The 55,978-nt window shown below is 68.8% G+C and carries 56 protein-coding genes (1 of these 56 running past the window's edge); 21 read left to right on the forward strand and 35 right to left on the reverse strand.

All coding sequences use genetic code 11. The features are described 5' to 3' along the window. On the forward strand, positions 1-453 hold the 3' portion of the coding sequence (locus OG876_RS04720; protein ID WP_328523514.1) for a hypothetical protein. It extends 99 nt beyond the left edge of the window; only the last 453 of its 552 coding nucleotides appear in the window; its start codon lies off the left edge, out of view; its stop codon occupies positions 451-453. Between the two features lie 349 nt (positions 454-802). Here the strand turns inward: OG876_RS04720 and OG876_RS04725 are convergent, their stop codons facing one another. Together OG876_RS04725 and OG876_RS04730 are read right to left on the reverse strand one after the other, a co-directional pair. Next, entirely contained in the window at positions 803-1,795 is a 993-nt protein-coding gene (locus OG876_RS04725) for a sugar phosphate isomerase/epimerase family protein (RefSeq protein ID WP_328523515.1), read from the reverse strand. An 18-nt stretch (positions 1,796-1,813) separates the two neighbouring features. After that, entirely contained in the window at positions 1,814-2,992 is a 1,179-nt protein-coding gene (locus OG876_RS04730) for a Gfo/Idh/MocA family protein (RefSeq protein ID WP_328523516.1), read from the reverse strand. A gap of 122 nt (positions 2,993-3,114) precedes the next feature. On the opposite strand from OG876_RS04730, the gene OG876_RS04735 reads away from it, so the two are divergent. Then, positions 3,115-4,149 carry a LacI family DNA-binding transcriptional regulator gene (locus tag OG876_RS04735; protein WP_328523517.1) on the forward strand — a complete coding sequence of 345 codons (1,035 nt, stop codon included), beginning with the start codon at positions 3,115-3,117 and terminating at the stop codon, positions 4,147-4,149. A gap of 3 nt (positions 4,150-4,152) precedes the next feature. Here the strand turns inward: OG876_RS04735 and OG876_RS04740 are convergent, their stop codons facing one another. The 13 genes from OG876_RS04740 to OG876_RS04800 all read right to left on the reverse strand — a co-directional run bounded on the left by OG876_RS04740 (position 4,153) and on the right by OG876_RS04800 (position 18,539). Beyond that, complete coding sequence (locus OG876_RS04740; protein WP_328523518.1) at positions 4,153-5,649, reverse strand: CoA-acylating methylmalonate-semialdehyde dehydrogenase; 1,497 nt, start codon at positions 5,647-5,649, stop codon at positions 4,153-4,155. After that, the gene (locus OG876_RS04745; protein ID WP_328523519.1) at positions 5,646-6,512 is read right to left on the reverse strand and encodes a sugar phosphate isomerase/epimerase family protein; all 867 of its coding nucleotides are present in this window, start codon (positions 6,510-6,512) and stop codon (positions 5,646-5,648) included. Before OG876_RS04745 ends, OG876_RS04740 begins: the two co-directional genes overlap by 4 nt. A 3-nt stretch (positions 6,513-6,515) precedes the next feature. After that, complete coding sequence (locus OG876_RS04750) at positions 6,516-7,532, reverse strand: Gfo/Idh/MocA family oxidoreductase (RefSeq protein ID WP_328523520.1); 1,017 nt, start codon at positions 7,530-7,532, stop codon at positions 6,516-6,518. Continuing rightward, entirely contained in the window at positions 7,532-8,455 is a 924-nt protein-coding gene (locus OG876_RS04755) for a sugar phosphate isomerase/epimerase family protein (protein ID WP_328523521.1), read from the reverse strand. Before OG876_RS04755 ends, OG876_RS04750 begins: the two co-directional genes overlap by 1 nt. Before the next feature lie 73 nt (positions 8,456-8,528). Beyond that, a complete protein-coding gene (locus OG876_RS04760) occupies positions 8,529-9,410 on the reverse strand; it encodes an ATP-binding cassette domain-containing protein (protein ID WP_328523522.1) in 882 nt (293 codons plus the stop codon). After that, the gene (locus tag OG876_RS04765; protein WP_328523523.1) at positions 9,407-10,462 is read right to left on the reverse strand and encodes an ABC transporter permease; all 1,056 of its coding nucleotides are present in this window, start codon (positions 10,460-10,462) and stop codon (positions 9,407-9,409) included. Before OG876_RS04765 ends, OG876_RS04760 begins: the two co-directional genes overlap by 4 nt. 56 nt (positions 10,463-10,518) lie before the next feature. Next, positions 10,519-11,523, reverse strand: a complete 1,005-nt coding sequence (locus OG876_RS04770) for a sugar ABC transporter substrate-binding protein (RefSeq protein ID WP_328523524.1) — start codon at positions 11,521-11,523, stop codon at positions 10,519-10,521. A 101-nt stretch (positions 11,524-11,624) separates the two neighbouring features. Next, positions 11,625-13,568 carry a 3D-(3,5/4)-trihydroxycyclohexane-1,2-dione acylhydrolase (decyclizing) gene (iolD, locus tag OG876_RS04775; RefSeq protein WP_328523525.1) on the reverse strand — a complete coding sequence of 648 codons (1,944 nt, stop codon included), beginning with the start codon at positions 13,566-13,568 and terminating at the stop codon, positions 11,625-11,627. After that, positions 13,565-14,455, reverse strand: a complete 891-nt coding sequence (gene iolB, locus OG876_RS04780) for a 5-deoxy-glucuronate isomerase (protein WP_328523526.1) — start codon at positions 14,453-14,455, stop codon at positions 13,565-13,567. Before iolB ends, iolD begins: the two co-directional genes overlap by 4 nt. Then, positions 14,452-15,321, reverse strand: a complete 870-nt coding sequence (locus OG876_RS04785) for a Cgl0159 family (beta/alpha)8-fold protein (protein WP_405072183.1) — start codon at positions 15,319-15,321, stop codon at positions 14,452-14,454. Before OG876_RS04785 ends, iolB begins: the two co-directional genes overlap by 4 nt. A gap of 350 nt (positions 15,322-15,671) precedes the next feature. Then, positions 15,672-16,613: a 5-dehydro-2-deoxygluconokinase gene (gene iolC / locus OG876_RS04790; RefSeq protein WP_328523528.1), complete on the reverse strand. Its 942-nt coding sequence runs from the start codon at positions 16,611-16,613 to the stop codon at positions 15,672-15,674. After that, positions 16,613-17,494 carry a sugar phosphate isomerase/epimerase family protein gene (locus OG876_RS04795; RefSeq protein WP_328523529.1) on the reverse strand — a complete coding sequence of 294 codons (882 nt, stop codon included), beginning with the start codon at positions 17,492-17,494 and terminating at the stop codon, positions 16,613-16,615. The genes iolC and OG876_RS04795 overlap by 1 nt, the downstream gene beginning before the upstream one ends. A gap of 46 nt (positions 17,495-17,540) precedes the next feature. Then, positions 17,541-18,539, reverse strand: a complete 999-nt coding sequence (locus OG876_RS04800) for a Gfo/Idh/MocA family protein (RefSeq protein WP_328523530.1) — start codon at positions 18,537-18,539, stop codon at positions 17,541-17,543. A 145-nt stretch (positions 18,540-18,684) separates the two neighbouring features. Here OG876_RS04800 and OG876_RS04805 point away from each other — a divergent pair, with 145 nt between their 5' ends. Continuing rightward, positions 18,685-19,422 (forward strand): GntR family transcriptional regulator, encoded by a 738-nt coding sequence (locus OG876_RS04805; protein WP_328523531.1) that lies wholly within the window; start codon positions 18,685-18,687, stop codon positions 19,420-19,422. Between the two features lie 62 nt (positions 19,423-19,484). Here the strand turns inward: OG876_RS04805 and OG876_RS04810 are convergent, their stop codons facing one another. The 7 genes from OG876_RS04810 to OG876_RS04840 form a co-directional block, all read right to left on the reverse strand. Next, complete coding sequence (locus OG876_RS04810) at positions 19,485-24,347, reverse strand: NAD-glutamate dehydrogenase (RefSeq protein WP_328523532.1); 4,863 nt, start codon at positions 24,345-24,347, stop codon at positions 19,485-19,487. Positions 24,348-24,463: 116 nt separating this feature from the next. Then, positions 24,464-24,673: a ferredoxin gene (locus tag OG876_RS04815; protein WP_328523533.1), complete on the reverse strand. Its 210-nt coding sequence runs from the start codon at positions 24,671-24,673 to the stop codon at positions 24,464-24,466. Beyond that, complete coding sequence (locus OG876_RS04820; protein ID WP_328523534.1) at positions 24,670-25,869, reverse strand: NADH-ubiquinone oxidoreductase-F iron-sulfur binding region domain-containing protein; 1,200 nt, start codon at positions 25,867-25,869, stop codon at positions 24,670-24,672. The genes OG876_RS04815 and OG876_RS04820 overlap by 4 nt, the downstream gene beginning before the upstream one ends. Before the next feature lie 8 nt (positions 25,870-25,877). Beyond that, the gene (locus OG876_RS04825) at positions 25,878-26,435 is read right to left on the reverse strand and encodes a hypothetical protein (RefSeq protein WP_328523535.1); all 558 of its coding nucleotides are present in this window, start codon (positions 26,433-26,435) and stop codon (positions 25,878-25,880) included. Next, positions 26,435-27,343: an FAD:protein FMN transferase gene (locus OG876_RS04830; protein ID WP_328523536.1), complete on the reverse strand. Its 909-nt coding sequence runs from the start codon at positions 27,341-27,343 to the stop codon at positions 26,435-26,437. The genes OG876_RS04825 and OG876_RS04830 overlap by 1 nt, the downstream gene beginning before the upstream one ends. Continuing rightward, entirely contained in the window at positions 27,340-27,705 is a 366-nt protein-coding gene (locus OG876_RS04835) for a hypothetical protein (RefSeq protein ID WP_328523537.1), read from the reverse strand. Before OG876_RS04835 ends, OG876_RS04830 begins: the two co-directional genes overlap by 4 nt. A gap of 91 nt (positions 27,706-27,796) precedes the next feature. After that, on the reverse strand, positions 27,797-28,294 hold the full coding sequence (locus OG876_RS04840; protein ID WP_328523538.1) for a MarR family winged helix-turn-helix transcriptional regulator: 498 nt from the start codon (positions 28,292-28,294) through the stop codon (positions 27,797-27,799). A gap of 94 nt (positions 28,295-28,388) precedes the next feature. Between OG876_RS04840 and OG876_RS04845 the strand changes: the two genes are divergently transcribed. Then, complete coding sequence (locus OG876_RS04845) at positions 28,389-29,384, forward strand: NmrA/HSCARG family protein (protein WP_328523539.1); 996 nt, start codon at positions 28,389-28,391, stop codon at positions 29,382-29,384. A gap of 54 nt (positions 29,385-29,438) precedes the next feature. Here OG876_RS04845 and OG876_RS04850 read toward each other — a convergent pair whose 3' ends face one another. Continuing rightward, positions 29,439-30,248: a hypothetical protein gene (locus OG876_RS04850; RefSeq protein ID WP_328523540.1), complete on the reverse strand. Its 810-nt coding sequence runs from the start codon at positions 30,246-30,248 to the stop codon at positions 29,439-29,441. 1,559 nt (positions 30,249-31,807) lie between these two features. On the opposite strand from OG876_RS04850, the gene OG876_RS04855 reads away from it, so the two are divergent. The 8 genes from OG876_RS04855 to OG876_RS04890 all read left to right on the forward strand — a co-directional run bounded on the left by OG876_RS04855 (position 31,808) and on the right by OG876_RS04890 (position 37,445). Next, complete coding sequence (locus OG876_RS04855; protein WP_442914160.1) at positions 31,808-32,323, forward strand: SDR family oxidoreductase; 516 nt, start codon at positions 31,808-31,810, stop codon at positions 32,321-32,323. A 20-nt stretch (positions 32,324-32,343) separates the two neighbouring features. Continuing rightward, positions 32,344-33,135: an SDR family NAD(P)-dependent oxidoreductase gene (locus OG876_RS04860; RefSeq protein WP_328523541.1), complete on the forward strand. Its 792-nt coding sequence runs from the start codon at positions 32,344-32,346 to the stop codon at positions 33,133-33,135. A gap of 66 nt (positions 33,136-33,201) precedes the next feature. Continuing rightward, positions 33,202-33,909, forward strand: coding sequence for a hypothetical protein (locus tag OG876_RS04865; RefSeq protein WP_328523542.1), 708 nt, complete (start codon positions 33,202-33,204; stop codon positions 33,907-33,909). Between the two features lie 178 nt (positions 33,910-34,087). Continuing rightward, positions 34,088-35,050 (forward strand): sigma-70 family RNA polymerase sigma factor, encoded by a 963-nt coding sequence (locus OG876_RS04870; protein ID WP_442914101.1) that lies wholly within the window; start codon positions 34,088-34,090, stop codon positions 35,048-35,050. Between the two features lie 13 nt (positions 35,051-35,063). Further along, on the forward strand, positions 35,064-35,297 hold the full coding sequence (locus tag OG876_RS04875) for a hypothetical protein (protein WP_328523544.1): 234 nt from the start codon (positions 35,064-35,066) through the stop codon (positions 35,295-35,297). A gap of 93 nt (positions 35,298-35,390) precedes the next feature. Then, entirely contained in the window at positions 35,391-36,353 is a 963-nt protein-coding gene (locus OG876_RS04880) for a sigma-70 family RNA polymerase sigma factor (protein ID WP_328523545.1), read from the forward strand. Positions 36,354-36,447: 94 nt separating this feature from the next. Continuing rightward, complete coding sequence (locus OG876_RS04885; protein ID WP_328523546.1) at positions 36,448-37,026, forward strand: dihydrofolate reductase family protein; 579 nt, start codon at positions 36,448-36,450, stop codon at positions 37,024-37,026. Further along, complete coding sequence (locus tag OG876_RS04890) at positions 37,023-37,445, forward strand: nitroreductase family deazaflavin-dependent oxidoreductase (RefSeq protein ID WP_328523547.1); 423 nt, start codon at positions 37,023-37,025, stop codon at positions 37,443-37,445. Before OG876_RS04885 ends, OG876_RS04890 begins: the two co-directional genes overlap by 4 nt. A gap of 9 nt (positions 37,446-37,454) precedes the next feature. Here the strand turns inward: OG876_RS04890 and OG876_RS04895 are convergent, their stop codons facing one another. The 4 genes from OG876_RS04895 to OG876_RS04910 all read right to left on the reverse strand — a co-directional run bounded on the left by OG876_RS04895 (position 37,455) and on the right by OG876_RS04910 (position 40,940). Then, positions 37,455-38,357 (reverse strand): hypothetical protein, encoded by a 903-nt coding sequence (locus OG876_RS04895; RefSeq protein ID WP_328523548.1) that lies wholly within the window; start codon positions 38,355-38,357, stop codon positions 37,455-37,457. Then, positions 38,354-38,983 (reverse strand): RNA polymerase sigma factor, encoded by a 630-nt coding sequence (locus OG876_RS04900; protein WP_328523549.1) that lies wholly within the window; start codon positions 38,981-38,983, stop codon positions 38,354-38,356. Before OG876_RS04900 ends, OG876_RS04895 begins: the two co-directional genes overlap by 4 nt. A gap of 213 nt (positions 38,984-39,196) precedes the next feature. After that, positions 39,197-40,261, reverse strand: a complete 1,065-nt coding sequence (locus OG876_RS04905) for a hypothetical protein (RefSeq protein ID WP_328523550.1) — start codon at positions 40,259-40,261, stop codon at positions 39,197-39,199. 256 nt (positions 40,262-40,517) lie between these two features. Then, entirely contained in the window at positions 40,518-40,940 is a 423-nt protein-coding gene (locus tag OG876_RS04910) for a hypothetical protein (RefSeq protein WP_328523551.1), read from the reverse strand. A gap of 131 nt (positions 40,941-41,071) precedes the next feature. On the opposite strand from OG876_RS04910, the gene OG876_RS04915 reads away from it, so the two are divergent. Next, complete coding sequence (locus OG876_RS04915) at positions 41,072-41,980, forward strand: alpha/beta fold hydrolase (protein WP_328523552.1); 909 nt, start codon at positions 41,072-41,074, stop codon at positions 41,978-41,980. A 40-nt stretch (positions 41,981-42,020) separates the two neighbouring features. Here OG876_RS04915 and OG876_RS04920 read toward each other — a convergent pair whose 3' ends face one another. Next, positions 42,021-42,713 (reverse strand): TetR/AcrR family transcriptional regulator, encoded by a 693-nt coding sequence (locus tag OG876_RS04920; protein WP_328523553.1) that lies wholly within the window; start codon positions 42,711-42,713, stop codon positions 42,021-42,023. Positions 42,714-42,843: 130 nt separating this feature from the next. Here OG876_RS04920 and OG876_RS04925 point away from each other — a divergent pair, with 130 nt between their 5' ends. The 4 genes from OG876_RS04925 to OG876_RS04940 all read left to right on the forward strand — a co-directional run bounded on the left by OG876_RS04925 (position 42,844) and on the right by OG876_RS04940 (position 45,466). Beyond that, positions 42,844-43,221: a YrdB family protein gene (locus OG876_RS04925; protein WP_328523554.1), complete on the forward strand. Its 378-nt coding sequence runs from the start codon at positions 42,844-42,846 to the stop codon at positions 43,219-43,221. 165 nt (positions 43,222-43,386) lie between these two features. Continuing rightward, positions 43,387-43,659 (forward strand): twin-arginine translocation signal domain-containing protein, encoded by a 273-nt coding sequence (locus OG876_RS04930; RefSeq protein WP_328523555.1) that lies wholly within the window; start codon positions 43,387-43,389, stop codon positions 43,657-43,659. Positions 43,660-43,673: 14 nt separating this feature from the next. Continuing rightward, complete coding sequence (locus OG876_RS04935; protein WP_328523556.1) at positions 43,674-45,053, forward strand: DUF4331 domain-containing protein; 1,380 nt, start codon at positions 43,674-43,676, stop codon at positions 45,051-45,053. Further along, positions 45,050-45,466, forward strand: a complete 417-nt coding sequence (locus tag OG876_RS04940; protein WP_328523557.1) for a hypothetical protein — start codon at positions 45,050-45,052, stop codon at positions 45,464-45,466. Before OG876_RS04935 ends, OG876_RS04940 begins: the two co-directional genes overlap by 4 nt. 12 nt (positions 45,467-45,478) lie before the next feature. On the opposite strand, the gene OG876_RS04945 is transcribed toward OG876_RS04940, so the two are convergent. Continuing rightward, positions 45,479-46,252 (reverse strand): SDR family oxidoreductase, encoded by a 774-nt coding sequence (locus OG876_RS04945; protein WP_328523558.1) that lies wholly within the window; start codon positions 46,250-46,252, stop codon positions 45,479-45,481. Positions 46,253-46,399: 147 nt separating this feature from the next. On the opposite strand from OG876_RS04945, the gene OG876_RS04950 reads away from it, so the two are divergent. Continuing rightward, a complete protein-coding gene (locus OG876_RS04950; RefSeq protein WP_328523559.1) occupies positions 46,400-47,644 on the forward strand; it encodes an ATP-grasp domain-containing protein in 1,245 nt (414 codons plus the stop codon). Further along, a complete protein-coding gene (locus tag OG876_RS04955) occupies positions 47,641-48,867 on the forward strand; it encodes an MDR family MFS transporter (RefSeq protein WP_328523560.1) in 1,227 nt (408 codons plus the stop codon). Before OG876_RS04950 ends, OG876_RS04955 begins: the two co-directional genes overlap by 4 nt. Positions 48,868-48,961: 94 nt before the next feature. Here the strand turns inward: OG876_RS04955 and OG876_RS04960 are convergent, their stop codons facing one another. Together OG876_RS04960 and OG876_RS04965 are read right to left on the reverse strand one after the other, a co-directional pair. Further along, on the reverse strand, positions 48,962-49,735 hold the full coding sequence (locus OG876_RS04960; protein WP_442914102.1) for a CoA transferase subunit A: 774 nt from the start codon (positions 49,733-49,735) through the stop codon (positions 48,962-48,964). 22 nt (positions 49,736-49,757) lie between these two features. Further along, the gene (locus OG876_RS04965; protein ID WP_328523561.1) at positions 49,758-50,966 is read right to left on the reverse strand and encodes an acetyl-CoA C-acetyltransferase; all 1,209 of its coding nucleotides are present in this window, start codon (positions 50,964-50,966) and stop codon (positions 49,758-49,760) included. 71 nt (positions 50,967-51,037) lie between these two features. On the opposite strand from OG876_RS04965, the gene OG876_RS04970 reads away from it, so the two are divergent. After that, the gene (locus OG876_RS04970; RefSeq protein WP_328523562.1) at positions 51,038-51,949 is read left to right on the forward strand and encodes a LysR substrate-binding domain-containing protein; all 912 of its coding nucleotides are present in this window, start codon (positions 51,038-51,040) and stop codon (positions 51,947-51,949) included. Here the strand turns inward: OG876_RS04970 and OG876_RS04975 are convergent. Genes OG876_RS04975 through OG876_RS04990 form a run of 4 tightly spaced genes read right to left on the reverse strand, consistent with a single transcriptional unit; the run spans position 51,929 to position 55,414 of the window. Continuing rightward, positions 51,929-53,236 (reverse strand): sensor histidine kinase, encoded by a 1,308-nt coding sequence (locus OG876_RS04975; RefSeq protein ID WP_328523563.1) that lies wholly within the window; start codon positions 53,234-53,236, stop codon positions 51,929-51,931. The two genes, OG876_RS04970 and OG876_RS04975, sit on opposite strands and share 21 nt — an antisense overlap. 2 nt (positions 53,237-53,238) lie before the next feature. Then, complete coding sequence (locus OG876_RS04980; RefSeq protein ID WP_328523564.1) at positions 53,239-53,928, reverse strand: response regulator transcription factor; 690 nt, start codon at positions 53,926-53,928, stop codon at positions 53,239-53,241. A 16-nt stretch (positions 53,929-53,944) separates the two neighbouring features. After that, on the reverse strand, positions 53,945-54,556 hold the full coding sequence (locus OG876_RS04985) for a hypothetical protein (RefSeq protein ID WP_328523565.1): 612 nt from the start codon (positions 54,554-54,556) through the stop codon (positions 53,945-53,947). Positions 54,557-54,592: 36 nt separating this feature from the next. Further along, complete coding sequence (locus OG876_RS04990) at positions 54,593-55,414, reverse strand: tryptophan 2,3-dioxygenase (protein WP_328523566.1); 822 nt, start codon at positions 55,412-55,414, stop codon at positions 54,593-54,595. 81 nt (positions 55,415-55,495) lie between these two features. Here OG876_RS04990 and OG876_RS04995 point away from each other — a divergent pair, with 81 nt between their 5' ends. Beyond that, the gene (locus OG876_RS04995; RefSeq protein WP_328523567.1) at positions 55,496-55,957 is read left to right on the forward strand and encodes a hypothetical protein; all 462 of its coding nucleotides are present in this window, start codon (positions 55,496-55,498) and stop codon (positions 55,955-55,957) included. The last annotated feature ends 21 nt before the right edge of the window (positions 55,958-55,978 follow it).

The raw sequence follows: 55,978 nt of genomic DNA on the forward strand, positions 1-55,978 counted from the left end.
CCGCAGCCGGGCACCGAGCTCGGCCTGCTCGGCGGTGATCCAGTCATAGACCGTGACGGCAAGCCACCGACCTCGGTCGGTCGTGATTCCCCAGCACCGCCCCATCGGCGTGAACGAAACCGGTGTGGCCGCGGCGGTGACCTCGCCCAGGCCGAAGGCGCCGGCCAGCGCCTCCGCCAGCCCGTCCGGCGCGGCGGGCGTGTCCGCGAGCCGTCGCTCGACCTCGGCCTTCAGCGCAGGCCAGTCCCGTTCGCCGTACTCAGCGGCCAGGGCGCGCTGCGCATCGGCCAGCGAGGCTCCTGGATCGGATTCGCGCAGCACACCAAGAAGGTCCTTGGCCTCTTTGCGCAGGTACTCGATACTCGGCCGATCCGGCAGCAGTCTCATGACGCGTCCTCTCGCGCCCGGACTCGCACGGGCCACAAGAGAGCGTCAACCACCGCACTCGGCTGATCGATCGTGAGGTGGCTTCCAGCCTTCCGGCGAGTCTCGGCGCGCCCTCAGCACGCCTGCGTGACGCTACCCAACCTTCCTCCGCCGGTCAACGGCGCCCACGCCTACTTCCGGCCCTGCTTGGTCGGCGGGATGATCGAGCTGTCGCTCGGGTTGGGTTTCGGCTGTTTGGGTTGCTTGGGTTTGCGGACTTCACGTCCGCCTTTGTTCTTCGACATGACGCACTCCCGGAGCTTGAAGATCGCTGACATCGCACAGGCCGACGGCCGTCGTACGCCGCGGTACTCCTCATGCCCCGGGGGTCGTCTTCGACGCTACACCCAAACCAACGCTTTCAGGCGTGGATATGTCAGCCGGCGGCCGCGGTCAGGAGGGTCTTGGCGGCGTACTCGAGGCCTTCCAGCTGGCCCAGTTCCTGGTCCTCGTGCTCGATGTTGACAGCCATGTCCGGGTCGATGCGCTTGATCGCGGCGAGGAAGTCGGTCCAGAACGCGACATCGTGACCACGGCCGACGGCGACGAAGTCCCAGGAGGAGTTCTCCGGCCAGCGGCTGAGCGTGTCCTTGCCCCCCAGGCCGATGGCGCCGGGATCCGTCGGAAGCACCCGGCCGAAGCGATCGTCCAGTACGCCGTTGACCTTGGCTGCCGCGTTGATCCGGGTGTCCTTCGCGGCCGCGTTGTAGACCAGGCCGCCGAGACTGTCCAGGGCGGCGACCGGATCGATCCCCTGCCAGAACAGGTGACTCGGGTCCATCTCGGCCCCGACGTGGGTGGCGCCGATCTCCTCGGCGAGCCGCACCATGGTGGCCGGGTTATAGACCAGGTTGTGCGGATGCATCTCGATGCACACCTTCACGTCGGCGTCGGCAGCCCGGGCCTGGATGTCCTTCCAGTACGGGATCGCCACCTCGTTCCACTGGTAGTCGCGGGCGTCGAGGTACACGCTGTCCCACGGCAGGACCGTCCAGGACGGCGCCGTACCACCGGCGTGCGCCTCGGGCAGGCCGGACATGGTGACGACCCGCTTGACGCCGAGCAGGGCGGCGAGCTCGATGGCGTCGACCACGTCCTGGCCGTGCTTGCGCCGTACGTCCGGGTCGGGGTGCAGCGGATTGCCGTTGCAGTTCAGAGCTGTCAGCGCGACGCCGGCGGCGTCGAACTGGGCGAGGTACTCGTCGCGGGCGTCCTTGCTCCCGCGGATCGCGTCGATCGGCAGATGCGGCGCGGGCAGGAAGCCGCCCGAGTTGATCTCCGCGCTGTCGAGACCGAGTCCGCGCAGCGTCGTCAACGCTTCACCGATGGGCAGGTCGTGCAGGCAGGCCGTGTAGGCACCGAGCTTCATGGTGATGGTCCTTCCGGATCAGTCGATGGTGACGGCCGCGCCGCCGGTCTGGGCCGAGGTGACAACGGCTCCCAGCAGCCGCAGGTTGCGCAGCCCGTCCTCGAAGGTCGGGCAGGGCGGGAGTCCCTCGACACCGGCCACCTGGCCGAGGAATGCCCTGGCCTGGAAGGCGAACAGGTCGTTCTGCCCATGGCCGACGCCGGGGAAGTCCATCGGCAGGCCACCGGTGATGTAGGGGTGTTCCGGGCCGACGAGCACCTGGCGGTATCCCTGGGTCGCGAGGGGTGCCGTGCCGTCGACGAAGCCGAACTCCGACGCCCGGGCGAGCTCGAACGTGGCCGAACCCTTCTCCGCGAACACCTCGAAACCGAGCCCGTTCGGGTGACCGAAGGAGGTCCGGGACGCCGACAGCGTCGCAGTGGCTCCGGACGCGAACCGCGCGGTGAAGCTGACCAGGTCCTCGTTCTCGACCGGCTCCGTCTCGTCGCTGACCGCCGCCAGGGCATGCCCCACGACCGCACCGACCGGAAGGTGCCGCTCGGTGATGTACGTCGCCAGCACCGCCCCGCCGACCGACTCGATCGGACCGCCGAGGAACTCGGCCACATCGACCAGGTGAGCGCCGATGTCAGCGAGCGCACCGGAACCGGGGCCACCCTTGTACCGCCAGCTCATCGGAGCCATCGGGTCACAGCCGTAGTCGCACCAGTAGTGCCCGTCGAGGTGCAGCGGCCGGCCGATCGCTCCGGACCGCAGCTGCGCGCGAACGGCGTTGATCGCCGGCGACCGCCGGAAGGTGAAACCTGTGGCAGTCTGCCGGTCGGAGGCCCGTGCGGCGGACACCATCGCGGCCGCGTCCTCGACACTCGGCGCCAGCGGCTTCTCACACAGCACATGCTTGCCGGCGGCAAGCAAACCCTCGACGATCACGCGGTGCAACGTGTTGGCGACCACCACGCTGACGACGTCGACGTCAGGCGCCTCGGCGATGGCCTGCCACCTGGTCTCGGCCCGCTGGTACCCGAACCGGTCGGCGGACTCCTTCGCGACGCCGGCGTTGACATCACCGACGGCGACGAACCGCACCTCGGGCAGCCCGGCGCCGTGGATCGCGGTCGCGGCCCGATACCCGGCCAGGTGCGCGCGGCCGGCCATCCCCGCACCGATCACCGCCACGCCGATGGACTGAGATGACATGACTGCTCCTCACCTGCACAGAACCGGATTCCCTGCGCCTGTTGAATTTCAAGCGCTTTAAGACTCTGCTACCATGCTTGTCCTGACAAACCATTGTCAAGGCCTCGCCACCGGGAGATTCCGTGACCACTCGCGATCGACGTCCGGCCGGCGTGACCCGGCGTCCACGGCTGGAGGATGTGGCGGCCGCGATCGGCATGTCACCGTCGTCGGTCTCGCTCGCGCTCAGCGATCGGCCGGGCCCCAGCGAGGAAACCCGGCGCCGGGTGCGGGAGGCCGCCGACCGGCTCGGCTACCGGCCCGACCGGACCGCGAGTCTGCTCGCGCGCCGTCGTACCCGGCTGTTGGGCGTCATGCTCGACATCCGGAGTCCGTTCCATGCGGAGCTGGTCGAGGATCTGCATCGGGCCAGCGCTGGCCGCGGCTACGAGCTGGTCCTCAGCACCGTGACCGCCGAGCGGGACGAGCGGCGCGCGATCGAGACCCTGCTGGACTTCCGCTGCGAGGCCCTCCTCCTCCTCGGCGCGGCCGGACCGGTCGCAGACCTGACCGGCGAGCAGCTGCCGGTCGTCGTGATCGGGAAGCACACCGGCGCCGGGCTCGACGTGGTCCGGGCCGCGGACGACCTCGGGGTGGCGCAGGCGGTCGCGCACCTGGTCGAGTTCGGTCACCGCGACATCGCCTTCGTCGACGGTGGCAAGGGCCCGATCGCGGCCCTTCGTCGCCGTGGCTACCGCGACGCGATGAAGAGCCACGGCGCCCGCGCCTCGGTGCGGATCGTCCCGGGCGGGCACGACGAGCGGGCCGGCGCCCAGGCCGGCCGGGTCCTGCTGGAGTCCGGGCCGCTACCGACCGCGGTGGTCGCGTCGAACGACATGTGTGCCGTCGGCGTGCAGGACACGTTCCTCCGGGCCGGCGTCGACGTACCCGGGGAGGTCTCGCTCGTCGGGTACGACAACAGCACCTTGGCGCGGCTCGCGCACATCGACCTGACGTCGGTCGATCAGAACGCGGCGGAGCTCGCCGCCCACGCGGTCGAGGCGGCGGCGGACCGGCTGGAGAACGGCCGGACCACCGCCGAGGAGTTCGTCCTCACGCCCCACCTGGTCGTCCGCGGCAGCACGGCAGCCGCACGCGACCAGGCGAAGCGCCCCTGACGCTCAGTCGTGGGTGGGGAAGCCCAGGTTGATGCCGCCGTGGCTCGGGTCGAGCCAGCGGGAGGTGACGACCTTGCCGCGGGTGAAGAAGTGGACACCTTCCATGCCGTGGGCGTGGGTGTCGCCGAAGAGGGAGTTCTTCCAGCCGCCGAAGGAGTAGTAGGCCATCGGGACGGGGATCGGCACGTTGATGCCGACCATGCCGACCTCGACCTCGTTCTGGAACCGGCGGGCGGCGCCACCGTCGTTGGTGAAGATCGCCGTGCCGTTGCCGTACGGGTTCGAGTTCACCAGGTCGAGGGCGGCGTCGTACGACGGCTCCCGGAGGACCGACAGCACCGGCCCGAAGATCTCGTCGGTGTAGATCGACATCTCCGGCGTCACCTTGTCGAACAGCGTCGGCCCGAGCCAGAACCCGTCGGCCCCACCGTCGAACTCACCGTCCCGGCCGTCCACGACCAGCTCGGCGCCTTCGTCCACACCGGCGGCGACGTACCCGGCGACCTTGTCGCGGTGCGGGCCGGTGACCAGCGGGCCCATGTCGCAGCCGCGGGTCCCGTCGCCGGTCTTGAGCTTCGCCATCCGCTCCTTGATCTTGCCGATCAGCTCGTCGGCGATCGGCTCGACCGCGACCAGCGCGGAGATCGCCATGCACCGCTCACCGGCCGAACCGAAGCCGGCGTTCACCGCGGCGTCGGCGGCCAGGTCCAGGTCCGCGTCGGGCAGCACGATCATGTGGTTCTTCGCACCACCGAGCGCCTGCACGCGCTTACCGTGCCTGGTGCCGGTCTCGTAGACGTACTTCGCGATCGGGGTCGAGCCGACGAAGGAGACGGACTTGATGTCCGGGTGCTCGAGCAGCCGGTCGACGGCCTCCTTGTCACCGTGAACGACGTTGACGACACCGTCCGGTAGACCGGCTTCTTTCCAGAGCTCGGCCATCGCGTTCGCGGCCGACGGGTCCTTCTCGGACGGCTTGATCACCACACTGTTGCCACAGGCAACCGCGATCGGGACGAACCACATCGGCACCATCGCCGGGAAGTTGAACGGGGAGATGACCGCGCTGACGCCGAGCGGCTGGCGGATCGAGTACACGTCGACCTTGGTCGACACACCCTCGCTGAAACCGCCCTTGAGCAGATGCGGGATGCCGCAGGCGAACTCGATCACCTCCAGACCGCGGGTGACCTCGCCGACGGCGTCCGACAGCACCTTGCCGTGCTCGGCGGTGATCAGCGCGGCGATCCGCTCCTTGTGCTGGTTCACCAGCTCCCGGAACGCGAACAGCACCTGGGTCCGCCGGGTCAGCGAGGTCTGCGCCCACGTGCGGGACGCCTCGTGGGCGACCTTGACGACCTCGTCGACGGTCGCGGCCGAGGCCAGGTCGAGCTCGCCGGTGACCTCACCGGTCGCCGGGTTGTAGACCTTGCTGGTGCGCTCCGAGACCCCGGTCCACGGGCTCCCGCCGATCAGGTGGGTGATTCGCTGAGTACTCACGTCTGGATCCCTTGTTTGGTCAGTAGCTCCGTGATCTTCTCCCGCATGAACGTGCTCGACTCGCGAGCTCGTTCCTCCCAAGCGAAGACACAGGTCGTGATGGTGCCATTGAACCCGGCCGTGGCCAGGCACGCGAACAGTTCGTCGAAGTCGACCTCGCCCTGGCCGATGTCCAGGTGCTGGTGCACCCGGACCGTCGATCCGGGCGGGTTGACGATGTAGCGGAGCCCGGACGAGCCGGTGTGGTCGAACGAGTCCGCGACGTGGATGTTGGTGAGCAGGTCACCGGCGTAGTCGATGATCCCCTGCGCGTCGTTGCCCATGTGGAAGGTGTGCGGAGCGCAGTACAGGAAGGTCACCAGCGGACTGTTGATCCCCCGGATCAGGTCGACCGCCGCCTTCCCGTCCTCCTCGAAGTCGTCCGGGTGCGGCTCCAGCGCGAGTTTGATCCCCTCCCGCTCGAAGACCGGCAGGAGTTCCTCCAGCGAGCGCCAGAACTGCGCCTCGCTGCGGGCCGCCTGCTCCGGCCGGCCGTTGAACTCCGAGTTCATCGTGTCGACGCCGAGCGCGGCGGTGATCTCGATGGCACGTTTCCAGTACCGCACGGCCGCCTGCCGGTCGTCCTCGTCCGGGCCGGACCACTTGAACAGCGGCAGCACCGAGGACACGCCGACTCCGGCCGCGGCCAGCTCCTTCTTGAAGGCAGCCACTCCTGCGTCGTTCACCCGCGGGTGGTTGAAGAACGGGATGAAGTCGTCCCGGGGTGACAGCTCGATCCACTGGTAACCGAGCTCGGCGACCAGGCGTGGCAGCTCGAGCAACGGCGTACCACGGAACATGTACGGATCGAGGGCGAGTTTCATGGGTCAGCCCTTCGTGTAGAAGTCGGGGCGTTCATGCGAGGCGACTTCGACTCGCTGACCGATCCGCAGTGCCTCCAGGCAGGTGTCCGACACCACTGCCGCGAGATGACCGTCCCAGGCGCTCGGGCCGGTGAACCCGCCGGAGGCCACTGCGTCGATCCAGTCCTGCAGTTCGACGTCGTACGCCCGGACGAACCGCTCCTGCCAGGACGCCGGCACGCGGCCGGCGTACCGGCCGTCGCTCTTGACCACTGCGCCGGCAGTCTCGGCCAGTGCCGCCGTACCGATCTCGCCGACGACCTCACCGCGGATGTCGTACCCGTAGCGGATGTTGAGTGACACCTCGACGTCCACCAGCACCCCGCTGGCCATCTCCAGCAGGATGATTAGCGGATCCTGCAGGTCGTCCCCGGCGTTGCTGTTGCGCCGCGGCTTGAGCACCGTGGTCGCCACGATCTCCTCGCCGAACATCCACCGCACCAGGTCGATCTCGTGGATGGCGGAGTCGGTGATGATCATCTCCGTCGTGAAGCCGTACGGCGGCACCGACGGGTTGCGGTGTGCACAGTGCATCAGCAGCGGCGCGCCGATCGAGCCGTCGTCGACCGCCGCCTTCACCGCCTGGTACGGCGCGTCGTACCGGCGCATGAAGCCCACCATCACGAGCCGCTTCCCACTCGCGACCTCGGCGTCGACGATCCGGCGGCACGCCTCCTGCGTGGTGGCCAGCGGCTTCTCGCAGAACACCGGCTTGCCCGCCTCGATCGCCGCCAGCACGAACTCCTCATGCGTCGGTCCCCACGACGTCACCAGTACGGCGTCGACCGCGTCGTCACCGATGAGCTCCTGCCCGGTCGCGTGCACCGTGCAGCTGGTCAGTCCGTCCGCGATCGACTGGGCCCGCGCCGGGTCCACGTCCGTCACGGCGACCACCTGAGCACCGGACAGCACCTGTGTCAGCCTCCGGATGTGGTCCTGCCCGATCATGCCGACGCCGATGACTCCGACCCGGACCGTCATCAGTGGTCACCTCCGATTCCCACACTGCGCAGGTAGTCGTACGTCCGCCGGGCGATCGGCTCGGGTTTGCCGAAGTCGCACGGATACAGGTCCTGCTCGACGATGACGAAGACCTCGTCCCGGTCGAGCGCCCGCAGCGCCGCGGCGATCGGCTCGATCTTCGGCTCGGCGTTCGGCGGTTCCGCCATCACGCCGCGCTTGACGGCCTCCCCGAACGGCAGGTCCTCCGCGTCGACCACCTTCAGAACCTCCGGATCGACGCCCTTGATGTGCAGGAACCCCAGCCGCTCCGGGTACTTCTCGATGATCGCGACGTTGTCGCCGTGCCGGTAGGCGAAGTGCCCGGTGTCGAGACACAGCGAGACGTAGCGCGGGTCGGTGTCCTGCAGGAATCGCTCCACTTGCGGTTGCGTCTCCACGTGGGAGTCCGCATGCGGGTGGAGGGCCACCGTGAGGCCGTACTCCTCGCCGATGATGCGGCCGAGCTCGTTGTTCTGCCGGATCAACGTGTTCCAGTCGTCGGTGTCGAGCTCGCGCACCGCCTTCGACGCGCCGGTCCGCTCGTCCCGGTACGCCGCGGGGAGGATCACCAGGAAGCGCCCGCCGACTGAGGTCACCAGTTCCGCGACCTTGCGGGCCTCGTCGAGGGTGGACTGCCATTGCCCGGCGTCCTGCAGGGGTGCGCCGACGGCTTGCCCGGACACCTTCAACCCACGCTGCTCGAGCTCGTCGGTCAGCCGCGCGGGGTCGGTCGGCAGGTAGCCGTACGGTCCAAGCTCGACCCAGCGGTAGCCGACGCCGGACAGCTCGTCGAGGAAGCGCTGCCACGGGGTCTGCAGCGGGTCGTCGGCGAACCAGACGCCCCAGGAATCGGGACAGCTGCCCAGCGCCAGGCGAGGGCCGCTGCTTGGACTAGTGCTCATCAAGTGGGGTCCTTCCAGGTGGGTGGGTCTCCGGGCGGTTCCGCCGCCCCGTCCAGGCGGCGGAACCGGCTGGTCAGGAGGCGGTGGGCCGTTCGGTGATGCCGAGTTCCTGCACCTCTTCCGAGAGCACCTGCGCCGCCTCGGCGACCGCACCGCCGCCCTGCTCGAGCTCGTGGTGCAGTTCCTCGAGCTCGGCGCCGCCGGCCATCAGCGCGGTGAGTTCGTCCCGGGTGATCTCGTCCTTCTTGTAGTACCCGAGCGTCTTGCCGCGCTTGAGCAGCAAGAACCGGTCGCCGACCGGGTAGGCGTGGTGTGGGTTGTGGGTGATGAAGATGACGCCGAGGCCGCGGTCCCGGGCCTGGACGATGTACTTCAGCACCACTCCGGACTGCTTCACCCCGAGCGCGGCGGTGGGCTCGTCCAGGATCAGCACCTTCGCCCCGAAGTACACCGCCCGGGAGATGGCGACACACTGCCGCTCGCCACCGGACAGCTGTCCGATCGGCTGGTCGACGTCGCGAAGGTCGATGCCCATGTCGAGCAACTCCTTCTTGGTCGTCTTCCGCATCAGGTCGATGTCCATCCGGCGGAGCGGGCCGACGCCCTTGCTGACCTCGTTGCCGAGGAAGAAATTCCGCCAGACCGGCATCAGCGGTACGACGGCCAGGTCCTGGTACACCGTCGCGATCCCCCGCTCGAGCGCCTCCCGGGGCGACCCGAAGGTGACCTCCTCCCCTTCGACCTCGTAGGAGCCGTGGGTCGGCTGGTGCAGACCGGCGATGATCTTGATCAGCGTGGACTTGCCGGCCCCGTTGTCCCCGAGCACGCAGGTCACTTCACCGGCGTCCACTTCGAGCGAGATGCCGCCCAGGGCGATGATGTTGCCGTAGTTCTTGTCACAGGCGCTGAGCCGAACCAGCGGCGCCTTGGCGGGAGCTTCCGTGGTCACAGTCATCGTGATGCCTCCGCACGTCGACGGATATAGGTGTTGAGCAGGATGGCGCCCAGCAGCAGCACGCCCAGGAAGAAGTACTTCCAGTCGGGGTTCCAGCCGGCGTAGACGATGCCCAGCTCGGCCATGCCGTAGATGAAGGCGCCGATCGCGGCGCCGATCGCGGACCCGTACCCACCGGTGAGCAGGCAGCCACCGACCACGGCGGCGACGATGTAAATGAACTCGTTGCCCACCCCGAGGCCCGACTGCACCGTGTTGAAGGCGAACAGCGTGTGCATGCCGATGAACCAGCCCAGGAAGCTGACGCCCATGAACATCCCGATCTTCACCCGCTTGACCGGTACTCCGACCGCCCGGGAGCTCGGGGCCGAACCGCCGACGGCGAAGATCCAGTTGCCGATCTTCGTACGGAGCAGGAGCCACGTCGCCAAGACGATGAAGAGGAGCCACCACAGCAGGGTGATCTTGATCGTCGCGCTGCCGACGGTGAACTGGGACGAGAACACGTTGTGGGCCGAGCCGAACCCGTCGATGTTCGACACGTCGTTGGTCGCGACGTTCCCGGTGACCTGCTTGGTCAGCGCCAGGTTGAGGCCGCGCAGCATGAAGAACGTGCCCAGCGTCACCAGGAAGCTCGGAATCCCCGTCCTGACGACGAGATAGCCGTTCACGAAGCCGATCCCGAGCGCGACCACCAGGGACACCACGACCCCGACCCACATGTTCGCGGTGAACTGGTAACTGAACATCGAGGCGACGAGCGCCGAACTGGTGACGGCGACACCCGCCGACAGGTCGAACTCACCGCCGATCATGAGGACCGCGACGGCGATCGCCGGGATTCCGTACACGGAGCTCGAGTAGAGGACGGTGGACAACGACGTGGCGTCCCGGAACGGCGGGGCCACGATGAAGAAGACGACATAGATGACGATCGCGCCGACCAGCGCCCCGAGCTCGGGACGGGCCAGCAACCTGGAGACGGCGGACCTGCGGCCCACGCGCTCGTCCTGCGCCGGCGGTGCCGGACTGGCAGCCAGTGTCTGGGTCATGGAGACCTCCTAGTTTCAGTTCCGACCGGGCCACCGCAGGCGGTGGCCCGATCGGACTACCGGGTGCCGCCGGCAGCGAACTTGCCCACGAAGTCGACGTTCTGCTTGTCGACGAGGAACGGCCCGGTCAGCGTCGGCTTCCCGCCGCCGATGATGTTGCCGTTGTTCTTGTACAGCCACAGTGAGTCGACCGATTCGTAGCCCTGCAGGTAGGGCTGCTGGTCGATCGCGAACTGCAGCTCACCCGACTTGATCTTCGCCGGGATCTGCGGGTTGAAGTCGAAGGTGCCGACCTTGGCCGTGCTGCCCGAGTCCTTCACCGCGTTCATCGCCGCCAGCGCGTCCGACGCGCCGAGGGTGATGATGAAGTCGATGCTCGGGTCCTGCTTCAGCTTCGCGGCGATCGTGGACTGCTCCGACGGCCGGTCCGAACCGTTGACGTAGATCTTGGTCCACTGCCCCTTGAAGGTGTTCTTCACTCCGTTGCAGCGATCCTCGAGCTGAACCTGACCCTGGAACTGGATCACGCACAGCAGGTGCTTGTAGCCACCCTCGGTGGCTCGCTGACCGCCGGCCTCTCCGGCCACGGTCTCGTCCGAACCGAAGTACGACAGCGCACCCGACTGCTCGAACGAGCCGATGCCCGCGTTCAGTGCGACCACCGGGATACCCGCGGCGATGGCCTTCTTCACCGCCGGGATCAGCGCCGGTGGATCGGGAAGCGTGACCGCGATGCCGTCGACCTTGCTGTCGATGGCGCTCTGGATCAGGTTCGCCTGGTTGCCCGACGACGGGTCGGACGAGTACTTCAGATCGACGTTGTCCTTCGCCGCCGCGGCCTTGGCACCCTTCTGGATGATGTCCCAGAAGGTGTCACCGGGCGCGCCGTGGGTGATCATCGCGACCGTCATCTTCGGCGTGTCGGCCTGACCGGCCGCCGCGCCGCCGGCGGCCGCCTCCTCCGCCTTCTTCCCCCCGCTGCTGCTACATGCGGCCGCTGTGACCACCAGACTCACAACGACCGCAGCGGTCAGCAGCCGCCGCCTGCCAGATCCGAACATCTCTCTTCCCCTTCTTCCACGACTTCTCCTACCTGCAGAGCCGAAGAGCCTCCGGCCCGTGGATTCGCGTGTCCCCGACAAGTGAGTCTGTCCGCCACCGATCAGTCCTCCGTCTCCCGTGTGTACGTCACCGGTGCCACGTAGGTGCGCTGGCCGGCCTTGAACTCCTCGTAGGCCGTCCGCGCGGCAATCGTCGACTCGAGCGTCGACACCTCGCTGACCGGGACGTCCCACCACGACTCGCTGTCCGGGGCACCGATCAACGGATCGGTCCGGACGTGGATCAGCACCGGCCCGGCCGCGGCCTTCGCGATCCCGATCGCCTTCTCCAACTCGGCCCGGCTCTCGACCTCGATCACCTCGACGCCGAGACTGCGGGCGTTCGCGGCCAGGTCGACCGGCAGGTGGTCGCCGTCCAGCCGGCCGTCCCCGGTGCGGTAGCGGTACGACGTACCGAACCGCTGGGAGCCGAGCGACTCCGACAGCGCGCCGATCGAGGCGAACCCGTGGTTCTGGACCAGTACGACGATCACCTTGACGTTCTCCTGCACCGCGGTGACCAGCTCGGTCGACATCATCAGGTAGGAGCCGTCGCCGACCATCACGAACACGTCCCGGTCCGGGGCACCGAGTCGTACGCCGATCCCGCCGGCGATCTCGTAGCCCATGCACGAGTAGCCGTACTCGACGTGGTAGCCCTTGCCGTCGCGGGTCCGCCAGAGCTTGTGCAGGTCGCCCGGCATCGAGCCGGCCGCACAGACGACGACGTCTCGTGGATCGGACAGCTCGTTCACAGAGCCCAGCACCTCGCCCTGGGTGAGCAGGCCGGCGGCCAGCTTGCCGGTCACCTCGGCCGGCGGGTTGTACGTCTGCTCCACGATCGCGTCCCACTCGCTCGCCAGCCGCGCGGTCTCCGCCCGGTAGTCGTCGTCGACCGACCACCCGTCGAGCGCGGTCGTGAGCGCGGTCAGCGCCTCCCGGGCGTCGGCCACCACCGGCAGACCGGCGTGCTTGCCGCCGTCGAACCTGGCCACGTTGATGTTCACGAACCGCACATCGGGGTTCTGGAACGCGGTCCTGGATGCGGTCGTGAAGTCGGCGTAGCGGGTGCCGATGCCGATCACGAGGTCAGCCGACTCGGCGAGTGCGTTCGCCGCGGTCGTCCCGGTCGAGCCGATCGCCCCGACCGACTGCGGGTGGTCGTAGCGCAGCGATCCCTTGCCTGCTTGGGATTCCCCGACCGGGATCCCGGTCGCCTCCGCGAAGGTCCGCAGTACGTCGTTCGCCTCGGCGTACGCCACGCCGCCACCGGCGACGATCAACGGACGCCGCGCGTTGCGGATCAGCGTGGCCGCTTGGTCGAGAATGTTTGCCTCAGGCAACGGTCGCGCCACATGCCACTCGCGCTCGGCGAACAGCTCCTGCGGCCAGTCGTACGCCTCCGCCTGCACGTCCTGCGGCAGCGCCAGGGTGACCGCGCCGGTCTCGACCGGGTCGGTGAGCACACGCATCGCATTCAGCAGTGCGGACGGCAGCTGTTCGGGCCGGCTGACGCGGTCGAAGTACCGCGACACCGGGCGGAACGCGTCGTTCACGCTGATGTCGCCGGCGCCGACGTTCTCCAGCTCCTGCAGCACCGGGGTCGCGACCCGGGTGGCGAACGTGTCCGACGGCAGCAGCAGGACCGGCAGCCGGTTGACCGTCGCGAGCGCGGCGCCGGTCAGCATGTTCGTGGAGCCGGGGCCGATGCTCGCCGTACAGGCGTAGGTCCGCAGCCGGTTCGTGGTCCGGGCGTACGCCGCCGCGGTGTGCACCATGGCCTGCTCGTTGCGGGCCAGGATGTAGGGCAGCGCCTCGGGGTCGGCCAGCTCGGACTGCAGCAGCGCCTGGCCGACACCGGCGACGTTGCCGTGGCCGAAGATGCCGAAGCATCCGGCGAAGAGCTTCTGCCGCCGGCCGTCGCGCTCGGAGTACTGCACGCTCAGGAAGCGCACCAGTGCCTGGGCGACGGTCAGCCGCACGGTCCGGGACAGCCCTGTCGTCATCGCTGCTCTCCAAGGGGAAGTCTGGGGTCGACCTGCTGGGTGTTCCACAGCTCGCGGACCCACGCGTGCTGTGGGTCGTCGGTGATCAGCCACTGGCGTTCGGTGCCGGGGCCGGCCATCACGTTCAGGTAGTACATGTCGTAGCCGGGCGGCGCCATCGCCGGGCCGTGCCAGCCGTGCGGGACCAGCACCAGGTCGCCGCTGCGGACCTCGGCCAGCACGTCGATGGGCCGGTCCTCGGTGCCGTAGACCCGCTGGTAGCCGATCGGATCGTTGCCCTTGACACCTTCCGGTACGTCGTCCGAGAGCTGCAACTCGAAGTAGTAGATCTCCTCGAGCTCGCTTTCGTGGCCCGGCTTGTGCTCGTCGTGCTTGTGCGGTGGGTACGACGACCAGTTGCCGGCCGGGGTGAGCACCTCGCAGGCGATGATCGAGTCCGCCTCGAGGACACCCGGCGTACCGAAGTTCCGGACCTGCCGGGAGGCGACGCCGGCACCGCGCAGCTCCGTCTCCACTTGCTCGATGCCGATCCGGCGGAACGGGTAGTCCCGGGCTGCCTTCGCGTTCGGGAAGGCGACCCGGGCGCCACCGGCGCTGACGACCGCGAACGTCGTACCGCGGGGCACGTAGGCGAGGTCGGTCGGGCCGGCGAAGACGTCGGCGCGCCCGCCGAGCGGCACGGTCTCGCCGTCGATGATCACCTCTGCCGAGCCACTCAACGGGAGGACGAGGTATTCGCAGTCGCCGGTGTCGATCTCCACCGACTGACCGGGAAGCAACGTGCGGATCGAGAGCCCGGTGTGGTGCCAGTCCCGCTCACCGGGCCGGACCATCAACTCGAAGCCGTCGCGCGCCGTGGAACCCCGCGGCCGGAACCACTCGGTCATGCGGCACCTCCATGGACGAGGGCCGCGGCGTGGTCGACCGCGGCCGCCACGTCACCGTCGGGCGGGAACAGCAGCGCCCGGCCGACGACGAGGCCACGGACCGAGGGCAGGATCAGCGCCTTTCCCCAGGCCGCGTACGTCGCCTCCGGCGCGCCGGTCGGGTCACCACCGAGCAGCAGCGTCGGCAGGGTCGTTGCCTCCATCACCCGTTCGAGGTCGTCGACGACCGGCAGCTTGAGCCAGGTGTACGCGCTGGTCGCGCCAAGACCGGAGGCGATCTGGATCGACTTGATCACCGAGTCCGGGTCGAGCAGATTCGTCACCCGCCCGTCGTCGGTGCGGGTGGACCAGAACGGCTCCACCATCGCCATCAGCTTGTGGTCGGCCAGCCCCGTGACCGCGGCGGCGCTGTGATCCAGCGTGGCCACGGTGCCCGGGTCGGCCAGGTCGATCCTGGTCAGCATCTTGCCGCCGTCGAGCCGGCGGGCGGCGATCTCCTCCGCCGAGCGGTAGGCGGTGAAGCGGTCGTCGAGTTCGAAGGACGCGCCCTGCAGGCCGCCGCGGTTCATCGAGCCGATGACGACCTTGCCTTCGAGCGCGCCGAGCAGCAACAGATCCTCGAGTACGTCGGGGGTCGCGAGGACACCGTCGACACCGGGCCGTTGCAAGGCGGTCAGCAGCCGGTCGATCAGGTCGGGCCGGCTGGCCATCGCCATCCGGTCACCGCGGACGCCGAGTGCGCCCCGCGCCGGGTGGTCGGCCGCCACGATCAGCAGCCGGCCGTCGTCGCCGACCAGCGCGCGGGTCCGGCGCTGCTGCCAGGCTTCGGCGACGCGCTCCGGATGGCGGACGCGGATCTCGGTCAGCTCCGCGAGCCGGCTGCCGAATCCTTGCGCGGCCGGATACCCGGCCTGCGGTACCGGCTGCTCGGTGGGCAGGTCGAGGTCCGCGATGACCGTCGTCTGGCGGTCGGGAGCGGTGGAGTACGCACCAGGTGCCGGCCGGCTTCGCGTCGGCGCGGACTGCACGACCACGGTCGGGTCGTCCTGGCCGGGGCGGTGGGCGGCGATCGTCGGGTCGTCCGGACCGGGGCGGTGGGCCGCGATGGTCGGGTCGCCGGGGCGGGCGATGACGGTCGGCTCGTCGTCGGGGCCGGGCGCGTCGTCCGCCCGGCGGATGGGGATCTGCCGGCGGGCGTCGGGATTCGCGTCAGAGGTCATGCTTCATCACCCATGGAGGAGAGGACTTCGGCGGTGGTGGGCATGGCGGTGGAGCACTCGAGGCGCGAGGCGACGATGGCGCCGGCGGTGTTGGCGAAGCGGATGACCTTCTCCAGCGGCCAGCCGGACAGCAACCCGTGACAGAGCGCGCCGCCGAACCCGTCGCCGGCACCGAGACCGTTCACCACCTCGACCGGGAACGGCGGTACCTCGACCCGCTCGTCCCGGGTCCGGGCGAGGGTGCCGCGCGGACCCTGCTTGACGACAGCCAGGTCGAGCCCGCGGTCCAGCAGCGCCTGGGCGGCCTTGTCCGGATCGGTCTCGCCGACTGCGACCTCGCACTCCTCACGGTTGCCGACGGCAACGGTGCAGTGGTCGAGCGCGCGGCTGACCTGCTCGTGCGCCTCGCCCGGATCGGCCCAGAACATCGGCCGGTAGTCCAGGTCGAGCACCGTGATCGGCTTGCGTCCGCGCGCCTCCCAGGCGGCGAAGTGCGCCGACCGCGACGGCTCCGCCGACAGCCCGGTCACGGTCGACCAGTAGATCCGGGCGTCCCGGATCGCGTCGAGGTCGAGCTCGGACGGGTTGATGACGAGGTCCGGCGCCTTCGGGAATCGGTAGAAGTACAAGGGAAAGTTGTCCGGCGGGAAGATCTCGCAGAACGTGACCGGCGTCGGCAGCCCGTCAACCGGGGCGACGAACTGATCGTCCACGCCCAGCTCGCCGAGGGTCCGGTGGATGAAGGTACCGAAGGGGTCGTTGCCGGTCCGGCTGATCACCGCCGACGCGCGCCCGTGCCGTGCCACGGCGACCGCCACGTTCGTCGCGCTCCCGCCGAGGAACTTCCCGAACGACGTCACGTCCTCCAGGTGCGTACCGACCTGCAGCGGGTACAGGTCGACCCCGATCCGCCCGATCGTGAGTACGTCGTGCGCCATCAGACCCCACCCGCGATCGCCTGCAGGTGCTCGATGCTGCCCCGGACGTCGGCCACCGGTCCCTCATCGGCCGGCGGCCCGGCCAGGATCGTGTCCTGCTCGAGCACGTACCAGCCGTCGTAGCCGGCGTTCTCCAGCGTGGTCACGATCGTGGCGAGGTCGATGTCGCCCGCGCCGAGCGGGCGGTACAGGCCCTGGCGGACGGCGTCGGTGTAGCTCACCTCGCCGGCCTGGACCTTCGCGGCCCACTGCGCGTCGACGTCCTTGAGGTGAGTGTGCTTGATCCGTGCCGTGTTCCGCAGCGTCAGCTCGACCGGGTCGACGCCGCCGATCAGCAGATGCCCGGTGTCGAGGGTGAGTCCGATCGACGAACCGCGCAGGACGCGCTCGACGTCGTCGGCGTTCTCGACCATGGTGCCGACGTGCGGGTGGATCGTGGCCAGCACGCCGCGGTCCGCGGCCAGCGCGGACAGCTCGTCCAGGTTGGCCAGCAAGGTGTTCCAGCCGGCCTCGTCCAGCACCGGGCGATCGTCGTACCCCTCGTGGCCGGTCGCGGCGGCGAGGACCAGGGTGGTCGCGCCGGCCGCGACGAAACCTTCGAGGGCCCTGGCCACCTCGGTGGACGGATCGTGCGCCGGGTCGTGCAGGACGACCGGGACGAAGCCTCCGACGGCGCGCAGGCCCAGATCGGCCAGGGTCTTCGCCTTCTCGGCCGGGTCGTCGGGCAGGAACCCGTCCGGGCCGAACTCGGTCGCCGCGATACCGATCTCACGCATCTGGGTGAGTACCGTCCGCGGGTCGTACTGCCAGCCCCACCCCGGGACCTCGCAGACGCCCCAGGAGATCGGGGCTCCGGCGATCCGGAGAGCAAGGTCAGTCATCGGCCGATCTCCTCTGTTGTCGATGCGGGTTTCGAGCGGTCGTGCTTCATGCGATCTCGTCGAGGGCGACGACGCGGTTCTCGCGGCGGGAGAGCTCGCAGGCGTCCGCGGTGCGGAATGCCTGGTAAGCGTCGCGGACCGTGCACGGCACCTCGCGGGTGCCGGCCACGACCTCGGTGAAGGCGGTCAGCTCGGCGACGTACGCCGGACGGAACCGATCCATGAATGTCGGGTGCGACGGTCCGCCGGGGAACGTGACACCGGCCTCGGCCGAACGCAACGCGGTGTGCTCGTCCAGCCCGACCGCGACCGAGCCGAGGCTGCCGAGGATCTCCATCCGGACGTCGTGGCCGGCGGCGTTGTACCGCGTACCACTCACGGCGACGAAGGTGTTGTCGTCGAGGGTGAGTAGGGCGGCGGCCGCGTCGACATCGCCGTAGTCGCTGAAGAAGGACTCACCGCGGTTCGCGCCGGTGGCGAAGACGCTGACGACCTCGCGGCCGGTGACGTACCGGATGATGTCGAAGTCGTGCACGGTGCAGTCGCGGAAGAAGCCGCCACTGGTCGGGATGTACTCCTTCGCCGGCGGGAACGCGTCGTTCGTGTTCGCCCGGATGTGGTGGATGAACCCGAGTTCTCCGGACCGCACCTGGGCGGCGGCCGCCTGGTATCCGGCGTCGAAGCGGCGTTGGAAGCCGATGTGCACCGGTACGTCGGAACCCTCGACCAGCTTGACCACCCGCAGGGTCTCGGCGAGGTCGATCGCGACCGGCTTCTCGCAGAACGTGGGCACACCGGCCGCGACACCGGCCGCGATCAGGTCCGCGTGCGCCGTGGTCGCGGCCGCGATCACGAAACCGTCCAGCCCGCTCGCCAGCAACGCCTCGACATCCGGCGCGAACTCCACATCCTGGTCCTTGGCGACCAGTTCGGCGCGGCCAGTATCGGCGTCCGCGACCACCAACTGGTCCACCGCCGGCAACGCCTTCAGCGTCGCGGCGTGGAACACCCCGATCCGTCCCACCCCGACCAACCCGATCCGCATGTGTCGACCTCTCTGCTCATGCTGCCGCGCCACGGCCTTGTGCTCGTTGCCCGCAACTTTCCCGGCCGATACAAGAGGTGTCAATAGTTTGTTAACACATTTTCACGTCGAGACATACATACCTTCCTCATGTAACATCCCCGCCATGGTTGCCCTTCCGGTCAGCATCGATCGGACCAGTCCGGTGCCGCTCTATCACCAACTGGCCGAGCAACTGACGGCTGCCATCACCGGTGGCTCACTCCACCCGGGCGACGCGTTCGAGAACGAGATCGCCATGTCGGACCGCCTCGGCCTGTCCCGGCCGACGGTGCGGCGGGCGATCGCCGAGCTGGTCAACCAGGGCCTGCTGATCCGCCGCCGCGGCATCGGCACCACGGTCGCGAACCAAATGGTGCACCGCAAGGCCGAGCTGACCAGCCTGTACGACGACCTGGAGCGCGAGGGCCGGACGCCGCGGACCGAGGTGCTCTCGCTCGACTGCGAGGCCCAGGACGACCGCGCGGCCGCCGTGCTCGAGCTCCCGGCCGGGACGCCGCTGGTGTCGATCGTCCGGCTCCGCTACGCCGACGACCTCCCGCTCGCGATCATGCGCAACTGGTTGCCTCCGGCACTCAAGGACCTGAGCCTCGAGGAACTCACCAGCACCGGCCTGTACGCCGTCCTCCGGGCCCGCGGGATCCGGCCCACGGTCGCCCGCCAGCGGATCGGCGCCCGCAACGCCACCGCCGACGAGCGCCGCACCCTGCACATGTCCAAGGCCGAGCCCCTCGTCACCATGACCCGCTCCGCGTACGCCGCCGACGGCTCCCCGGTCGAATACGGCAACCACTGCTACCGAGCCGACCAGTACTCAGTAGACGTCGTCGTCTCCGAACGCTGACCCGGCATCCCGACCGCGCCGACGAGCGGCACTCAGGTCGTCGGACACCACCAGCCCGTGTCTCAGGCCTGGTTCGCGATCAGGGTGCGGACCAGGCGGAGGCCTACGGACAGTTGGGCCAGTTCCGGGGCGTCGGTGTCGACGATCTCCTCGAGCATCGACGCGGCCCTCGAGAGGGCGATCGCGTTCTGGTCCTGCCAGGTGATGACCCGGTCCTCGGGCTCGGCCGAGGCGTCGGTCGTCGCCAGCACTTGGCGGGTCAGCCTGGCGTGCACCGCGTGCAGGTCGTCGCGCAGCGCGGCGCGCGCCATCGTCTGCCACCGGTCGGTGCGCGGCAGCCCGATGATGCGTTCCAGGAAGCGGCCCAGCTGCAGCCGCTCGCCGAGCGCGAAGTGCACCTTGGCGACCTCGAGGATGTCGATGTCGTCGCGCGACGCGGTCTCGACCACACCCAGCCCGGCGTACGCCGGTGGCAGCACCGCGATCCGGGTCGCGAAGTCGGGCGAAACCCCCTTCTGCACCAGGGCTTCCCGGCGCTGCTCGAACAGCGCCAGCTCGCGGCCGCGCAGCAGCTCGGGCAGTGCCGCGGTGAGCTTGGCGATGCCGGGACCGAAGAACTCGATCAGGTCGTCGATGTCGAGCGGTGGGCGCCGGTTGCTGACCAGCCATCGGGTCGCGCGCTCGACCAGCGTCCGGGTCTCCAGCCGCATGTGCGTCTGGACCGCCGCGTCGACGACGTTGTCCAGCTCGGCGTTGCGGGACAGCAGCTCCGGCTGCGAGAAGATCCGCGACGCGGCCAGATTGCAGCGTACGACGTCCTCGACCGATCCGCCGGTCTCCAGCGAGAGGCGGTGGAACGCCGTGATGCCGGAGGTGTTCACGAACTCGTTCACCACCTGGGTGGTGATGATCTCCCGGCGCAACTGGTGGCCCTGGATCTGCTCGCCGAACCGCTCCTGGATCGCCTTCGGGAAGTAGCTGGCCAGCTTGTGCGCCAGGAACTCGTCGTCCGGCAGCGACGTCTTGAGCAGCTCCGCCTCCATCACGATCTTGGTGTAAGCGATCAGCACGGACAGCTCCGGCGAGGTCAGCCCGCGGCCCTCCGCCTTGCGCTTCTTGAACTCGGCCACGCTCGGCAGGAACTCGAGCTGCCGGTCCAGCAGTCCTTGCCGCTCCAGCCGCCGTACCCAGTCCTGGTGGACGTGCAGCAGGGCCGGCGCCTGCGCGGTCGCATTGGCCAGCGCGATGTTCTGCCGGTAGTTGCTCTTCAGCACGAGCGTGCCGACCTCGTCGGTCATCGACGCGATGATGTCGTTGCGCTGCTTCTCGGTCAGGTCGCCGTCGGCGACCACCTTGTCCAGCAGGATCTTGATGTTCACCTCGTGGTCGGAGGTGTCCACACCGGCCACGTTGTCGATGAAGTCGGTGTTGATCCGGCCACCACCGGCGGCGTACTCGATCCGGCCGAGCTGAGTGAAGCCCAGGTTGCCGCCCTCACCGACCGCGCGGGCGCGCAGCTCGGCGCCGTTGATCCGGATCGCGTCGTTGGCCTTGTCGCCGACGTCGGCGTGCGACTCGGCGGTCGACTTGACGTAGGTGCCGATGCCGCCGTTCCAGAACAGGTCGACCGGCGCCTTCAGGATCGCGTTCATCAACTCGGCCGGCGTCAGCGTCGCCGGGCTGCCCTCGAGACCGAGGACGTCGCGAACCTCGGCCGAGATCGGGATCGCCTTGTCGGTCCGCGGGAAGATCCCACCACCCGCGGAGATCAGCGACGCGTCGTAGTCCGCCCACGACGACCGCGGCAGGTCGAACAGCCGCCGCCGCTCGACGAACGACGTGGCCGCGACCGGGTCGGGGTCGAGGAAGATGTGCCGATGGTCGAACGCCGCGACCAGCCGGATGTGCTCGGACAGCAGCATGCCGTTGCCGAACACGTCACCGGACATGTCGCCGACGCCGACGACGGTGAAGTCCTCGCTCTGGCAGTCGTGGCCCAGCTCGCGGAAGTGCCGCTTGACCGACTCCCACGCGCCGCGGGCGGTGATGCCCATCGCCTTGTGGTCGTAGCCGACCGAGCCGCCGGAGGCGAACGCGTCACCCAGCCAGAAGCCGTACTCCTTCGCGACCCCGTTCGCGATGTCGGAGAACGTCGCCGTGCCCTTGTCGGCGGCAACCACCAGGTAGGCGTCGTCGCCGTCGTACCGGACCACGTGCTTCGGCGGAACGATGTCCCCGGCAACGATGTTGTCGGTGATGTCGAGCAGCCCGGAGATGAACGTCTTGTACGACGCGATGCCCTCGGCCAGCCAGGCGTCCCGGTCGACGGCCGGGTCGGGCAGCTGCTTGGCGTAGAACCCGCCCTTCGCACCGACCGGCACGATCACCGAGTTCTTCACCATCTGCGCCTTCACGAGGCCGAGCACCTCGGTGCGGAAGTCCTCCCGCCGGTCCGACCAGCGCAGCCCGCCGCGCGCGACCGCGCCGAAGCGCAGGTGCACACCTTCGACCTGCGGCGAGTACACGAAGATCTCGTACGCCGGCCGTGGCTCCGGCAGATCCGGGATCGCCTTCGGCTCCATCTTCAGCGAGATGTAGGACCGCGGCCGGCCGTCCGGGCCGGGCTGGTAGTAGTTCGTCCGCAGCGTCGCCTTCATCACGGTCAGGTAGGACCGCAGGATCCGGTCCTCGTCCAGGCTCTTCACCGTGTCCAGCGCGGCCAGGATCTCCTTCTCGAGCTGATCCGTGCGCATGGTCCGGTCCGGGTCGTCGGCCGCACCGCGGGCCGGGTCGAAGCTGGCCTCGAACAGCTGGACCAGAAGACTCGCGATGTCCACGTGGGTCAGGAACGCGTTCTCGATGTAGCTCTGGCTGAACGGCGTACCGCCCTGCCGGATGTACTTGCGGTAGGCGCGGAGGATCGACACCTGGCGCCAGCTGAGGCTGCCACGCAGGACCAGCGCGTTCAGCGCGTCCGACTCGGCCCGGCCCTCCCAGACCGCCTTGAACGTGTCGGAGAAGAGCTTGCGCAGCTCCTCACGCTCCTCGGTGTCCTCCGGTGCCTTGAGTCCGAAGTCGTAGATGTACGCCGCGGTGCCGTCGTCGCAGCGGATCTCGTACGGGCGCTCGTCGATCACCTCGACACCCATGTGGGTCAGATGCGGCAGCACCTGCGACAGGGAGAGCGCCGTACCGGTCCGGAAGACCTTGAAGCGGCGTTCGCCCTCCCACTCCTCGTCGATCGGGCTGTAGAGCGACATGGCCAGGCCGTTCTCGGCCGGGAGGCTCTGCAGTACGTTGACGTCGTTGACCGCGACGCGGGCGTCGAAGTCCTCCTTGTAGGCCTCCGGGAACGCGTTCGCGTACCGCCGGGCCAGCTGGGTGACCGCACCGTCGCCACCCTGCGCGTGCAGGGCCGCGGTGAAGTCGTCCGCCCAGGCGCGGGTCGCTTCGATCACCTTCTGCTCGAGCAGGTCGGCGTCGTACTCACCGACCGTCTCGCCCTGCTTCATCCGGACGACGAAGTGCACGCGGGCGAGCACGGACTCGGTCACGTAGGCGGCGTAGGTGACGGTCTCCGCGCCGATGGCGTCCTTGAGGATCTGCTGCATCTTCAGCCGGACCGCGGTGGTGTAGCGGTCGCGCGGCAGGTACACCAGGCAGGACAGGTACCGGTTGTAGACGTCCCGCCGGACGAACAGCTTGACCGCACGCCGCTCCTGCAGGTGCAGCACCGACTGCACGATTGGCAGCAGGTCCTCCACCGGCGCCTGCAGCAGCTCGTCGCGCGGGTAGGTCTCCAGGACGTCGAGCAGACCCTTGCCGCTGTGGCTGTTGGGGTCGAACCCGGTCATCCGGAACAGCTCCAGCGCCTTGCGCCGCAGCACCGGCACCTGCATGACGCTCTCGGTGTACGCCGTCGACGAGAGCAGACCGATGAAACGGCTCTCCCGGACCGGCTCGCCGTTCGCGTCGAACTGCTTGATGCCGACATAGTCCAGATACGTCGACCGGTGCACGGTGGACCGCGAGTTGGCCTTGGTCAGGATCAGCAGCTTCCGCTCCTGCGCCCGCGCGCTCGCCTCGGGCGGGAGCTTGCCCGACCCCGGCTTGGGGTCCGGCCGGAGGATGCCGAGCCCGGTCCCGGGCCGGCCGCGCAGGATGCCCTGGTCACCCTCCATGGTGAAGTCGTACTCGCGGTAGCCGAGGAAGGTGAAGTGTTCGTCGGCCAGCCACTCGAGCAGCTCGCGCGCCTCCTCCACCTCGTTCTCGCCGACGGGCAGGTCGGCCGCGTTCAGCGACTCGGCGATGGAGACCGCCTTCTCGTGCATCTTCGGCCAGTCCTCGACCGCCTCGCGCACGTCGTGCAGCACCTTCTGCAGCTCCTGCTCGAGGGCGCGGTGCTCGGCGGTGTCCGCGATCCGCTCGATCTCCAGGTGCATCCAGCTCTCCCGGACCAGGTCGTGCCCGTCCGTCGCCTCGGTGTCGTCGAGGACCTCGTGCAGGGTGCCGGCGATGTCCCGGCGGACCACGAACTGGGGGTGGATCAGCAGTTGCATCTCGAGGCCGTGCTCGGTGATCGCCATCGCGGCGCTGTCGACCAGGAACGGCATGTCGTCGATGACGATCTCGACCACGGTCCGGCCGTTCGCCGACCACCCGTACTCCTCGAGGGTCGGCGTGAAGACGTGCACCTTCGCCGTACCCTGCGGGCGGGACATTGCGGTCTTGTAATGATGCCGTGCCGCGCCCAGACAGTCGTTCGGCTGCCGCTCGGCCACGTCCTCGGCGGCGACGTGCCGGTAGTACCGCTCCAGGAAGGTTTTCAGCTTCGCCGGATCCACCGACTTGTCGTGCCCATGTGTCCCCGCGGCCACCGCCTTGGCGAGCACATCCGCCTTCTGGACGTCCAGCTTGCTCTGCATTCCCCACCGTCTCCACACGTGACCTCGGCGCGGCTCGTCGCCGGACCGCACGACGTTGTGCGGTCACTCAGAGACTAGTCCACCTTTGTCACTGGTGTGATGTCGGGACGAGCCTGTCACACCCGTTTGACCGGTCCGTTCAGCCGCAGTGCCAGAGCCGGGCAGGCCAGGACTGCGCGGCGTGCGTCCGGCAGTTCACCGGCGGTGATCTCGCGGCCTCTCAGGACCGGGAATCCCCACTCGTCGAGGACGATATCGTCCGGCAGCAAGGTGGCGCAGAGGCCGTGCCCGTCGCAGCGCGTCCAGTCGATCTCCAGCTTGTTCACGACACACCTCCAGGGACCGGCAGGACTCTCCGGACCGGCCTTCCGCAACCGCCACCGGCGAGGTGCAGCCGCACGTCGTCACCGAATACTTCGAGTGCCGATCCGAGGAATCGCGCCGAGCCGTCCGGGTGCGCACAAGCACCACGGCCCGGGATCAGCCCCAGGTGCCGCTGGGCGTCGTGCCAGCCAGATGGATCGCCCCTGACCAACCTGTCGAAGTCGTCGACCAGCGACGCCAGTCCGAACACACACGGACCGCACTGCCCCGCCGACTGGATTGCGAGCCACCCAGCGACCCGATGCACCTCACCGAGCGGGCAGGTGTCCGCGCCGAGCGCCAGGATGATGCCCGCGGACACTTCCGGTCGCTGCAGTGTCAGGCCATCGGTCCGCGGCAGCCAGCGGCCGTGGTACCCGCCGAGCAGCACCGGCCCGGGTTCCGCGCCGGCGAACTGCAGCACTGTGTCCAATGGCACACCGGTCGGGGTCTCGATCACACCAGGCCACTGCACAGCCCCGTCGATCGTCAGCAGCTGCGTGCCCGGCTCGCTGATCAGTCCGGTGTCGCTGAACCCTCTGGCCCCGAGCCGCGCCAGTACGGCGAGCTGCGCGAACGTCTCCACGTTCGACAAGAAGGTCGGGCGCCGGTGGTAGCCCTTGCGCGTCGGCAGCACCCTCCGACCGGGCGGTACGGCGGGACCGCCTTCCAGCGCACTTAGCACCGCACGGGCCTCGCCCGCGACGAAGCGGTCAGGTGTGTCGGTGACCTCGATCGCCAGATGGTCATCGCGCTCCATCAAAGCCTCACGGACGGACATGGCCGCGGCCGCGTCGTGGATGGCGATCAGCACGTGGGGCGCGCCGAGCGCGTGAGCCAGACTGGTGGCGCCGTCCAGGATGAGGTGCGGCGAGAGGGTGAGGAGCAGGCGGTCCTTGCGGCTGACCGGCTCGCTCTCCGAGCCGTTGACGACGACAGCCTCGACGCCCTTCGCCGGCAGGTCCGCGAGCTTCAGGGCGACCGGGAAGGCCGCGCCACCGCGTCCTCTGAGTCCGACTGCTTCGGACAGCTTCGTGTAGTCCTCGCGGGTCAGGTCCGGCTGGACTCCGCGGATCCAGTGATGACGCTGCCGATCCAGTCGGCCCTGGTCGAGTCCGGCCAGCACTCTGGCCTGACCGATGACTCTTGTGTCTTGCATGGTCATCGTCATTGGGCCCTCCAGGCACGGGCAAGGTTCGGGGACGTGGTGGCGCGGACGCGGTACGCAGCGGCTGCACCGACCGCGGTCAGGCAGCCAATGGTGATGGCGAGCATCCACGGCGTACCGCGGTCAGTGCCGGCCAGGAGTGCGTGCCCGATGGACAGCAGCCAGCCGACCGACGCGGCGATGTGGATCGTCCGCCAGTGCTTGGTGAAGGACGCTGATCGAGCCAACCGGCCACGTGCGGCCCCGACGACAGACGTGAGCACGATCCCGTAGAGGGCGAGCACGCCGACCACCATCGCGAACGGCCGATAGCCGGAAGCGAACGGCCAGACCAGGACCGTCGGACTGATAGCGACGAAGCTGTCGGTGATCACGGCTATGACGTGAGTGGTCAGCAGGACCAGTCCGGTGGCCGCAGCCGAGCGGTGCACGTACTGCAGCCAGAACCGGCGCTCCGGCCGCCGACTGCCCGACATGACCATGCCGAGGGCGGCCGACAGGGTGAACATGATCATGGCGACGACTCCGGCCGCGCGGGCCAGGTACCACAGCGTCATCAGGCGGCCCTGCTCTTAGCCGGCCAGCCCGACAGCTCGGTGACCTCACCGTCGTCGGCGACCAGCCGGGCCGGGTGACCCGCCAGCGTCAGTCGCCCCACGGCCGCCTCGCCAGTGGCGACAAGCGCCGTACTGAAGGTATTCGCGCGTACGGCGGTTGGAGCCCAGACGGATGCGGTTCGCCACGGGCCGTCGGCGGGGCGTCCGGTGCGGGGGTCGATGACGTGGTGCCCGTAACCGGTCGGGGTCTGCCAGCGGCGTACTGTCCGGGTCGACGTGGTGAGCCCACCGTGCGCGAGGCTGACGAGGACTCCGGGGTCTCCGGCGCGTTCGGCGACGGTGATGACCCAAGGCTCGGCCGGCTTGCCCGCGGCTCGCAGGTCACCACCGATCTCGACGAGGACTGCACAGCCGTAGCGCTTGCTGAGTACCAGGGCTGCCCGGTCGGCGGTCCAGGCCTTGGCGGTGGCGCCGAGGTCGAGCGCGGAGTCCTTCGGTACGCCGAGCAGGGCGAGCTTGCGGTTGAGCTGGACGCTCTGCCAGCCCGGGACCGGCTTCGCGTCACCGGTCGGCTGCGGGAATCTCCGCCGTACCGCCTCGATGTCGTCGTCGTAGCCGGCGGCGATCACCGCCGAGCCGACGGTCGGGTCGACCGCGCCGCCGCTCATCGAGGCGGCGACCAGGCTCACGTCGACGAGGTCGACGAGCAGCCGGGATACCGGCACGAGGGCGCCGGCCCGGTTGTTGACAATCGACAGCTCGGAGTCCGGGCGGAACCGGCTGGCCGCCTTGTCGACGCGATCCATCAAGGCCTTCAGCTCACCGCACGCGGCACCGAGGACGGCGGGGTCGTCAACCGTCAGGCGGACCGTGCAGCTCCAGGCGGTCCAGGTCCGGGACGCGGTCATGATCCGTTGCTCCCGCCCTGCGACGTGGAGCCTGAGCTCGCCGAACCGAGCCCGCTGCCCGAGCTGTTGGAGTCGTCGGAGCTCGAACCGGAGCCGGAGTTGCTGCTCGAACCGGAGCCCGAGCTGCTCGAGCCCGAGTCGTCGGAGCCGGTCGAGCTCGCCGTCGTACCGGTGCCGCCGGAGCCGGAGTGCCGCGCAGACACGATGGCGACCGAGAGGCCGGTGCCGCCGATGCCGAGGACGGCCGTCGCGATCGCGGCGGCGCCGGCCCGGCGCAACCACCGGGCGCGCGCTGACCGCGCGACTGCCGGAGCGCCCGCCCGGGCGGCGTGGGATTCGTCGAACGCATCTGTGGTGACCATGGCCTCAGCCTCGCCGCAGGCTCCTCAGCCGCACTCCAAGAGAACGTCAAGCGACCATCAAGTCCTGCTGAAAGCTCTCTGAGAGCTCTCCTCAGGATGCGTTGAGACCGCTGACCGCCGGCGGGCAGTCGGTGTCGCAGTGCTTGCCGATCGCCTCGACGATGTCGTCCGACACCTCACCGAGCACCGCCAGCCGGTCCGGGCCGAAGACGTCGACGAAGAACTCCCGGACCCGAGCCGCGTGGGCCGGCGCGCACGCCTTGATCGCGGCCCGCCCCGCTTCGGTGATGGCGATCTCCGGGTACCGCGAGTCGCAGGACTCCTTGCTGATCAGGCCGCGCTTCTCCATCCGGCTGAGGTGGTGCGACATCCGGCTCTTCTCCCACTGGGTCAGCTGACCCAGCTCGAAGGCCCGCATCCGGCCGGTGTCCGACTCGGACAGGTTGACCAAGATCTCGAAGTCCGACTTGGACAGGCCGAACTCGCGCTGGAGATGGCGCTCGAGGTGCGTCTCCAGCGTTTTGTGCATGAGCAGATAGCTGCGCCACGCCTTCTGCTCGTCGTCGTCGAGCCACGGTTCCTTGCCCACGACCCCCATCCTACCTGGTCGGGTTGACACATCAACCAAACGAGCTACGATCGGTCGAGTTGACACATCAACTCAACCTCTGGGAGTGCTAGATATGAGTGAGAAGAAGCTGATCGCAGTCGTCGGAGCCACCGGAGCACAGGGCGGTGGACTGGCCCGGGCGATCCTCGACGATCCGTCGCACGAGTTCGCCGTACGGGCGCTGACCCGGAACCCGGACTCCGCCAAGGCGAAGGAACTCGCGGCCGCCGGCGCCGAGGTGGTCGCGGCCGATCTGGACGACGAGGCGAGCGTGCGGGCCGCGTTCGACGGCGCGTACGGCGCTTTCGTCGTGACGAACTACTGGGTCGAGCGGACTCCCGAGCAGGAGGCGGCCCGGTCTCGCGCCGAGATGGAGCTCGCCCAGGCCGAGACCGCCGCGCAGGCCGCGCGCGACGCCGGCGTCAAGCACCTGATCTGGTCGACGCTCGAGGACACCCGGCCGTTCTTCGCCGGCCGGGACGACGTACCGAGCCTCGACGACGGCCGCTACAAGGTCCCCCACTTCGACGCGAAGGGCGAGGCGGACGCGCTCTTCACGAAGTACGGCGTACCGACGACCTTCCTCCGTACGACGTTCTACTTCGACTCGCTGATCAGCGGGATGGAGCCGGTCCGCAACGTCGACGGCAAGCTGATCCTCAACATGCCGATGGCCGACCAGCCCCTCAGCGGAATCGCCTCGGAAGACATCGGCCGCACCGCTCTCGGCGTCTTCCGCCGCGGCCCCGAACTGATCGGCCAGACCGTCAGCATCGCCGGCGACCACCTGACCGGCGACCAGTACGCCGCAGCCCTGACCGTCGCCCTCAAGGACACCCTGGGCGAGGACATCACCTACCAGCCCCTCACCTGGGACGAGTTCCGCGCCCTGCAATTCCCCCTGGCAGTAGAAATCGCCAACATGTTCCAGTTCTACGCCGAGGACTCCGCCCGCTTCACCGGCGACCGCAACCTCACCAAGGTCCGCGACCTGAACCCGGCCCTCCAGTCCCTCGAAGACTGGCTGACCAACCACAAGCACGACTTCAAACTCGAGCCGACACTGTAAGTCAACTGGCGCGAGTGCAGCTCGACGAGACTTCCACGCCTGGCTGGTGATCAATCAGCCGGCGTTGGAGTCGAGCAGGTATGTCGTCAACCGGTCGTGGCGCCGTTGCCGCAGTCGGCCGGCCACCCACAGTCCGAGCCATCCGACCACGAGCGCCGTCGCGCAGATCATCAGGGCGTCTGCGACGAACTGCGGCTGCGTCAGCTGACGCCCGGGTGCCTCGAAAAGCCACCGTGCGGCGACGATCGACGGGAGGATGAGCGTCGCCGCGATCGCCGGCACGACCAGGTACGGAGCGACCAACAGGATCCCCCAGCGAATCGTCGTCCGCCGATCGCTTCGATGCTGCCGTCGCCATCGCAGCGGTCGCGGGTTGTACGGGAACACGAGGCCGAGCCAGGCTGCCACGGGCAGGATCCCGAGCGGCAGGATCACCAGAACAACGGAGGCGGCGACGACCTTGACAGGGTGCTGGCCCTGGACGCCGATGACGAGAGCGATCAGAGCGCACGGTAGCCCGACGAGCGATGCGAGCACGAGGCAGCGGGCGGTGAGCCACGTCCGGAACGCCGCGCCATCGTTCAGGACTGACACCGCCTTTCCGGGATCCTGGCCCACAACGTTTGTGGACGGCGTATCCGCAAGCATCCAGGTAGCCAGGAGGACCGGAAAGGCCAGCGGCCCGTGCAAGGCAAACAGCCAGTCGTGAACCTGAGGTGGCAGGAGGAACCAGGCCGCCGTCATCAGCAGCGCGTTGCCGATCAGCGCGGCCGGCAGTTCCCACGGCGGCCGGAACACACGGCGGTATGTCTCCGTCACCGCACGCCTGAGCGACACATGCCCGAGCGCTGAGGGACCTCGCATGCTACGCATCATGCCGCTGCCGACCTGGATGACACCATCACGGACGGATAAGCGGCTATCGGCGCTCGAAGTCGAAGCCGATGCACGGCGGACTGTGGGCTCGCCAACCCACTGCCTGCCATCCGGTCGTGACGCTGAATATCGTTGTTGCCGAAGTTCGCAGGGGCACCCCCGAGCAGTCCGGTGAAAGTCGTCGACCCGGCGCCGGACGAGGACGGCGATGCGCTCCCCGCAGCCCTGCCCGGCGCGCCGAAGGCGCCAGATCGGACTCACGCGGGGGGACTGCCCTGTAGCGGTAACTGCCTGCCAGTGCGAACCTCGCATTTGTAGATTTGAGCATTCTGCGGCGGAGGCGCGTCTCCAGGAACCTGCCCTGCTGGTGGATCGCACGATCACGCGGGAAGCGGAAACTACGACCTTATTCAAAATACGTCTCATTCAATTCCCGAGACTCAGGACAACTGGCGCTGGTGCAACAGGTGTCAGTGGCTATCATTCGGTGGCAGCGCGTCTCAAGGGACCTGCCCGGCCGGTGGAACACACAACCACAAGGGAAGCGGCAATTACGTCCTGATAAAGACGTGACATCCCTGGCCGGCCACCATCGATCGGCGAGAGCGGCTGGGGGTTCAGTCTGAATTGTTTACCTTGAGTGGCCGCGATCCAGAAAAATCTGCTGTCAGCAGCTCTCCTGAACCATGAGCGTGACCCGGTGGTTCTGATCGCGAAAGTCACCTAGTTCGAACTCGCTATGGGGAGGCGCGTTCCCGGCAAGGAATTCTTCCACGCGCGCCAGTAGGGCATCGCGCTCGGCGCCGCATACCTCGGACACATTGAGCTCGTAGGCGCGTACGACGTGAACGTCTGGGCGCCTCATGAGCCGTCTGGCCCGCTTGGCATCCAGCGGTCCACCGCGCATCCGCCAGGCACTCCCGCCGACGTCGACCCACTCGCGACCATGTACCGGCCGTGGCCACGTCAGCCAACCGTCGCTGGATGCCGGGGCACCGTCGCAACTGTCACTGGTCCCATCGACTTGTTGCGATTTCTTCTGGTCCACGAGCCCATGATCACAGTGCCGAACTCGCACCGCTCCCGGACACGGCCCTCCTGGAGCTCTCACGACCATCGGCTGCGTGCGTTGGCCGGCGCCCAGGGTTCCCGCCGGTCGCGAACCAGTCGGCAGACACGTGTCGCGCATCTGCCGGCGGCTCACACTGCGCTGGGGAGGCGTCGCCCAGCGCCGTCACGGATAGCCCTCGGTCGCCGGACAAATGATCGGACACCCTCTGTGAGACGTCGCGTCAGGCGGCGGATCGTTGTCCGGCCGTAGCGTTGAAGGGTGTCCGGTTGGGGTTCCCCTCAACGGACAACGGTGCCGCCAGGCATGGCGTGATGGCGCTGAGGTTGTTCGACGAATCCGTGTCGGGCAACCCGAACCGAGCCGCAGCGATGACTTTCGCGGTGAGCTCGCCTCTGTATAGGTATGAGCTCATCGCGCCAGTCACAGACCACGGCGGTGGTCACCGGAGCGGGCCGCGGCTTCGGATCGGCCATCGCTGCCGCACGCGGGCGCGACACCCGCCATCAGGCCGGTACACGAACAGTCCTGGGAATCGTTCAGCCGCAACTGGCAGGTCGACACCCAACACGCTTTCCATTGGATCCGCGCGGCACTGCGCCACCCGCTGACGCCAGGCAGCCTGGTGGTGGCGATATCCAGCGGGGCTGCCCTGCGCGGCTCACCGCCCAGCGGCGGATACTCGGGCGCAAAGGCGATGATCCGATTTCTCGCCGGATACGCCGCCGATGAATCCCGCCGCGCCCAGCTCGGCACCGGCTTCGCCACCGTGCAGCCGCAACTGACGCCTGCCACCGAACTCGGCGCGGCCGGGGTCGCCGCATACGCCCATCGGCAGGGAATCGACACCGGCACATTCGCGGCGGCACTGCAACCGCTTCTCACGCCGGCCATCGTCGACGCCGACATCGCGCGGCTGTGCCAGGACACCGACAACCAGGACGAGCACCGGGAGTACCAGCTCACCGGCCACGGACTTCACGCTATGGCGTGAACAACCAGAAAGAGAAGGATATGTTGCTGGAAAACAAGAATGTCGTCGTCTACGGCGCGGGCGGCGCGGTCGGTAGTGCGGTGGCCCGTGGTTTCGCTCACGAAGGTGCCAGGGTGTTCCTGACCGCGCGAAATCTCGACGTCATCGACACGGTCGCGAAGGAGATCTCCGCCGCGGGTGGAGCGGTCGAGACCGCCGTGGTCGACGCCCTGGACGAGAAATCCGTCACCGAACACCTCGACGCCGTCATCGCCAACGCCGGTCGCATCGACGTCTCGTTCAACGCGATCGGAATCCCTCCGCAGGGGCTGCAGGGCATCCCGTTCACCGACCTACCGGTCGACAACTTCATGCGACCGATCACGACCTACGCCCAGGCCCACTTCATCACCGCGAAATCGGCGGCACGGCACATGATCCCCCAAGGATCGGGAGTGATCATGATGCACACACCCGAACCCGCCCGGGTGAGTCTGCCACTGGTCGGGGGCATGAGCGTGGGCTGGGCGGCGATGGAAGCCCTCAACCGCGCCTTGTCGGCCGAATGGGCACAGCACGGTGTCCGCTCGATCTGCCTGCGCACCACGGGCATGGTCGAAACACCGACCATCGACGTCGTCTACGGGCTGCACGCCGACGCGCTAGGCATCCCCCAAGACCAATTCACCGCCATGGTCACCTCGATGACCCACCGCAAACGCCCCACCGCACTGGCCGAACTCACCTCAGTGGCGGTGTTCCTCGCCTCCGACCAAGCATCTGCGATGACAGGAACTGTCGCCAACCTGACCGGCGGAATCATCGTCGACTGATCACAACACGCCCCGGCTGCCACTCCCATCGGCGGCCGGGGCACCGTTCAATTCAAGGAGCAACCCATGAACGATCTACTCGCGACCGCGGTCGCCGCACACGGTGGTCTGGACCGGTGGAACCAGATCAAGACGATCAACGTCAAGGCCGCTATCAGCGGGGCCTTCTGGCAGCTCAAGGGAAAAGCGGACGCGATGAGCGACGTTCGCCTGGAGGTGGACACCACACAGCAACAGCTGACGATGGACTACGTCAGTCAAGACCGACGCTCGGTGTTCCAGCCCGACCGGGTAGTTCTGCAGCAACCCGACGGCACAGTTGTCGACGCACGCGACAACCCGGAGCGGTCGTTCGCCGGCCACGAGTTCCACACACCGTGGGACGACTTGCATCTCGCGTACTTCACCGGGGAAGCACTGTGGACGTACCTGAATACGCCGTTCCTGTTCACCTGGCCCGGGTTCGTCTGCGAGGAGATCGCCCCGATTGAGGCCGACGGTGAAACATGGCGGCGGCTGAAAGTGATCTTCCCCGACCACATCAAGAGCCACACCCGCACGCAGGTGTTCTGCTTCGGCCCGGACGGGTTGCTGCGCCGCCACGACTTCACCATCGACATCGTCGACCCGACGACCGAATCACAGCTTTACGCCGCCGACTACCGCGACGTCGACGGCATCATCATCCCCGCCACGCGACGGGCCCATGCCCCAATGGGCGACGACCAGATCGTCTTCGTCGCCATCGAGATGGCTGACATCGCCGTCCACTGATCCGAATTCCTTCTCACAAGGGACATCACGATGAACAATACTTACCGGGCCGAGGTCGTCTCGCCCGGCGGAATGGGAGGCCGCCCGCCTGCGCCTGTTGGCGAAGGAACAGGAGCCGACCCGCGCCACGGCCCGACCGGGCGAGCCGTGCGATCCGCCACCACAGAATCGGCGGATTATGCACACCATGACTGAAGCCAAGGCCGGCGACAAGGATTTCGGAAGGCTGAGCGAACCGTTCCGGCGTGAGCTGCTCGCCTACTGCTACCGCATGCTCGGCTCGGTCGACGAGGCCGAAGAGGTGGTGCAAGACGTCTACCTCGACGCCTGGCGTGCCTACGACGCGTTCGAGGGACGGTCGTCGCTGCGTACCTGGCTGTACCGAATCGCGACCCGAGCGTGTTTCAAGGCGCTGGAAAAAAGTAGACGCAGGCCTCTACCCGCGGATCTCGGCGCCCCCCAGACAGACCTGGATGCGGCGCTCGGCGCACAAGCTCGAGAGGTGCCCTGGCTCCAGCCGATACCCGACTTCCTGTTCACCACCGCACCGGCCGATCCGGCGGCGGTCGTGGTGGAACGACAGACTTTGCGGCTCGCGCTGGTGGGAGCGCTCCAGCAGCTGCCGCCGCGACAGCGAGCCGTTCTGATTCTCCGCGACGTGCTGCAATGGCGTACCGCCGAGGTGGCGCAACTGCTGGAGATGACGACAGCGGCCGTCAACAGCGCGCTCCAGCGCGCCCGAGCCCAGGTTCCGCTCAGCCAAGACGACCTGACCGAACCCGCCGAGCCACGACAGCGGGCCCTGCTCGACCGATACGTCACCGCCTTCGAAACCGCGGACGTCGATCAACTCGTCGCGGTATTGACCGAGGACGCCAGATGGGAAATGCCGCCGATCGTGACCTGGTTCGAAGGCCGCGACACCATCCTCGCCTTCCTGGCCAAACAGATGCGAGTGATCGGACCGGCCGCACTGGTCCCCACCTCCGCCAACGGACAACCCGCCTTCGCGGTGTACGCCCGCGGCCGCGACGGCGCACACCACCCACATGCGCTGCACGTACTGACACTCACAGCCGAGGGCGTCCACCGGATCGTCGCGTTCCACGGCTCAGGGCTGTTTCCACTATTCGGGCTCTGACACGGCCAACGGCATGTCCGAACCAGAAAACATCACCCAGCGCAAGGAGGAGCTTCACGCACAGCTGCGACTGTTCTGCCATCTCATGCTCGGTTCGGCCGACGCCGCCGACCGCGTCATGCGGCAGATCTACCATCGCTCACTCGATCACCAAGACGATCAACAGCATCGGCAATCAGAACGCGTCCGACTATTCAGTATCGCCGCCGATCTCTGCGGGGCCCGCAGTCATTCACCGCGCGAGTAGGCTACGCGACGAACTCCAACGCCTGTGGGCCGGAGGGTCCGCCCTCGAACGGTCGGTCCATTCCCACCAAGTCGCGACGTAGCCTGGGAAGTTGTGACGACGAGTGTCGAGTTCACTGAGCTCACCGGGACGTACCGCCGCGAGTTGCTCGCGCATTGCTACCGCATGCTCGGTTCGATCGACGAGGCCGAGGACGTGGTGCAGGAGACCTACCTGCGGGCGTGGCGGTCGTACGACGGCTTCGAGGGCCGGTCATCGGCACGGACGTGGCTGTATCGCATCGCCACGAACGCCTGCCTGACCGCAATCGAGCGCCGTGGCCGCCGGCCGCTGCCATCGGGTCTCGGCGCACCGAGCACCGACCCGGAGGTGCCGTTGGTGGACGGACCGGAGGTGGCGTGGCTTCAGCCGTACCCGGACGTTCTCCTCGGTGATCTCCCGGACGACCCCGCGGCGGTGGCGATGTCGCGCGCGGGGATCCGGCTCGCGTTCGTCGCCGCGTTGCAACATCTCTCGGCCCGATCTCGCGCCGTACTCATCCTGCGCGATGTCCTGCAGTGGTCGGCTGCCGAGGTTGCCGAGTTGCTGGGGACAACCCCGACCGCCGTGCACAGCGCGCTGCGGCGGGCTCGTGCCGACGTGGCCCGCTCGACGCCGGTGGTCGACGACGTCGCGGAGCCGGGCGAGGCGGAGCGGCGTGGACTCGTCGAGCGGTTCGCGGAAGCGATCGAGCGCGCGGACGCCTCGGCGGTAGCCGAGTTACTGCGCGCGGACGCCACCCTGGAGATGCCGCCGCTGCTCACCTGGTTCGCCGGCCGCGATCCGGTGGCCCGCTTCCTCGGCGCCACCCTGCTGCTCGAACCCGGTGGTCTGCGCACCGTCCGGACCCGGGCCAACGATCAGGACGCGCTGGGCGTGTACTCACGCGGCCCTGACGGCGTCCACCGCGCGCACGCGGTGATCGTGCTGACCGTCTCTCCCGCCGGCATCACGCGCATGGTCGCGTTCCAGGACCCCGGCCTGTTCCCGGCGTTCGGACTGCCATCCGAAGAGTAACTTTCGCTGCGCACGACGAATCGGCGGAGCGGCGCGGGTCTGTCTGTGTAGGCCGTCCGACGGACGGGCGGCCGCACAGCAGACGGAGGACGCAATGCGCAAGCTCATCGCCGCCATGAAGATGTCGCTCGACGCGAAGGTGGAAGGCCCGGACGGTACCGCCGACTGGGTCGAGGCATGGTCGGAGGACTACGGCCTGACGCCGCAGATCGACGCCTGCCTGCTCGGCGGAGGCATGTACCCCGGCTACGAGTCGTACTGGACCGGGATCCAGACCAAGCCGGAGACGCCGGTGTGGCTCACCAGCGAGCCGCCGACGCCGGCCGAGCGGGAGTGGGCCGACTTCATCAAGCAGACGCCCCACTACGTGCTGTCCAGCACGCTGCAGACCACGTCGTGGCCGAACACGACCTTCCTGCGTTCGATCGACGATGTGGCTGCACTCAAGCAGCAGCCGGGCAAGGACATCTACCTCATCGGTGGAGCGCGCATCACCGCGTCCCTGATCGACGCCGGCCTGGTCGACGAGCTGCGGCTGATCACGTACCCGCTCGTCGCCGGCACGGACAGCACCGCGCTGTTCGCGACCTCACCACGACGCAGCGCCGAGCTGCTCGACGTGCGGAAGCTCGACCGTGGCAAGGTCGCGCTGACCTACGGATTCGCCTCATGACAGGTCCGGACAACAGCCAGGTGGTCGCCGAGTTCCGCGCGAACGGCGGCCGCCTGGGCGGGCCTCTGACTGGGACGCCCGTCCTGCTCCTGCACCACGTGGGTGCGCGAACCGGCGCGCGGCGGGTCACGCCCTTGGTGTACTCCTGCCATGCCGGCGACCGCGTGGTCGTCGTCGCGTCCAACGGAGGCGAGCCGAGCGATCCCGCCTGGCTGCACAATCTCCGAGCTCATCCGGACGCCGCGGTCGAGATCGGCACCGACGTCGTTGCGGTCCATGCGGCAGAAGCGGGCGGGGTCGAGCGCGACGAGCTCTGGCAGGAGGTGGTGGCCCGCTACCCGGACGTCGGACGCTTCGGCTCGCGGACACACCGCCCGATCCCGCTGGTCGTCTTGCGGCGTACCCAGCACGTTGCCTGACGCAACTGATCAGGACGGCCAGTTGTAGTACTTGCAGACGGGCGCGACGGTCGGGGTGACTGTCGTCGTCGTGCCGTCGCGGGAGGTCCTGGTGTACGGAAGCGTGCATTCGCGGGTGTCCGGGGGATCGGTGGTCGCGTAGACCTGCCGGTCGTTCGCGTCGTACCCGCGGACAACGTAGTCCTTGCGTGCTGGATCGTCCGCGTCGTACGGACCCCACTTCGTGCGGCCCTCGGTGGGTGCGAACCAGAACCCGTCGTGGAGAACGGCCTCGACCTCCGGCTTTCCCTTTGGCTGGACCGTCACCCGGACCACCGGGGCCGTGTAGACGCCGCCGTTGCGGGCGAACCCGAACACGGGTCCACCCAGCAGCATGGCCTTCGTTCCGAACCTGACGCTCGACTCACTGATCACTCCGCCCGCGGTGCGGCTGCAGAACCAGTAGGCCGGCTCGCTCCTGGGCTTGATGTCTTTCGGCCCCTTGTTGTAGACCTGCTCGCCGGACCCCATCAGCCAGGTGGTGACGATCTTCGGATCCTTCAAGCCGGTGATCTCGAAGGCCCGCACCGTCCGGTAGTCCCGGAACGGGTGCTTGATGCCGTTGGCCGTGATCCGGTTGGCCTCGGCCTCACATTGCGCCCGCAGTGTCTTGGTCTCCGCGGTCGACAGCTCCCGGGTAGCAGGCTGCGGGTGCGCCGGCGTGACGGCGTCGTCGTGCTTCAGTACCCGTACGCCGACCGCGAGGCCGGCTACCACCGTGAACACCGCCGCAGCCGCACTCAGCGGCACCCACGGGCGGCGCGGCGTACGGGATTCCTCGGTGTCGATCGCTGCCAGCAGGTCGGCGCGGCGTTTCTCGTGCTGCCCGGGTGGGAGCGGCCGGTCGGGCCGGCGGGTGAGCAGGTCGTTCACGGCAGGTTCTCCAAGGATTCGGTCCGGACCGCCTCGTCCGGGACAGAGAGGCTGAGCTCGCGAAGATGTTTGCGCGCGCGGGCGAGCCGCGACTTCACGGTGCCGAGCGGTACGTCGAGGGCGACGGCCGCGGACTGCGGATCGAGGCCGGTCCAGAAGCAGAACTCGACGATCTCGCGTTCGTGCCGCGGCAGCTTGCGCAACAACGACCGCAACTGCCTAGCCTCGCGCTCGTCGTCGATCCGGGCCGCGACCCGGTCGGCGTGGTCGGGCTCGTCCGTCGCCGGCACCTGCCGGGAGCTGTTGAGCCATCGGAACCGCTGTTTGCGTTTCTCGTTGCGGATCACGTAGTCGGCGGTCCGCAGCAGCCACGGCAACGCGGAGTCGTGGACGAGGACCACGTCACCGCGTCGGCGCCACGCGTGCAGGAACACCGAGGAGGTGAGGTCTTCGGCATCGCTCCACGAGGCGATCCGGCGGAAGACGAAGTTGTAGACCGTCTTGGCGTGCCGGTCGAACAGCACGCCGAACGCCCCCGACTCCCCGTCCACCGCGCGCCGCCACAGCTCGCGATCACTCATCGTCGCCGGCAACCCATCCGATCCCTCCACCACCACCGTCGTCACTCCGCCACCTCCAGATCGTCCCCCACAAGGGGCTCTCACCGGATATGTGTCGTGACCCCGAAAACCGGGTTCCTTCAGAGGCGGCGCTCGGGGCGCGCGGTCGCGAACGTGGTCAGGACTGCGGGGACGAAGAACACCTGGGGCAGCCGGCGGTTGCCACCAGCAGAAGGCCGAAGCCACCCCGCAAGGAGCGGGAGGCTTCGGCCTTCTGACTCACAGACCGCGGATGTAGAAGGTGCGGCTGAGTCCTGCCTGGTATCTGTGGCAGGTCGGGAAGTAGACGCGGTACGGGATCAAACCCTTGTACGCCGGCTGAGCGGTCACCGTGAACCGCCCACTCGCCCGGACCGACCCCGAGCTCACCGTCCGCCACTGGGTCGCCCCCATCAGCCGCTGCAGGTGAACGAGACACCCAACCGGCGGACCGAGCACATTCCCGTTGACCAGGACAACTGTCCCCACCGGCGCACTGGTCCTCGATGGCACAGCCGACACAATGCCCGGCCGAGCCACGACGGCCCCGACGCTCGCGATGTCCAACGGATTGCTCCGGATCCGGAGGCAATGCAGGGAGACGGCGGCCGAGGCGGGGTAGGCCTTGGTGAGCAGTCCAGCCGTGCTGGTGCGGAGATCGTTCGGACCAGGAGAGCCTGCGAGGCAGCCCTCGTCGCTGTCGAGCCGCACGGCGATCCTGGTCCCGTACGGCTTGCCGGTCTGCGCGTCGGTCACTGCCCAGGTGATGCTGAATCCGGAGCCGAACGGCACGACCGGCGGATTGACCTTGGCGGTCAGCTTCGGCAGGTGGGATCCGGTGATCGCCAACGTCGGCCCGTCGAACGGGGTCGGATCAGGCGGCATGTTGCCCAACATGAGCAAGAAGAACGGGCCTCTCGTCACCCCGATCACCTTGAACGTGCCGTTGGCCGTCGAGGGGACATTCACCGGACCTGCCCAGACGCCGTTCTGTAGCGTTCCTGACACCCGTACCAGATCGGTCGAGACCAGTCGGACCAGCGGTCCCGTGCCGCCGGTCCGCTGGAGATAGACCACCAGCGGAAGATCTTGGTCGCCGGGTTCGGTCGAGTCGTAGCCGCCCGTCACCCGGATCTGGACCGGCACTGTGTTGAGACCGGACACCGCGACCGCCGTACGGCTGATCGCCACGTCCGTCACTTTGAGCTTGGGGTCTGTCGCCGCCTGTACTGCAGGTGCACCGACGAGCGAAAGCCCCACCACGGACGCTGCCAGCAGCGTCACCAAAACTCGTCTGATCCACATCCTTGCAGCGTGTCACTCGCCCCACGCCCTTGATAGATCTCGATCGAGCCCACGATGCGGTCGCGGACGACGTACCGGCATGGTTGACGATCCTGCGTAGCTCGATCGGTTCGCGACTACCTACGACGGCCTTGTGAGACTGTGGCTTGGCAGGCGCAGGGGACCTGGAGTCGACGCTGTGACCCGGCGGGGGCAGCTCTAGGGGCTGCCCCCGAATCGGTCTTCCGTGGTGGATGGCGGCACGGGACGGGTCCCGTTAGGCGGCGTCGAGGGCATTGGTGATTTTGCGGATCATTTCGGTCATGGCGGGGCCGGTTCCGCCGCGTTCGGCTCGGGCGCCGGCGTCGATCGAGGTGATGACGGTGCTGCGGAAGTTGGCGGCCTCGGACGGGTCCTGCTGCTTGAGGAGGCTCATGGATGCGGTCAGGGCCGGCAGGACCTTGTCGGCCAGCTCAGCAGTGGATTTGCCGTTCAGTTTCACGCCCTTCTGCTTCTCGGCGAGTGCGTGCCCGACGGGGCCGGTCGCGGAGGCCAGGGCGAGGGCGCCGGCGACGGCGACCTTGCCGGCCGATTTCACGCCGGCGGCAGCGATGAGCGCGACGGCGCCGTGCGCGGCGGTCGCCAGGGTGAGCTTGTCCTGGTCGGTCAGGGTGATCGAGGGAGTGCTGTTGTTCGTCATGCAGACGACCATCCCGGCCTGCCCTGACACCACCCCGCCGCCGGCCTGACACGACGCGGCCACCCGACCGGCCGGGTGTCAGTGAGACGCTGATGGGGTTGGGCAGCAGTCGATCGACGAGGAGGACCTCGATGGATCCGAGCGGTGTGAACAAGTCGGGAACTGTCTCGACACCGGTCCTGGACATCGCCTACGACACAGCAGGGCCGGCAGACGGTCCGACCGCCGTACTCCTGCATGGCTTCCCCTACGACGTGCGTTGCTACGACGAGGTGGCCTCAGTCCTCGCCGACGCGGGGATGCGCGTTGTGGCCCCGTACCTGCGGGGATTCGGGCCAACCCGGTATCGCAGCGCGGACATCATGCGCTCCGGTCAGCAGGGTGCGCTCGGCCAGGATCTGCTCGACCTGCTCGACGCACTCGAGATCGAACGCGCCGTCGTGGGAGGCTTCGACTGGGGCGGCCGGGCGGCCTGCATCGCGGCGATCGTGGCGCCCGAGCGGGTCATCGGCCTGGTCACAGTGGGCGGGTACAACATCCAGGACATCGCCCGGTCCGCCGAGCCCGCGCCTCCGGAAGCCGAGAGCGCCGCCTGGTACACCCACTACTTCCTGACCGAGCGCGGACGCGCCGGGCTGGAGCGCTATACCGACGAACTCTGCGGGCTGTTGTGGCGGCAGTGGTCGCCGACCTGGGCGGACTGTGCCGCGGCCTTTGCAGCCAGCTCGCCCAGCTTGCACAATCCCGACTTCGTCAGCACCGTGATCCACTCATACCAGCACCGACGCGGCGCAGCTCCCGGCGACCCCCGCTACGACCACCTCGAGAAAGTGCTGGCGACCACGCCCGCCATCACCGTGCCGACCATTTCGCTCGACGCCCTCGCCGACGGCCTCGGCCCCGATGACTCGAGTGTCGACGAGCCGCTGTTCACCGGCGGTTTCGATCGGCGCGAACTGCCCGGCATCGGCCACAACCCGCCGCAGGAGGCACCAGAAGCGTTCGCCCGCGCAGTCCTGGACGTCGCCCCAGGCAGATAGCCGAAAGGCCGTCGAGGACGACTATGAATGAGCCGCCTGGTCAGGCTGGGTCGGGGAGGCCGAGTACGGCGGCGAGACGGGCTAGCTGGTGATCGAGGTGGCCAGCGAACTGGGTGACGGTGTTGGTGAACTGGCCGAACAGTTCGAGGCTCACCAGGCCGCACAGCGAGGAGAACGCCAGTAGACCGCGGGCAAGCACCTCCGGGGCCAGCTCGCCGGGCAGGCCTGGGCGCAGCCGGTCCAGTTCGCGGTGGAGTGCGGCTGTCATCGGGGGATCCTCGGACGTCGGTTTGACCTTTGCGTCGGCGAGCAGACGGAGTACTAGGAGGGGTACGCGACTTCCGGCGGCTGTGGTCCGCTCCGGGGGCGCGTGATAGCCGGGGACCGGGCTGCCGTAGAGCAGGGCCCATTCGGCTGGGTTCGCGACCGCCCAGCGGCGTACCGAACGGCCGATGGCCAGCCAGCGGCGACCCAGGTCGTCGCGGCGGCAGCGGGACTCCGCCGCCTCCACTGCGTCGCCGAAGGCGTTGTACGACTCCTCGATCAGCAGTGTCAGCAGCTCGTCCCGGCTCGGCACGTAGCGGTAGATCGCCGACGAGACCAGGCCGAGCTCGCGAGCGATCGCCCGCAGGGACAGGGCGGCGGCGCCCTCCCTGGCGAGCTGCTGGTGCGCGATCCGGAGGATGTCGGCCATCGTCTCCCGGTGCTGGCGCTGCCGCGCGGTCTCCGTCATCGCCTCATTGTCGCCGCGGCAGAGAGCGGTGGCAACTTTCGAGAGCAGTGCTCTTGCTTTCTGCGCAGGAATCACCCACACTGGAACCAAGAGAGAGCACTGCTCTCGGAAATGTGAGGAGCGTACGACGATGGACGAGATCTGGCGCTGGAGCAATCTCGGCGTGGCCTTCGGGATGGAGCTCGGCGGCCTCGGCATCTTCGCCTGGTGGGGCTGGCGCACGGGCGACCACCTCGCGCTGCGGGTGATGCTGGCGATCGGCCTGCCGGTGATCGCGGCGATCGTGTGGGGCCTGTTCGCCGCACCGACCGCGGACTACGGCAGCCCGGTGGTGACGACCATCGTGAAGATCGCGTTCTTCGGCCTGGCCGGCCTGGCGCTGTGGAGCCTCGACCACCGGGTCGTGGCCGCCACCTTCGTCCTCACGGTCGCCGCGAACCTCCTGATCATCCACGCCGGCAACCTCAGCCCCGACACCCCACGGGCGGCAGTGACCACCACCCGCTGACCGCACAGCACCAACACAAACGATCGCTTCACGAACCCTGACCGTTGGACGGTCAGGGTTCGTGGCGATTGCCTTCTCCTCCAGGCCTATCCAGGCGGCGGACCGCGTCGAAGGACACTCGACGGCCGGTGGACGCCGGTGGTCGCTGGACAAGGAGGAACAGTCATGAGTGACGCCACACGCCGCGGATTCCTGGTGTTCGCGGGCGCCGGAACCGCGGCCGCGGTCGGTGCGGTCGCAGCACCCAAGATCTTCGGTGAGCATTCCGCCGATGCCGCGAAGCCGCTGGAGCCGGTCGACCTGGCCACCGCGGAGTCGTTCGTCGTCCACGTGAAGGACGTGCAGAAGGGACAGCTGGCGATCCTGGTCGGCCAGCGCGAGGTCCTGGTCACCGATCGCGAGCTCGCCGCCCGCCTGGCCGGCAAAACCACAGCCTGAGGAAGGAAACTGTCATGTCTTCGCACCGCGAAGCGCCGGAGATCTCGAAGGACCCGGTCGCCGACAACACCGACGTGTACGCGTTCGTGTCCCCGGACAAGCCGGACACGGTCACGATCATCGCCAACTTCATCCCGTTCCAGAACCCGTACGGCGGCCCGAACTTCTACGAGTTCGGCGACGACGTGCTCTACCAGTTGCACATCTCCAACAGCGGCACGGGCCGGGCCGACATCAGCTACCAGTTCCGCTTCCAGGCCAAGATCCGGAACAAGAAGACGTTCCTGTACAACACCGGCCCGATCACCTCGCTCAAGGACCCGACCTGGAACCGCCCGCAGTTCTACTCGGTCACCCGCGTCGAGAACGGCCGGTCCCGGATCCTCGCGCGTGACCTGGCCGCTCCCCCGGTCAACGTCGGAGTCCGCAGTACGCCGAACTACGCCAAGCTGGCGCGGACGGCGATCCACACCATCGGCCGCAACCGCCAGGTTTTCGCCGGCCAGCGCGCCGACGGGTTCTTCGCCGACCTCGGCAGCATCTTCGACCTCGGCACGCTGCGGCCGTTCCAGATGGCTCACCTGATCCCGTCCGCCGCCGCGATGGGCGTCAACGGGCTGCAGGGATCCAACGTGCACACGATCGCGCTCCAGGTCCCGATCAGCGACCTGACCCGCGACGGCAGCACTCCCAAGGACGTGCTGGATCCGAAATCCGTCATCGGTGTCTACGCCAGCGCGAGCCGCCAGGAGTCCCGGATCCTCGACGACCTGGGTGGCGCCCCGATCTGGCACGGCCCGTTCAAGCAGGTCTCCCGGCTGGGCAACCCGCTGTTCAACGAGGTCATCGTGCCGATGGCGGAGAAGGACAAGTGGAACAGTCGCGCCCCCAAGGACGACAAGGCCTTCGCCCAGTACGTCACCAAGCCGGAGCTCGCCGGACTGCTGCCGGTGCTCTACCCGGGTGTGTTCCCGCGGCTGGCGGCGTACAAGAAGGCCCGGGCCGATCTGGCCGCGATCCTGCTGACCGGTATTCCGAAGGGCGTCGTACCCGGCTTCCAGAACTTCACCGGCACGGTCCAAGCCGACATGCTGCGGCTGAACGTCGCCGTACCGCCGGCGAAGAAGCCGAATCCGCTCGGGTTGGTGGCGGGCGACGCCGCCGGCTTCCCGAACGGGCGCCGGGTCTTCGACGATGTCGTCACCGTCGAACTCCGCGCGATCGCCGGCCTCACGATTCCGCTGGTCGATCCCACGTTCAAGCCCGACGACGCGGCCGGGGCGATCAAGGACGGTACGTCGAACACGAACTCCGACTACCTCACCTGGTTCCCGTACCTCGGTACGCCGGCCGGCGGCTATTCGTCCAGGCCCGGTATGCCCGCAGTGTCATGACCAGGCCGCTCACGAACGCCGAGGAGAATCCCCACGCCGGCAAGGGTTCCTCGGTCCTGCTCGATATCGGCGACGGCGTCGGCGCGATCGTCGTCACCACCCCCGCCGACCTGGACGACGCCGAGATCGAACGCCGCCCGGCCGGGGGGCCACCACCCGCACACGAAAACGATGAGCCCACCCACGGCCATGGACATGGACATGGCCACGGGCGCGCGCACGGGGGCCATCGTCTTCCGCACGTGGCGGTGGTTCCCCGGTCATCCCCCGACGGACACCTCGTCCATTCGGCGGTTTTCGCCGACGTCCCGACGGGCCGTTACGACCTCTACGTCCTGCCGGACGGACCCGTCCGCCTCACCGTCGACGTACTCAGCGGCCAGGTCACCGAGGCCACCTGGCCCGACCGGTAACGAACGCACGCCTCAGATGGTGGGTGTCAGACCGCCGTCGATGATGATGTCGGCGCCGATGAGATTGCCGGCGCGATCGCTGGCCAGGAACACCACCACGTCGGCGACCTCCTCGGGCCGCGTGAACCGACCCGAGGGGGACGCGGCCGCGGCCTGGGCCGCGACGTCACCTGGTTGTGCACCGACCGCACCGCCGACAGTCTCCGCGACGCCTCCCGTGCCCAGCCACAGATCCGTCGCCACCGGGCCGGGGCTGACCGTGTTCACGCGGACGCCGCGTGGCGCGAGCTCCTTGGACAACGACTTGAAGAAGCTCAGCGAGGCGGCCTTGGCCGCGCTGTAGTCGATCACCAGGGGATCCGGCAGCGTCGCATTCACCGAGCACACGGTGACGATGGCGCCCGCCCGCTCGACCAGGACGGGTACGGCGGCCCGGGTCGTCCGGACCGCTGACAGCAGGTCGAGAGTCAGCGTCTCGAGCCAGTCCGCATCGGTCACCGAGGTGACTCCGGCCGGCCGCGGCCGAACCGCGCCGACGTTGTTCACCAGAATGTCGAAACCGCCTACCCGCGAGATCGCCTCGTCCACGAGACGTCCCGGGCCCTCCGCCGTACTGAGGTCGACGGCAACAGCCTCGATCGGTAACGAGCCGAGCTCTCCGTCGACGGTCCGGGCGGCCGCCACGACTTTGGCGCCCTCGGCCAGGAGCGCACGTGTCGTCGCCAATCCGATTCCCTTGCTCGCACCGGTGACGAGTGCCGTCTTACCACTCAAGTGAAGATCCATGTCCCCACCATGCGCCATGAGGTGTTCCCCGGACTCCCTAGGGACCTGCCGACGAGCGCGGATAGGGAGGACTTCCGATGTGTGGGCCTACCTCAGAGCTGCAGATTCGTAGGCAGCGGCAGGTACACCCGTAGCGGAAGGAAGTAGATGGTCAGCACCGGACGGCCTCGCGTTCTGCTTGTCGGCGGCAAGCTCGCACACCTGCGGAAGGCTCGGGAGCTCGGGCTGGATGTGGTTCTTGTCCAGTTCCCGGACGCGTTCGAGCATTCGCCGTACGTCGATCAGGCGCTGCTACTCGATTACGGCGACATCGACCGGCTCCTGCCACTGGCCCGCGCGTTGCACGAGGCGTACCCGTTCCAGGCGGCCGTGTCGTTGTTCGAACTCGGACTCCTGCCGGCGGCGCGGATCAACGAGGCGCTCGGCCTCGGCGGCGAGTCCGTCGCGACCGTGGAACTCCTGCTGGACAAGTGGCGGATGCGCCGGCACCTGGCCGCGAGAGGCATCAGCCCGGTGGCCTCGGCGGTCGGCCGGTCCGGGCGGGACGTTCGGGAGTTCGTCGAGGCAAACGGGCTCCCGATCATCGTCAAGCCGATCCGCGAATCGGGCAGCCTCGGGGTGTTCCGCGTCCGCGACCGGGCCGATGTGGACGTCGTCGCCGAACGGTACCGATCCCTCGACGACGGGCACTGGGTCATCGGGGACCTGTCCGACGCCGAATCCTTCGACGAGTTCCTCATGGAGGAGTTCCTGGACGGCCCGGAGATCAGCGTCGAAACCCTGTCCTTCGACGGCCGGCACGTGGTCGTCGCGGTGACGGACAAGGAGGTCGGCGGCTCTGGTTTCGTCGAGATCGGGCACTCGCAGCCCAGCGGCTGCTCGGCCGAGACGCTGCGCGAGGTCACCCGGTTGGTGACGGAGTTCCTCGACGCGGTTGGCCTGCGCAACGGACCAGCGCACACCGAGGTCAAGCTGACCTCGCGCGGCCCACGGATCGTCGAGTCGCACAACCGCATCGGCGGTGACCGGATCAACGACCTGGCCGAGATCGCCTACGGCGTCGACATGGAGCGCTACGCGCTCGGCGCGGGGTTCGGCCTCGTCGAGCCACTGACCACGTCCCCCGAGGCTCGAGGCGGGGCGGCCGTCCGGTTCCTCACGCCGGAGCCGGGTCGGGTCGTGGAGGTGACCGGCGTCGACGCCGTACGCGCGGACCCGGCGTTCGTCGACCTCCAGTTGAAGGTGGGACCGGGTGACGTGGTACCGCCGCTGACCTGGAACGAGGACAAGGTCGGTCACGTCGTCGCCCGCGGTGCAACCGCCACCGAAGCGATCGCCCACGGGAGGCGGCTGGCCGCGGCGATCCACGTGCGCACCGAGCCCATCCCGTGAGCACCGCGCCGCCGGACCGGTCGGACGTCGGCGAGCCGCGATTCCGCGACGCGCTGCGCAGCCTGCCCGGCCGGGTGTGGATCATCAGCCTCGGCATCCTCGTCAACCGGGTCGGCAACTTCCTGCCCGTGTTCATCGTGCTGTACCTGACCGAGCGCGGCTATTCCGCCGGCGCCGCGGGGTTGGTGCTGGGCGTGTCCGGTCTGGGCAACGTGCTCGGCAACGCCGTCGGTGGTTACCTCGCCGACCGGATCGGGCGGCGGTGGACCATCGTGCTGTCCGCCGTACCCACCGCCGGGCTGACGGCGATCGTGCCGTCCCTCGGGTCACTACCGGCCATAGTCGCGGTGGTCGGTCTCATCGGCGTGACGTCGCAGATCTACCGGCCGGCCGCAGCCGCGGTGCTGCTCGACTCCGTTTCGACCAACCAGCAACGCCTCGCCGCCTTCGCGGTGTTCCGGTTCGCGATGAACATCGGCGCTGCCCTGGGCGGCGTCATCGGCGGTGTGCTGGCCAGCACCTCCTATGCGGAGCTGTTCCTGGGCAATGCCGCCGCATGCCTGCTGTTCGGCGTGGTCGTGGCGGTGCTGCTGCGGGACGCGCCCCACCCGCGGTCCAACGGCGCAGAGAAGCAGGCGGACCAGCCGGTGGGGTACCGGCAGGCGCTCGCCGACCGCGCCTTGGTCCGATTCCTGGTGATGACTCTGGTCGGCGAGTTCGTCTACATCCAGTCCACCGTCGGTCTGCCCCTGCACGTCAGTGACGTGGGTCTGAGCGCGCGCGACTTCGGACTCCTCATCGGGCTCAACGGTCTGGTGGTGCTGGTGCTGGAGCTGCCCACCACCGGCGTGGTCTCCCGATACCGGCCGGAGTACGTACTTGCCATCGGCAACCTGCTGATCGGTGCCGGTCTCGCGCTGACCGGGTTCATGAACGGCATGGTCCTGCTGTCGGTGACGGTACTGATCTGGACGCTCGGCGAGATGATGTCCAGCTCCGTCGCGGCCGCCTACCTGGGAAGTCTGGCTCCACCGCGGATGGCCGGGCGCTACCAGGGTCTGTACGGCGTCGCGTACACGATCGGCACGGGCGCCGGACCGCTCATCGGCGGCGCCGTGTACGCGATCGGCCCTTGGGCACTGTGGATCCTGGTCGGTGCTGCCGGCCTCCTCGCGGCGCAACTCTGTCTGCCACGCCGCACGGCGACCGAACCGGCGTCATGACCTGGACGTAGGTCACTGCTCCTCGTCATCGTGCAGCTTGGCGACCTTGGACACCACACGGAGTTCACACCCACCCGACCGACGGTCAATCGGGTCAGGCCTCGGGCCGCGGTCGGGTTGTGCGCTTCTCGATGCTCTTGCGGGCGGCCTGTTCCGGAGTGAGGGGTACGACGCGTTGGACGAAGACTCCGGGCAGGTGGATCGAGTCCGGGTCGAGTATGCCGACGTCGACGACCTGCTCGGCTTCGACGATCGTCAACCGGCCGGCCATCCCCGCGACCGGGTTGAAGTTACGCGCGGCTGCGTGGAACAGGCAGTTGCCGGCCCGGTCGGCGACCGCGGCCCGGACCAGCGCGACATCGGTGACGATCGCCTCCTCGAGGACCATGTCGCGACCGTCGATCGTCCGGACCTCCTTGGGCGGCGACGCCACGGCCACGGTCCCGTCCGGGCTGTAGCGCCAGGGAAGTCCACCCTCGGCGACGAACGTGCCGACGCCGGTCGGCGTGAAGAACGCGCCGATGCCCGTCCCGCCCGCCCGCAGCCGCTCGGCCAGGGTGCCCTGCGGTGTCAGCTCGACGTGCAGCTCCCCGGCCAGGTACTGACGGGCGAACTCCTTGTTCTCCCCGACGTACGACGCGATCACGCGGCTGATCCGGCCTCGTTCCAGGAGCAGGCCGAGGCCGGCGCCGTCGACCCCGCAGTTGTTCGACACCACGGTCAGATCACCGGCGCCCTGCTCGAGCAGCGCCTCGATCAGGAACCACGGGATGCCGGCCAGCCCGAAGCCGCCGACCGCCAGGCTAGTCCCGTCGGCGATGTCGGCGACCGCGTCGGCGGGCGTCGCGACGACCTTGTCCAGACTCATGCGTTCTCCTGACGGTGAGCGGTCATCGGACTGCCTCGAAGACTGCGGCGATGCCCTGGCCGCCGCCGATGCAAAGCGTCTCCAGGGCGTAGCGTCCGCCGCGCCGGTGCAGCTCGTGGGCCAAAGTCGCCAGGATGCGCACACCGGTCGCGCCGAGCGGATGACCGAGCGAGATGCCGGAGCCGTTCGGGTTGAGGCGCTCGTCGTCCGGATCGACCTTCCATTCGCGCAGGCAGGCGAGGACCTGGGCGGCGAAGGCCTCGTTGAGTTCGATCAGGTCGAGGTCGTCCAGGGTGAGGCCGGCTCGGTCGAGGGCCGCGGCCGTGGCGGGGACGGGTCCGATGCCCATCACCTCGGGGCCGACACCGGCGACCGCCCACGAGCGAAGTGCGAGCAGCGGACGGAGACCGCGCCGCTCGGCCTCGTCGCGTGTGGTGACCACGCACACGGCGGCGCCGTCGTTCTGACCGCTCGAGTTGCCGGCCGTGACGGTCGCCTGATCGTCGACAGCCAGGCGGACCGGCCGCAGCGCCGCGAGCCCCTCGAGCGTGGTGTCAGGGCGCGGGTGCTCGTCGACGGCGACAAGCGTGGCGGCGCCACGCCGTCCGGGCACCTCCAGCGGGACGAGTTCGCCGGTGAACCTGCCGTTCGTCTGAGCGGCAACGGCTCGCTGGTGAGATCGCAAGGCGAATTCATCCTGCTCCGCGCGCGAAATGCCGTATCGGCGCCTGACGTTCTCCGCCGTCTCGACCATCCCACCCGGGACCGGATGGTGTTTCCCGCCCGCGGTCTCGCGGGCACGAACCAGGCGGTCCATCAGTTCGACGCCGCCCCGGACGCCCGTCCGCAGCCCGAGCGCATAGTGCTCGACCTGTGACATGGATTCGGTGCCTCCGGCAACAACCAACCGGGCCGCACCGGTCGCGACCATGCCGGCCGCGTCCAGGACCGCCTGCAGACCGGAGCCGCACCGGCGATCGACCTGGCGACCAGGCACCGAGATCCCGAGTCCCGAGTCGAGCGCGGCGATCCGGCCGATCGCCGGCGCTTCCCCGTTCGGATAGCACTGGCCCAGGACGACGTCGTCGACATCCCCTTCGCGCAGACCGGTCCGCCGTACCAATTCGGTGAGGGCGGCGGTGGCCAGGTCGGCCGCGGACAGCGCGGACAGCGCACCGCCGAAGCGTCCCACCGGAGTACGGATCGGCTCACAGATCACCACGTCACTCATGCCTTCGACGGTAGGCCGGTGTGACCGATATGGAGAAATACTCATTTACGCTCGATCGAGACTCTGCGAGTATGAATGTCGTGGAGCTGCGCCATCTGCGGTACTTCGTCGCCGTCGCCGAGGAGCGGCACTTCGGCCGCGCGGCGGCCCGTCTGCACATCGCCCAGCCGCCGTTGTCCCAGCAGATCCGCCAGCTGGAGTCCGAGCTCGGCCTGCAGCTCCTTCGCCGTACGACGCGACGCGTCGAGCTGACCGCCGCCGGTGAGGCCTACCTGGTCCGGGCCCGGCAGATCATCGCGGCGGTCTCGTCCGCCGCGGGCGAGGCGCAGCGGGTGGCGGCCGGACTGCAGGGGCGACTGGTGATCGGGTGCGTCGGCTCGGCGACGTACAGCCTGCTTCCGCAGCTCGTCCGCACGTTGCGCGACGGTTTGCCCGACGTCGAGGTCTCGGTCCAGGGTGAGATGCTCGCGCCCGATCAGGTCGGCGCGCTGCTCGACGGGCGGATCGATCTCGGACTGCTGCGTCCGCCGGTCGACGAGGATTCGCTGCGGCTCGAGCTCCTGCGCGCGGATCGGCTCATCCTCGCACTCCCCGACGGGCATCGGCTGGCCGCGCGGGCACGCCTGCGGTTGAAGGAGCTGGCCGGCGAGGACTTCGTGATCCATGCCGGCGGTGGGCGGTCGGTGATGCACGACACGGTGGTCGCGCGCTGCCGGGAAGCGGGGTTCGAGCCACGGGTGCGGCACGAGGTCGCGGAGACGTCGACGCTGGTCACGTTCGTGGCGGCCGGGCTCGGGATCGCCGTCGTGCCCGCGCCTGTGGCGGAGCTGATGGTGCCGGGGGTGACCTATCGCCCGCTCGTCGGCAAGGCCACCGTCGACCTGGCCGCCGCGACCCGAGCCGACGACGAAGCACCACACCTCCAGCGAGCGCTCGCGGTCGTGACCGCGCAGACACGGGCCTTAGGCCGCCGCGAGGGTTAGCACGACCTCGTTGCGGTGGATGGTGAGGTCGCCGCCGGCGGCTTCGGCGCAGCGGCGGGCGATGTCGAGGCCGAGGCCGGTGGAGCCGCGGTCGCTGCGGCCGCGCTCCCCCGCGCCGAGCGGGATGCCTGGGCCCTTGTCGGCGACGACGATCCGTACGCCGTTCTGTTCGCGGGTGAGCGTGATCCGGGCCGGCGTGCCGTCGGGCGTGTGGGCGACGACGTTCTCGACCAGCGCGTCGAGTGCGGCCGCGAGGTCCTCGGCCGACGAGCGGACCATCGCGGGTGGGGTCGGGAGGTCGAGGGAGAGCTCCCGGCCCTGGTCCTCGAAGAGCGGTTCCCAGAACGCCGCCCGGTTGCGGGTGACCTCGACGGCGTCGCAGTGCGGGACACGTCCCTCACGCTGCGGCCGGCGGGCCGCGCTGATCACCGCGGTCAGGGTGCGTTCCAGGCTGGTCACCTGGGTGTTGAGTTCCTCGGCGCTCTCCCGGTCCGGCAAGGCTTCGACCTGCAGCCGGAGCGCGGTCAACGGCGTACGGAGTCGATGGGACAGGTCGGCGACGGCTTCGCGTTCGACCGCGATCACCTCGTCGATGCGGTCGGCGAGACCGTTGAGCGCGGCGCCGACCTTCGCCACCTCGGCCGGACCGGTCGTCGGGGCGCGGGCCTCCATGTCCCCCTTGGCCAGGCGTTCCGCCGTACCGGCTGTCTCCTCCAAGGGGCGGGCCAGCCGGCGGGAGACGAGCTCCGCGCCGACGATGCTGAGCAGCAGGACGAGCAGGCTGGCACCGATCAGGATCAGCACACGTGGGACGAGGCCGGCGTACAACTCGTCCGCGGTCAGGTACAGGCAGATCGACGCCGGGCCGGCCGGGGTGCCGACGGCGACGTCGACCGCCATCCCGCCGCCGACCTCGCGGTAGTCGGCGTCGCCGACCGTCGGCGGTCCGCGCCGGCTGTCATCGTCGCCGTCGTTGTAGCCGGCCGGCAGCGGCTTCGGCGTCGGGACCCCGCCGGGCGGAGGTTGGCCGAGCGTCGTGCCGTCGGGCAGCCGGACCGAGATCGTCCCCGGCCCGTTCTTGGAGAGCCCGTCGATGTACGCCGTGATGTCGTCGACCGTGTGGTTCGCATCACCGACGTAGTACGCGGCGGCCTCGGCCCGGTACCGCGCCTGGTCCTTCGCCTCGTTGGCCGTCGAACTCCGCAACAGGATGATCAGCGGTACGGCGAACGCCAGCACGACGAGCGTGGTCATGCCGACCGAGAGCAACAGGATCCGGCGGCGCATCGTCAGCCACCCTCGGGTGCCGCGAGCTTGATCCCGACCCCGCGGACGCTGTGCAGGAACCGCGGCGCGGCCGCCGTCTCCCCGAGCTTCCGCCGCAACCAGGACAGGTGGACATCGACCGTACGGTCGCCACCGCCCCACGGCAGACCCCAGACCTCGGCGAGCAGTTCGCGCTTGGTGACCACCGCACCCGGACGGCGGGAGAGCGCGAGCAGGAGGTCGAACTCCTTGCGGGTCAGGTCGACCGGATTCCCGTCGACGGTGACCTCACGGCTGCGTGGGTCGATCCGGAGCGCGCCGAGGTCGACCATCGACTCGCCCTGCTGGTCCGGTCCGAGGCGCCGCAGGACCGCGCGGATCCGGGCGTCGATCTGGGCCGAGCTGAACGGTTTGATCACGTAGTCGTCGGCGCCGGCATCGAGCAGCTTGACCACGCTGGCGTCGTCGTCGCGGGCCGTTGCCACGATCACCGGTACGTCGCTGACCGACCGGACCATGGCCAGCACGTCCCGGCCGTCGAGGTCGGGCAGACCGAGATCGAGCAGCAGCACCTCCGGCCGCTCCCGCGCGACCAGCGCGACCCCGTCGGCGCCGGCGGCCACGGCCGTGACGACATGCCCGGCCGCCGTCAGGGACTTGCCCAGCGACGTCCGGATCGCGTCGTCGTCCTCGACCAGCAACACCCGTGCCATGTCGTTGAGAGTAGCTTCAGGCTGGTCGCGGGGCCTTCAAACCCGTACTTCGAAGCTCGAGGTCGGCGAGCTGCGCGATCACCGTGCTGTCGCCGTCGCGCCAGGCGGCGACGGGGTCATCGGAGATCTTCGCGAGCTTGTGCATGGGCTGATTGGCCATCGCGCGGAGGGCGAACAGGTCCAGATCGGCGGCGCTGTCGATGAACTTCTGGGCCGCCGTGGCCCGGCGGGAGAAACGGATCCGGCCTGGCAGCCAGATCAGCAGCGCGAACAGCACCGGCAGCGCGATCGTCACCCCGGCCAGCACATACGCCAGCTGCTCGACCGCGTGCGCCTCATCGCGCCCGGCCTGCGCCAGCTTCCCCGCGGCCCCGGCCGCTCCGTCGATGGGCGCCCGCAGCTGGTCGCCGACGGCCGGGACCTTGCCGATCGGTTCGGACAGCTTCCGCAGGTCTCCGGCCAGGCCGTCCCCTGCCTCGGCCGCCTTCCGCCCCGGCGCGCCCAACGCGTCCGTGATCCGGTACACCAGCAGTCCGAGTTCCACACACAACCAGACCCAGCCAACCAGCATCAGGTCGCCCAGGAACTGCCCGAACCGCTGTGTTCCCACGTCGGAGTAGAGCTTCACCGCGCCTGCCCTTCATCGGGTTCGTCCGCGGTGACACTAGAGGGTCGAGCGCAGATCCCACAGCAACGGGTAGTAACGAAGATCCAACCGGCTGCGTAGGTAGCCGGCGCCGGACGAGCCGCCGGTGCCCGGCTTGGTGCCGATCATCCGCTCGACCATGACGACGTGGCGGGCCCGCCAGGCGGCGGCCAGCTCGTCGTGCTGCAGCAGCGCCTCGGCGAGCTCCCAGATGGCGGCGTAGTGACCGCGGTCGCCGGCGACCTTGCGGAGAGCGTCGCGAGTCGCGTCCTCGGTGTCGGTGTCGAAGCCGGCCTTCTGCAGTACGACGAGAAACGCGTCCCAGAGCGTCGGGTCCTCCAGGCGCCGGCCGAGGCGTTCCTTCTCGGTCTCGGTCAGCCCGCGGAACCGCCGTACGAAGGACGGGTCCTTGGCGCCGGAGAGGAACTCGATCTCGCGGAACTGCACCGACTGGAACCCGCTCGCCGGCGACAGCCGGTGCCGGAACTCGCCGAAGTCCTGCGGCGTCATGGTCTCGAGGATGTCGACCTGCTGGGTCAGCACCCGTTCGATCGTGTGCACGCGGCGGAGCAGATGCTGGGCCAGCCAGAGCTCACCGGACAGCATCGAGTCCCGGGACGCGGTCAGCTCGTGCAGGATCTGCTTGAACCACAGCTCGTACACCTGGTGAATCGTGATGAACAGCAGTTCGTCGTGGGCCGGCGGATCCGACTCCAGCCGCTGCTGGTCGAGCAGCTCGGCCAGCCGCAGATAACTGCCGTACGTCAGCCGCCCACCGGCCTCACCGAAGTGGACGTCGACCCCGTCCCACCGCCCCGCAACCCCGTCCTCTGTGCTCATGGGCCCGAGAGTAACCGACGCGTTCGTGACCGGTCAGCGATTCGTTCGTTGGACCTGAGGTACGCCGATACAAGGAGTTGCATGTCCGCCACGGTCCGAACCCCGCTTGTCCCGGGACCTGTCCAGGGCCCCACGCGTGAAGAACCGCAGCTCGAGGCACTGCTGCTCGACGACTATTCGTCCCTGGTTCACCTGGCGTATCTCATCCTCCCGCCGTCGGTCAGCCGGCAGCGGCGGGTGAGCGCGGCCCACGCCGTCGTGCAGCGCGCGCTGCCGCCGGGCGTGACCCTGCCGACCGGCGATCCGCGGGAGTTCATGCGGCGTCGCGTCGTCCAGGAGGCGACGAGGCAAGCGTCGCAGCGGAGTGCGTTGGCACGGCTGAGCGGAGTCCTCGCGCGCGCAGACGAGCTGAGCTTCGAGCCGTGCGCCACGCACGTCGACCACACCGCGATCCGGCGCCGCACCGAGTGCGGCCGGCGGGTGGCGATCGCCTTCACCGTGCTGCTCACCGTCGGCATCCTGCTGGGCTTGCTGACATCTTGACGTCGCGGTGACCGTCCACCT

Origin of the sequence: Kribbella sp. NBC_00359 (genome assembly GCF_036097425.1) — a bacterium.
Lineage (GTDB): Bacteria > Actinomycetota > Actinomycetes > Propionibacteriales > Kribbellaceae > Kribbella.

Excerpts from the sequence above, each read along its gene's own strand:
- OG876_RS04725 (WP_328523515.1), bottom strand. The coding sequence starts at position 1,795 with ATGAAGCTCGGTGCCTACACGGCCTGCCTGCACGACCTGCCCATCGGT.
- OG876_RS04730 (WP_328523516.1), bottom strand. The coding sequence starts at position 2,992 with ATGTCATCTCAGTCCATCGGCGTGGCGGTGATCGGTGCGGGGATGGCC.
- OG876_RS04745 (WP_328523519.1), bottom strand. The coding sequence starts at position 6,512 with ATGAAACTCGCCCTCGATCCGTACATGTTCCGTGGTACGCCGTTGCTC.
- OG876_RS04750 (WP_328523520.1), bottom strand. The coding sequence starts at position 7,532 with ATGACGGTCCGGGTCGGAGTCATCGGCGTCGGCATGATCGGGCAGGAC.
- OG876_RS04755 (WP_328523521.1), bottom strand. The coding sequence starts at position 8,455 with ATGAGCACTAGTCCAAGCAGCGGCCCTCGCCTGGCGCTGGGCAGCTGT.
- OG876_RS04760 (WP_328523522.1), bottom strand. The coding sequence starts at position 9,410 with ATGACTGTGACCACGGAAGCTCCCGCCAAGGCGCCGCTGGTTCGGCTC.
- OG876_RS04765 (WP_328523523.1), bottom strand. The coding sequence starts at position 10,462 with ATGACCCAGACACTGGCTGCCAGTCCGGCACCGCCGGCGCAGGACGAG.
- OG876_RS04770 (WP_328523524.1), bottom strand. The coding sequence starts at position 11,523 with ATGTTCGGATCTGGCAGGCGGCGGCTGCTGACCGCTGCGGTCGTTGTG.
- iolD (WP_328523525.1), bottom strand. The coding sequence starts at position 13,568 with ATGACGACAGGGCTGTCCCGGACCGTGCGGCTGACCGTCGCCCAGGCA.
- iolB (WP_328523526.1), bottom strand. The coding sequence starts at position 14,455 with ATGACCGAGTGGTTCCGGCCGCGGGGTTCCACGGCGCGCGACGGCTTC.
- iolC (WP_328523528.1), bottom strand. The coding sequence starts at position 16,613 with ATGGCGCACGACGTACTCACGATCGGGCGGATCGGGGTCGACCTGTAC.
- OG876_RS04795 (WP_328523529.1), bottom strand. The coding sequence starts at position 17,494 with ATGACTGACCTTGCTCTCCGGATCGCCGGAGCCCCGATCTCCTGGGGC.
- OG876_RS04800 (WP_328523530.1), bottom strand. The coding sequence starts at position 18,539 with ATGCGGATCGGGTTGGTCGGGGTGGGACGGATCGGGGTGTTCCACGCC.
- OG876_RS04805 (WP_328523531.1), top strand. The coding sequence starts at position 18,685 with ATGGTTGCCCTTCCGGTCAGCATCGATCGGACCAGTCCGGTGCCGCTC.
- OG876_RS04810 (WP_328523532.1), bottom strand. The coding sequence starts at position 24,347 with ATGCAGAGCAAGCTGGACGTCCAGAAGGCGGATGTGCTCGCCAAGGCG.
- OG876_RS04820 (WP_328523534.1), bottom strand. The coding sequence starts at position 25,869 with ATGCAAGACACAAGAGTCATCGGTCAGGCCAGAGTGCTGGCCGGACTC.
- OG876_RS04825 (WP_328523535.1), bottom strand. The coding sequence starts at position 26,435 with ATGACGCTGTGGTACCTGGCCCGCGCGGCCGGAGTCGTCGCCATGATC.
- OG876_RS04830 (WP_328523536.1), bottom strand. The coding sequence starts at position 27,343 with ATGACCGCGTCCCGGACCTGGACCGCCTGGAGCTGCACGGTCCGCCTG.
- OG876_RS04835 (WP_328523537.1), bottom strand. The coding sequence starts at position 27,705 with ATGGTCACCACAGATGCGTTCGACGAATCCCACGCCGCCCGGGCGGGC.
- OG876_RS04845 (WP_328523539.1), top strand. The coding sequence starts at position 28,389 with ATGAGTGAGAAGAAGCTGATCGCAGTCGTCGGAGCCACCGGAGCACAG.
- OG876_RS04850 (WP_328523540.1), bottom strand. The coding sequence starts at position 30,248 with ATGCGAGGTCCCTCAGCGCTCGGGCATGTGTCGCTCAGGCGTGCGGTG.
- OG876_RS04860 (WP_328523541.1), top strand. The coding sequence starts at position 32,344 with ATGTTGCTGGAAAACAAGAATGTCGTCGTCTACGGCGCGGGCGGCGCG.
- OG876_RS04865 (WP_328523542.1), top strand. The coding sequence starts at position 33,202 with ATGAACGATCTACTCGCGACCGCGGTCGCCGCACACGGTGGTCTGGAC.
- OG876_RS04870 (WP_442914101.1), top strand. The coding sequence starts at position 34,088 with ATGCACACCATGACTGAAGCCAAGGCCGGCGACAAGGATTTCGGAAGG.
- OG876_RS04875 (WP_328523544.1), top strand. The coding sequence starts at position 35,064 with ATGTCCGAACCAGAAAACATCACCCAGCGCAAGGAGGAGCTTCACGCA.
- OG876_RS04885 (WP_328523546.1), top strand. The coding sequence starts at position 36,448 with ATGCGCAAGCTCATCGCCGCCATGAAGATGTCGCTCGACGCGAAGGTG.
- OG876_RS04890 (WP_328523547.1), top strand. The coding sequence starts at position 37,023 with ATGACAGGTCCGGACAACAGCCAGGTGGTCGCCGAGTTCCGCGCGAAC.
- OG876_RS04905 (WP_328523550.1), bottom strand. The coding sequence starts at position 40,261 with ATGTGGATCAGACGAGTTTTGGTGACGCTGCTGGCAGCGTCCGTGGTG.
- OG876_RS04910 (WP_328523551.1), bottom strand. The coding sequence starts at position 40,940 with ATGACGAACAACAGCACTCCCTCGATCACCCTGACCGACCAGGACAAG.
- OG876_RS04915 (WP_328523552.1), top strand. The coding sequence starts at position 41,072 with ATGGATCCGAGCGGTGTGAACAAGTCGGGAACTGTCTCGACACCGGTC.
- OG876_RS04920 (WP_328523553.1), bottom strand. The coding sequence starts at position 42,713 with ATGACGGAGACCGCGCGGCAGCGCCAGCACCGGGAGACGATGGCCGAC.
- OG876_RS04925 (WP_328523554.1), top strand. The coding sequence starts at position 42,844 with ATGGACGAGATCTGGCGCTGGAGCAATCTCGGCGTGGCCTTCGGGATG.
- OG876_RS04930 (WP_328523555.1), top strand. The coding sequence starts at position 43,387 with ATGAGTGACGCCACACGCCGCGGATTCCTGGTGTTCGCGGGCGCCGGA.
- OG876_RS04935 (WP_328523556.1), top strand. The coding sequence starts at position 43,674 with ATGTCTTCGCACCGCGAAGCGCCGGAGATCTCGAAGGACCCGGTCGCC.
- OG876_RS04940 (WP_328523557.1), top strand. The coding sequence starts at position 45,050 with ATGACCAGGCCGCTCACGAACGCCGAGGAGAATCCCCACGCCGGCAAG.
- OG876_RS04945 (WP_328523558.1), bottom strand. The coding sequence starts at position 46,252 with ATGGATCTTCACTTGAGTGGTAAGACGGCACTCGTCACCGGTGCGAGC.
- OG876_RS04950 (WP_328523559.1), top strand. The coding sequence starts at position 46,400 with ATGGTCAGCACCGGACGGCCTCGCGTTCTGCTTGTCGGCGGCAAGCTC.
- OG876_RS04960 (WP_442914102.1), bottom strand. The coding sequence starts at position 49,735 with ATGAGTCTGGACAAGGTCGTCGCGACGCCCGCCGACGCGGTCGCCGAC.
- OG876_RS04965 (WP_328523561.1), bottom strand. The coding sequence starts at position 50,966 with ATGAGTGACGTGGTGATCTGTGAGCCGATCCGTACTCCGGTGGGACGC.
- OG876_RS04970 (WP_328523562.1), top strand. The coding sequence starts at position 51,038 with ATGAATGTCGTGGAGCTGCGCCATCTGCGGTACTTCGTCGCCGTCGCC.
- OG876_RS04975 (WP_328523563.1), bottom strand. The coding sequence starts at position 53,236 with ATGCGCCGCCGGATCCTGTTGCTCTCGGTCGGCATGACCACGCTCGTC.
- OG876_RS04980 (WP_328523564.1), bottom strand. The coding sequence starts at position 53,928 with ATGGCACGGGTGTTGCTGGTCGAGGACGACGACGCGATCCGGACGTCG.
- OG876_RS04990 (WP_328523566.1), bottom strand. The coding sequence starts at position 55,414 with ATGAGCACAGAGGACGGGGTTGCGGGGCGGTGGGACGGGGTCGACGTC.
- OG876_RS04995 (WP_328523567.1), top strand. The coding sequence starts at position 55,496 with ATGTCCGCCACGGTCCGAACCCCGCTTGTCCCGGGACCTGTCCAGGGC.